The organism is Massilia sp. IC2-477, assembly GCF_020707265.1.
Lineage (GTDB): Bacteria > Pseudomonadota > Gammaproteobacteria > Burkholderiales > Burkholderiaceae_D > Telluria.
This window is the reverse complement of the sequence record NZ_JAJFEQ010000013.1, coordinates 56,481-112,906: the sequence shown is the minus strand read 5'-3', so window position 1 is coordinate 112,906 and position 56,426 is coordinate 56,481. Positions and strand designations below refer to the sequence as shown.

Annotated in this window: 54 protein-coding genes, 3 tRNA genes and 1 pseudogene (2 of these 58 cut by a window edge); 20 read left to right on the top strand and 38 right to left on the bottom strand. The window is 65.5% G+C overall.

The genetic code is table 11. From position 1 onward, the window contains the following. The 25 genes from LK542_RS22075 to LK542_RS21955 form a co-directional block, all read right to left on the bottom strand. A tRNA-Gly gene (locus LK542_RS22075) sits at positions 1-72 on the bottom strand (it extends 4 nt beyond the left edge of the window). A gap of 80 nt (positions 73-152) precedes the next feature. After that, a tRNA-Gly gene (locus tag LK542_RS22070) sits at positions 153-228 on the bottom strand. An 89-nt stretch (positions 229-317) separates the two neighbouring features. Further along, positions 318-896 (bottom strand): CDP-diacylglycerol--glycerol-3-phosphate 3-phosphatidyltransferase, encoded by a 579-nt coding sequence (pgsA, locus tag LK542_RS22065; RefSeq protein ID WP_227813595.1) that lies wholly within the window; start codon positions 894-896, stop codon positions 318-320. A gap of 299 nt (positions 897-1,195) precedes the next feature. Next, the gene (gene uvrC, locus LK542_RS22060) at positions 1,196-3,088 is read right to left on the bottom strand and encodes an excinuclease ABC subunit UvrC (RefSeq protein WP_374040226.1); all 1,893 of its coding nucleotides are present in this window, start codon (positions 3,086-3,088) and stop codon (positions 1,196-1,198) included. A gap of 195 nt (positions 3,089-3,283) precedes the next feature. Next, positions 3,284-3,685, bottom strand: a complete 402-nt coding sequence (gene acpS / locus LK542_RS22055) for a holo-ACP synthase (RefSeq protein ID WP_227813594.1) — start codon at positions 3,683-3,685, stop codon at positions 3,284-3,286. A 1-nt stretch (position 3,686) separates the two neighbouring features. Continuing rightward, positions 3,687-4,460 (bottom strand): pyridoxine 5'-phosphate synthase, encoded by a 774-nt coding sequence (gene pdxJ, locus LK542_RS22050; protein WP_227813593.1) that lies wholly within the window; start codon positions 4,458-4,460, stop codon positions 3,687-3,689. Positions 4,461-4,471: 11 nt separating this feature from the next. Next, positions 4,472-5,263, bottom strand: a complete 792-nt coding sequence (gene recO, locus LK542_RS22045; RefSeq protein WP_227802192.1) for a DNA repair protein RecO — start codon at positions 5,261-5,263, stop codon at positions 4,472-4,474. A gap of 24 nt (positions 5,264-5,287) precedes the next feature. Next, positions 5,288-6,208, bottom strand: coding sequence for a GTPase Era (gene era / locus LK542_RS22040; protein ID WP_227813592.1), 921 nt, complete (start codon positions 6,206-6,208; stop codon positions 5,288-5,290). Then, positions 6,205-6,999 (bottom strand): ribonuclease III, encoded by a 795-nt coding sequence (rnc, locus tag LK542_RS22035; RefSeq protein ID WP_227813591.1) that lies wholly within the window; start codon positions 6,997-6,999, stop codon positions 6,205-6,207. The genes era and rnc overlap by 4 nt, the downstream gene beginning before the upstream one ends. A 48-nt stretch (positions 7,000-7,047) precedes the next feature. Next, positions 7,048-7,449: a DUF4845 domain-containing protein gene (locus tag LK542_RS22030; RefSeq protein ID WP_227802189.1), complete on the bottom strand. Its 402-nt coding sequence runs from the start codon at positions 7,447-7,449 to the stop codon at positions 7,048-7,050. 15 nt (positions 7,450-7,464) lie between these two features. Beyond that, positions 7,465-8,382, bottom strand: a complete 918-nt coding sequence (gene lepB, locus LK542_RS22025) for a signal peptidase I (protein ID WP_227813590.1) — start codon at positions 8,380-8,382, stop codon at positions 7,465-7,467. Further along, on the bottom strand, positions 8,383-10,176 hold the full coding sequence (lepA, locus tag LK542_RS22020; protein ID WP_227813589.1) for a translation elongation factor 4: 1,794 nt from the start codon (positions 10,174-10,176) through the stop codon (positions 8,383-8,385). 270 nt (positions 10,177-10,446) lie between these two features. After that, positions 10,447-10,716 carry a glutaredoxin family protein gene (locus tag LK542_RS22015; protein WP_227802187.1) on the bottom strand — a complete coding sequence of 90 codons (270 nt, stop codon included), beginning with the start codon at positions 10,714-10,716 and terminating at the stop codon, positions 10,447-10,449. Next, the gene (locus tag LK542_RS22010; RefSeq protein ID WP_227813588.1) at positions 10,716-12,197 is read right to left on the bottom strand and encodes a DegQ family serine endoprotease; all 1,482 of its coding nucleotides are present in this window, start codon (positions 12,195-12,197) and stop codon (positions 10,716-10,718) included. The genes LK542_RS22015 and LK542_RS22010 overlap by 1 nt, the downstream gene beginning before the upstream one ends. A 202-nt stretch (positions 12,198-12,399) precedes the next feature. Next, the gene (locus LK542_RS22005; RefSeq protein ID WP_227813587.1) at positions 12,400-12,834 is read right to left on the bottom strand and encodes a sigma-E factor negative regulatory protein; all 435 of its coding nucleotides are present in this window, start codon (positions 12,832-12,834) and stop codon (positions 12,400-12,402) included. 29 nt (positions 12,835-12,863) lie between these two features. Next, entirely contained in the window at positions 12,864-13,466 is a 603-nt protein-coding gene (gene rpoE / locus LK542_RS22000) for an RNA polymerase sigma factor RpoE (protein WP_227802184.1), read from the bottom strand. A gap of 61 nt (positions 13,467-13,527) precedes the next feature. Then, a complete protein-coding gene (locus tag LK542_RS21995; RefSeq protein ID WP_227813586.1) occupies positions 13,528-14,025 on the bottom strand; it encodes a hypothetical protein in 498 nt (165 codons plus the stop codon). A gap of 157 nt (positions 14,026-14,182) precedes the next feature. After that, positions 14,183-15,433, bottom strand: a complete 1,251-nt coding sequence (gene fabF, locus LK542_RS21990; RefSeq protein ID WP_227802182.1) for a beta-ketoacyl-ACP synthase II — start codon at positions 15,431-15,433, stop codon at positions 14,183-14,185. Between the two features lie 32 nt (positions 15,434-15,465). Further along, positions 15,466-15,705: an acyl carrier protein gene (acpP, locus tag LK542_RS21985; protein WP_020653257.1), complete on the bottom strand. Its 240-nt coding sequence runs from the start codon at positions 15,703-15,705 to the stop codon at positions 15,466-15,468. Positions 15,706-15,874: 169 nt separating this feature from the next. Further along, the gene (fabG, locus tag LK542_RS21980; RefSeq protein ID WP_227813585.1) at positions 15,875-16,612 is read right to left on the bottom strand and encodes a 3-oxoacyl-ACP reductase FabG; all 738 of its coding nucleotides are present in this window, start codon (positions 16,610-16,612) and stop codon (positions 15,875-15,877) included. Positions 16,613-16,645: 33 nt separating this feature from the next. Continuing rightward, on the bottom strand, positions 16,646-17,608 hold the full coding sequence (gene fabD / locus LK542_RS21975; protein ID WP_227813584.1) for an ACP S-malonyltransferase: 963 nt from the start codon (positions 17,606-17,608) through the stop codon (positions 16,646-16,648). A 169-nt stretch (positions 17,609-17,777) separates the two neighbouring features. Then, complete coding sequence (locus tag LK542_RS21970; RefSeq protein WP_227813583.1) at positions 17,778-18,764, bottom strand: beta-ketoacyl-ACP synthase III; 987 nt, start codon at positions 18,762-18,764, stop codon at positions 17,778-17,780. A 25-nt stretch (positions 18,765-18,789) separates the two neighbouring features. After that, complete coding sequence (gene plsX / locus LK542_RS21965) at positions 18,790-19,815, bottom strand: phosphate acyltransferase PlsX (protein WP_227813582.1); 1,026 nt, start codon at positions 19,813-19,815, stop codon at positions 18,790-18,792. 197 nt (positions 19,816-20,012) lie between these two features. Then, on the bottom strand, positions 20,013-20,195 hold the full coding sequence (rpmF, locus tag LK542_RS21960; RefSeq protein ID WP_005666806.1) for a 50S ribosomal protein L32: 183 nt from the start codon (positions 20,193-20,195) through the stop codon (positions 20,013-20,015). Between the two features lie 234 nt (positions 20,196-20,429). Then, complete coding sequence (locus tag LK542_RS21955) at positions 20,430-20,927, bottom strand: DUF177 domain-containing protein (protein ID WP_227802177.1); 498 nt, start codon at positions 20,925-20,927, stop codon at positions 20,430-20,432. A 185-nt stretch (positions 20,928-21,112) separates the two neighbouring features. On the opposite strand from LK542_RS21955, the gene LK542_RS21950 reads away from it, so the two are divergent. Both LK542_RS21950 and LK542_RS21945 read left to right on the top strand, forming a co-directional pair. Beyond that, entirely contained in the window at positions 21,113-21,727 is a 615-nt protein-coding gene (locus LK542_RS21950) for a Maf-like protein (RefSeq protein ID WP_227813581.1), read from the top strand. A 20-nt stretch (positions 21,728-21,747) separates the two neighbouring features. After that, complete coding sequence (locus LK542_RS21945; protein WP_227813580.1) at positions 21,748-22,497, top strand: SAM-dependent methyltransferase; 750 nt, start codon at positions 21,748-21,750, stop codon at positions 22,495-22,497. A gap of 165 nt (positions 22,498-22,662) precedes the next feature. Here the strand turns inward: LK542_RS21945 and LK542_RS21940 are convergent, their stop codons facing one another. The 3 genes from LK542_RS21940 to aceA form a co-directional block, all read right to left on the bottom strand. Then, positions 22,663-23,928 carry an EAL and HDOD domain-containing protein gene (locus LK542_RS21940; RefSeq protein WP_227802174.1) on the bottom strand — a complete coding sequence of 422 codons (1,266 nt, stop codon included), beginning with the start codon at positions 23,926-23,928 and terminating at the stop codon, positions 22,663-22,665. 120 nt (positions 23,929-24,048) lie between these two features. Continuing rightward, on the bottom strand, positions 24,049-25,242 hold the full coding sequence (locus tag LK542_RS21935) for a 23S rRNA (adenine(2030)-N(6))-methyltransferase RlmJ (protein ID WP_227813579.1): 1,194 nt from the start codon (positions 25,240-25,242) through the stop codon (positions 24,049-24,051). Between the two features lie 163 nt (positions 25,243-25,405). Further along, positions 25,406-26,704, bottom strand: a complete 1,299-nt coding sequence (aceA, locus tag LK542_RS21930) for an isocitrate lyase (RefSeq protein ID WP_227802172.1) — start codon at positions 26,702-26,704, stop codon at positions 25,406-25,408. Between the two features lie 377 nt (positions 26,705-27,081). Here aceA and LK542_RS21925 point away from each other — a divergent pair, with 377 nt between their 5' ends. Both LK542_RS21925 and LK542_RS21920 read left to right on the top strand, forming a co-directional pair. Beyond that, positions 27,082-27,753 carry a PEP-CTERM sorting domain-containing protein gene (locus tag LK542_RS21925; RefSeq protein ID WP_227813578.1) on the top strand — a complete coding sequence of 224 codons (672 nt, stop codon included), beginning with the start codon at positions 27,082-27,084 and terminating at the stop codon, positions 27,751-27,753. Between the two features lie 174 nt (positions 27,754-27,927). Continuing rightward, a complete protein-coding gene (locus LK542_RS21920; RefSeq protein WP_227813577.1) occupies positions 27,928-28,503 on the top strand; it encodes a PEP-CTERM sorting domain-containing protein in 576 nt (191 codons plus the stop codon). A 72-nt stretch (positions 28,504-28,575) separates the two neighbouring features. Here the strand turns inward: LK542_RS21920 and clpB are convergent, their stop codons facing one another. From clpB to LK542_RS21885, 7 genes are all read right to left on the bottom strand, one after another. After that, entirely contained in the window at positions 28,576-31,182 is a 2,607-nt protein-coding gene (gene clpB / locus LK542_RS21915; protein WP_227813576.1) for an ATP-dependent chaperone ClpB, read from the bottom strand. A 92-nt stretch (positions 31,183-31,274) separates the two neighbouring features. After that, positions 31,275-31,697: an inner membrane protein YiaA gene (gene yiaA, locus LK542_RS21910; protein ID WP_227813575.1), complete on the bottom strand. Its 423-nt coding sequence runs from the start codon at positions 31,695-31,697 to the stop codon at positions 31,275-31,277. 199 nt (positions 31,698-31,896) lie between these two features. Then, a complete protein-coding gene (gene crcB / locus LK542_RS21905) occupies positions 31,897-32,271 on the bottom strand; it encodes a fluoride efflux transporter CrcB (RefSeq protein ID WP_227813574.1) in 375 nt (124 codons plus the stop codon). Further along, positions 32,268-32,750 (bottom strand): molybdopterin synthase catalytic subunit MoaE, encoded by a 483-nt coding sequence (gene moaE, locus LK542_RS21900; protein WP_227813573.1) that lies wholly within the window; start codon positions 32,748-32,750, stop codon positions 32,268-32,270. Before moaE ends, crcB begins: the two co-directional genes overlap by 4 nt. Beyond that, a complete protein-coding gene (locus tag LK542_RS21895; RefSeq protein WP_227813572.1) occupies positions 32,747-35,356 on the bottom strand; it encodes a DUF349 domain-containing protein in 2,610 nt (869 codons plus the stop codon). Before LK542_RS21895 ends, moaE begins: the two co-directional genes overlap by 4 nt. 92 nt (positions 35,357-35,448) lie before the next feature. Then, positions 35,449-36,024 carry a hypothetical protein gene (locus LK542_RS21890; protein WP_227813571.1) on the bottom strand — a complete coding sequence of 192 codons (576 nt, stop codon included), beginning with the start codon at positions 36,022-36,024 and terminating at the stop codon, positions 35,449-35,451. A 219-nt stretch (positions 36,025-36,243) separates the two neighbouring features. Then, positions 36,244-37,482: a winged helix-turn-helix domain-containing protein gene (locus tag LK542_RS21885; protein WP_227813570.1), complete on the bottom strand. Its 1,239-nt coding sequence runs from the start codon at positions 37,480-37,482 to the stop codon at positions 36,244-36,246. A gap of 111 nt (positions 37,483-37,593) precedes the next feature. On the opposite strand from LK542_RS21885, the gene LK542_RS21880 reads away from it, so the two are divergent. The 12 genes and pseudogenes from LK542_RS21880 to LK542_RS21830 all read left to right on the top strand — a co-directional run bounded on the left by LK542_RS21880 (position 37,594) and on the right by LK542_RS21830 (position 49,296). After that, entirely contained in the window at positions 37,594-38,847 is a 1,254-nt protein-coding gene (locus tag LK542_RS21880) for an exonuclease SbcCD subunit D C-terminal domain-containing protein (protein WP_227813569.1), read from the top strand. After that, positions 38,844-42,602 (top strand): AAA family ATPase, encoded by a 3,759-nt coding sequence (locus tag LK542_RS21875; RefSeq protein ID WP_227813568.1) that lies wholly within the window; start codon positions 38,844-38,846, stop codon positions 42,600-42,602. Before LK542_RS21880 ends, LK542_RS21875 begins: the two co-directional genes overlap by 4 nt. An 11-nt stretch (positions 42,603-42,613) precedes the next feature. Continuing rightward, a pseudogene (locus LK542_RS24955) lies at positions 42,614-43,153 on the top strand (DUF1287 domain-containing protein); the annotation flags it as partial. Further along, positions 43,116-43,358 carry a DUF1287 domain-containing protein gene (locus tag LK542_RS24950; RefSeq protein WP_374040221.1) on the top strand — a complete coding sequence of 81 codons (243 nt, stop codon included), beginning with the start codon at positions 43,116-43,118 and terminating at the stop codon, positions 43,356-43,358. The pseudogene LK542_RS24955 and the gene LK542_RS24950, both read left to right, overlap by 38 nt. Before the next feature lie 118 nt (positions 43,359-43,476). Beyond that, positions 43,477-44,013 carry a hypothetical protein gene (locus LK542_RS21865; RefSeq protein WP_227813567.1) on the top strand — a complete coding sequence of 179 codons (537 nt, stop codon included), beginning with the start codon at positions 43,477-43,479 and terminating at the stop codon, positions 44,011-44,013. 155 nt (positions 44,014-44,168) lie between these two features. Then, a complete protein-coding gene (locus LK542_RS21860; protein WP_027863734.1) occupies positions 44,169-44,378 on the top strand; it encodes a hypothetical protein in 210 nt (69 codons plus the stop codon). A gap of 10 nt (positions 44,379-44,388) precedes the next feature. Further along, entirely contained in the window at positions 44,389-45,531 is a 1,143-nt protein-coding gene (locus LK542_RS21855) for a class I SAM-dependent methyltransferase (RefSeq protein WP_227813566.1), read from the top strand. Between the two features lie 78 nt (positions 45,532-45,609). Further along, a tRNA-Met gene (locus LK542_RS21850) sits at positions 45,610-45,686 on the top strand. Positions 45,687-45,786: 100 nt separating this feature from the next. Then, on the top strand, positions 45,787-46,026 hold the full coding sequence (locus tag LK542_RS21845; RefSeq protein WP_227802158.1) for a hypothetical protein: 240 nt from the start codon (positions 45,787-45,789) through the stop codon (positions 46,024-46,026). A gap of 46 nt (positions 46,027-46,072) precedes the next feature. Then, positions 46,073-47,482, top strand: a complete 1,410-nt coding sequence (dbpA, locus tag LK542_RS21840) for an ATP-dependent RNA helicase DbpA (protein WP_227813565.1) — start codon at positions 46,073-46,075, stop codon at positions 47,480-47,482. A gap of 156 nt (positions 47,483-47,638) precedes the next feature. Beyond that, a complete protein-coding gene (locus LK542_RS21835) occupies positions 47,639-48,760 on the top strand; it encodes a hypothetical protein (RefSeq protein WP_227813564.1) in 1,122 nt (373 codons plus the stop codon). Next, on the top strand, positions 48,757-49,296 hold the full coding sequence (locus LK542_RS21830; RefSeq protein ID WP_227802155.1) for a TssQ family T6SS-associated lipoprotein: 540 nt from the start codon (positions 48,757-48,759) through the stop codon (positions 49,294-49,296). The genes LK542_RS21835 and LK542_RS21830 overlap by 4 nt, the downstream gene beginning before the upstream one ends. A 6-nt stretch (positions 49,297-49,302) precedes the next feature. Here LK542_RS21830 and LK542_RS21825 read toward each other — a convergent pair whose 3' ends face one another. After that, positions 49,303-50,913, bottom strand: a complete 1,611-nt coding sequence (locus LK542_RS21825; protein WP_227813563.1) for an amidase — start codon at positions 50,911-50,913, stop codon at positions 49,303-49,305. Between the two features lie 384 nt (positions 50,914-51,297). Between LK542_RS21825 and LK542_RS21820 the strand changes: the two genes are divergently transcribed. Continuing rightward, positions 51,298-51,912, top strand: coding sequence for a TetR/AcrR family transcriptional regulator (locus LK542_RS21820; RefSeq protein WP_227813562.1), 615 nt, complete (start codon positions 51,298-51,300; stop codon positions 51,910-51,912). A 61-nt stretch (positions 51,913-51,973) separates the two neighbouring features. Here LK542_RS21820 and LK542_RS21815 read toward each other — a convergent pair whose 3' ends face one another. Next, positions 51,974-52,549 carry an elongation factor P gene (locus LK542_RS21815; RefSeq protein ID WP_227802152.1) on the bottom strand — a complete coding sequence of 192 codons (576 nt, stop codon included), beginning with the start codon at positions 52,547-52,549 and terminating at the stop codon, positions 51,974-51,976. A gap of 111 nt (positions 52,550-52,660) precedes the next feature. Then, positions 52,661-53,842, bottom strand: a complete 1,182-nt coding sequence (earP, locus tag LK542_RS21810) for an elongation factor P maturation arginine rhamnosyltransferase EarP (protein ID WP_227813561.1) — start codon at positions 53,840-53,842, stop codon at positions 52,661-52,663. Between the two features lie 402 nt (positions 53,843-54,244). Here earP and LK542_RS21805 point away from each other — a divergent pair, with 402 nt between their 5' ends. The 3 genes in view from LK542_RS21805 to LK542_RS21795 are tightly spaced (at most 60 nt apart) and all read left to right on the top strand, a layout consistent with a single transcriptional unit that may run on beyond the window. Next, a complete protein-coding gene (locus tag LK542_RS21805) occupies positions 54,245-55,096 on the top strand; it encodes a hypothetical protein (RefSeq protein WP_227813560.1) in 852 nt (283 codons plus the stop codon). Between the two features lie 60 nt (positions 55,097-55,156). Further along, positions 55,157-55,423, top strand: a complete 267-nt coding sequence (locus LK542_RS21800; protein WP_227802149.1) for a hypothetical protein — start codon at positions 55,157-55,159, stop codon at positions 55,421-55,423. Between the two features lie 30 nt (positions 55,424-55,453). Continuing rightward, a protein-coding gene (locus LK542_RS21795) for a S8 family peptidase (protein WP_227813559.1) crosses the window boundary here: on the top strand, positions 55,454-56,426 show its 5' portion. 917 nt of this gene lie beyond the right edge of the window; 973 of the gene's 1,890 nt are visible here — the first part of the coding sequence; the start codon lies at positions 55,454-55,456; its stop codon lies off the right edge, out of view.

Genomic DNA, 56,426 nt, shown 5'->3' with positions numbered 1-56,426 from the left:
GCGGGAGAAGAGTCTCGAACTCTCGACCTCAACCTTGGCAAGGTTGCGCTCTACCAACTGAGCTACTCCCGCATTCAGGACAACCATTATTGCAGAACTTTGACATTTTTTCAAGATTGCCAATCGTGCAGAGCACTGATCATCTTGAAACTTGGAGCGGGAGAAGAGTCTCGAACTCTCGACCTCAACCTTGGCAAGGTTGCGCTCTACCAACTGAGCTACTCCCGCTTCGTCTTTCATTCTGCAACGATGTCGTCGCAACAGGCAGGCATTATAGAGATTCTATTCCATACGTCAAGGATGACACCGAACATTTCTTACAAGTTTCCTGCCTTTTCCTTAATAAGCGGCCACGCCCGGCGCAGGTAGTAGAACATCGACCAAACCGTCAGCACGCCGGCGACCCACAGGAAGTACTCGCCCCAGTAGTGGGTGTCGATGCCGAGGATCACGTCGTGGAACAGCAGCATCGGGATCGCCGTCATCTGGGCCGCGGTCTTGATCTTGCCGAGCGAGCTCACGGCCACCGACTTGGTCGCGCCGATCTGGGCCATCCACTCGCGCAGCGCCGAGATGGTGATTTCGCGGCCGATGATGATGAAGGCGATGATCGCATTCACGCGGTCCAGCTGCACCAGCACCAGCAGCGCGCCGGCCACCATCAGCTTGTCGGCCACCGGGTCGAGGAAGGCGCCGAAGGCCGAGGTCTGGTTCCAGCGCCGCGCCAGGAAGCCGTCGAACCAGTCGGTGACGGCGGCCACGATGAACACCAGCGTCGCCGCCAGGTTGCGGTCGGCCAGTGGCAGCCAGTGGGTCGGGAGATAGAAGACGCCTACAACCAGCGGAATCAGTGCGACACGTAACCAGGTCAGGAGAATCGGAATGTTGAAAGGCATAGAAAAAGCACTGATTACGGGAATGAAAAGTGTGGGCGACAGTCTACATGGGTATTGCAAATTGGACTAGGTAGCTCGTCTGTATGTGGTGCAATGGGGCGTTGGTGGCGGCGGAACGCACTTGGGGGGAATAGTGCCAGCGGCACTATTCCCGCCTGCGCCGGGAGGACGGTTCTTAGAGCTGCGGAAGAACACCGCTTACGGCCTGCCACCTTTGCACGTCATCCCGGCGAAGGCCGGGATCCAAGTTCGCGTGCGCCCCAAAAACAAAACCGGGGCACAAGCCCCGGTCCACTAAATCAATGCAGCTGCCGATAAATCTCCTCCGCCAACGTACTCGAGATGCCCTCCACCGACATCAAATCCTCCACGCTGGCGTCGATCACCCCGCGCAGCCCGCCGAAGCGCGCCAGCAGGCGCTGGCGGCGCTTGGCGCCGATGCCTTCGATCTCTTCCAGCCTGGACGCCTGGCGCGCCTTGGCGCGCTTGGCGCGCATGCCCGTGATGGCGAAGCGGTGCGCCTCGTCGCGGATCATGGCAACCAGCATCAGCGCGGCCGATTCCTTGCCCAGTTCCTGCGGCGCACGGCCGTCGGCGAAGATCAGGGTCTCCAGGCCCACGCGGCGGCCCTCCCCCTTGGCCACGCCGACGATCATCGAGATCGGCAGGCCTAGCTCCTCGAACACCTGGCGCGCCATCTCGACCTGGCCCTTGCCGCCGTCGACCAGCACGATGTCCGGCATGACGCCTTCGCCATTCGCCACCTTCTCGTAGCGGCGCTGCAGCACCTGGCGCATGGCGGCGTAGTCGTCGCCCGGCGTGATGCCGTTGATGTTGAAGCGGCGGTATTCGCCGTTCTGCATCTGGTGGTGGTGGAACACGACGCAGGACGCCTGGGTCGCCTCGCCCGCCGTGTGGCTGATGTCGAAGCATTCGATGCGCAGTTCGTCCAGGGTCTCGGCGTCGAGCTGCAGCACATCGGCCAGCGCGCGCGTGCGCGCCTGTTGCGAGCCCTGCTCCGACAGCAGGCGCGCCAGCGCGATCTCGGCGCCCTTGCAGGCCATCTCCAGCCACTGGCGGCGCTGGCCCTGCGGCTGGAAGATCAGGTTGATGCGGTGGCCGCACTGCTCGCTCAGGGCGACGATGAGCTCCGGCTGGTCGAACTCGATGTTCAGGATCAGCGTGCCCGGGATGAACTGGCCCGCGTAGTGCTGGGCCAGGAAGGCGCACAGCACCTCGACCTCGAGCGGGCACTCTCCCAGCGACTCGCCGACGTGGGTCGGGAAGTAGGCGCGGTCGCCCAGGTGGCGGCCGCCGCGCACCATGGCCAGGTTGACGCAGGCGCGGCCGCCCTGCACCACCACGGCGATCACGTCGACGTCGGCGTCGCCCACGGTCTCCATGCTCTGCGCGTGCAGCACCTTGGACAAGGCCTGGATCTGGTTGCGGATGCTGGCGGCCTGCTCGAACTTGAGCTCCATGGCGTAGGCCTGCATCTTCTGCTCGAGATCCTCCAGCACTTCGGTCTGGCGACCGCGCAGGAAGCGCGCCGCATTGTCGACGTCGCGCGCGTAGTCTTCCGGCGCGATCAGGTCGACACAGGGCGCGCTGCAGCGGCCGATCTGGTGCAGCAGGCAGGGGCGCGTGCGGTTGCTGTACACGCTGTCCTCGCAGGTGCGCAGCAGGAACACGCGCTGCAGCAGCTGGATCGATTCCTTGGCCGCCCAGGCGGACGGGAAAGGACCGAAGTACTGGTTCTTCTTGTCGAGCGCGCCGCGGTAGTAGCCCAGGCGCGGCGCCTCGCCGCCCGAGATCTTGATGTAGGGGTAGCTTTTATCGTCGCGGAACAGGATGTTGTAGCGCGGCTTGAGCGACTTGATCAGGTTGTTTTCCAGGATCAGCGCTTCGGCCTCGCTGCTCGTCACCGTAGTCTCCAGGTGCGCGATCTGCGAGACCATCATCGCGATGCGCGGGCTCGAGAGGTTCTTCTGGAAGTAGCTCGACACCCGGTTCTTGAGGTTGCGCGCCTTGCCCACGTAGAGCACGTTCTGGTTGGCGTCGAAATAGCGGTAGACGCCCGGCAGTGCGGGCAGCTTGGCGACCGTCGCCAGTACCTGTTCGCGCGCCGCTTCGCTCGGCTGCACCGGCTGCGCTGCGTCGCCTTTCAATGTCGCTTTCAATTCTTCTTTCATGGCCTGCCAACTGTCCGGCCGCAAGCGCGGCGCGACGACTTCTGCTTTCCTGATCCTGGGTTTGGCGGCGCCGATGCGCGCGGCCCTAGATGCCGGGACCGGCATCGCCGCCCCGCCGCTCGCCACATAGGCGACCGCGCCGTCTTCCTGCGCGGCGCACTGCTCTTCCTTGCTCACGTCCAGCTCACTCGAACTTTATGCGGCCACGTCCTTGGTCACGATCACGAAGGCCACCGCATAATCGGTTTCGTCACTGATCGACACCTGCGCGCTCAAACCGTTCGCGCGCATGAATTCTTCCAGGGCCCCGCTGCACACGATGACCGGCTTGCCGCCGGGCGCGTTGAGCATCTGGGCCGAGCGCCAGGTCATGGGCATGCGCATGCCCAGTCCGATCGCCTTTGAAAACGCTTCCTTGGCCGAGAAACGGGTGGCCAGGAAGCGCAGCCCGCGCACCGGGTTCTTGGCGCTGCGGGCGTGGTATTTCTCCAGTTCCTGCGGGCCGAGGATCTTCTCGGCGAAGCGCGGGCCACTGCGTGCAAGGGCCGCCTCGATACGCGAGATCTGGACGATGTCGGTGCCGATCCCGTAGATCATCTCAGGCTCCTGCGCCGTACCGCACGCCCAGGCGCGCCGCCACCATGATGGCCTTCATCTCGCGCACCGCATTCTCCCAGCCCACGAACAGGGCGTGGCCGACGATCGCGTGGCCGATGTTCAGCTCATGGATGTCGGGGATCGCCGCGATCGGCTGCACATTGGTGTAGTGCAGGCCGTGGCCGGCATTCACGCGCAGGCCGCGCGAGGCGCCGGCACGCACGCCCACCTTGATGCGCTCGATCTCGCGAACCGCTTCCTCGCCCTCGGCTTCCGCATAGCGCCCGGTATGCAGCTCGATCACGGTGGCGCCGACGTTTGCGGCCGCTTCAATCTGCGCTTCGTCGGCATCGATGAACAGCGACACGCGGATGCCCTCCGCTTTGAGCTGCTGCACCGCGGCTTCCACTTCCTTGTAGTAGCGGATCACGTCCAGGCCGCCCTCGGTGGTGACTTCCTCGCGCCGCTCCGGCACCAGGCACACGTCCTGCGGCTTGACCTGGCAGGCGAAGTCGATCATCTCGCGCGTCACGGCCGCTTCCAGGTTCATGCGGGTGGTCAACAGCGGGCGCAGCGCCAGCACGTCCGCATCCTTGATGTGGCGGCGGTCTTCGCGCAGGTGCAGGGTGATCAGGTCGGCGCCGGCCTGCTCGGCCAGCAGCGCGCCGCGGATCGGGTCCGGGTAGCTGGTGCCGCGGGCATTGCGCACGGTGGCGATGTGGTCGATGTTGACGCCGAGGTCGATCACCGAACCGGCAGGTTGCAGGAAGCTCATTTGTGGTCTCTTTATAACTGCATCAGGTCGATCAAAATCTGGCGCGTGTTGAGTGGTGCGCCCCCCAGGTGGTGCGCCAGCAGGAAGCGCATCAGCTGCTTGCTCTGCCCCTGCGTCACCGGGTCGCCGTAGTCCTCGCGCTCCATGTCGAGCAGGGTTTTACCGGTCACCACCGGCCACACGTCGCTGGCCAGCGCTTCGCGTGCACCCTTTTCCGGGTCGACCACGTAGTCGCGTTCCGGCTCGACCGGGCCGCGGGTGGTGGTCGAACGTCCGAGGTCGGCCGCGACGCCAGTTTCCTTAAGTAAGGCCCGTTCGAACTTTCGCAAGACGATCGGCGCCGGCTCGCCATGGGCCAGCTGGTTCAATGTCGAGACGTAGTGATCGAACAAGGCCGGGTGCTTGTCGTCGCGCGCCAGCAGTTTCACCAGGAGTTCGTTCAGGTAGAAGCCACACAGCAGCGCGGTCTTCTCCAGCGGCAGCATGCCGCCGACCCATTCGGCATCGATCAGGGTGCGCAGTTCGGATTTCCCGGAAAACGAGAGCGACAGCGGCTGGAAGGTCTGCAGCACCCCGCGCAGCTTCGACAGCGGACGCTTGGCGCCCTTCGCGACCACGCCCACGCGGCCGTAGTCGCGCGTGAACATGTCCACGATCAGGCTGGTTTCCTTGTAGGGATAGCTGTGCAGGACGAAGCCGGGCTGGCCGCTCACCCGGGTCTCGCGCACAGGTGTGCGGCTGCGCTTGGCCGTTACCGGAACGCTCTGTTCCGGTGTGTCGATGAGGTCGTCTGGGCTGGGCATGCGGTGGGGACGGCCTCCAGGGAGTTACTCGTAGCCGTAGGCGCGCAGGCCCGCTTCGTTGTCGGCCCAGCCGGATTTGACCTTGACCCAGATTTCCAGGTACACGGGGCCGTCGAACAGCTTTTCCATGTCCAGGCGCGACTGGGTCGAGATTTCCTTCAGGCGCGCGCCTTTGTTCCCGATGATCATCGACTTGTGCGTGTCGCGCTCGACCAGGATGGCGCAGAAGATGCGGCGCAGGTTGCCTTCCTGCTGGAACTGCTCGATGATCACCGTGCTGGTATAGGGCAGCTCGTCGCCCAGCAGCCGGAACACTTTTTCACGCACGATCTCGGCGGCCAGGAACTTCTCGCTGCGGTCGGTGATGTCGTCCGGCCCGAAGATCGGGGCGTTCTCCGGCAAGTGGCGCTTGATCTCGTTTTCCAGCGCATCGACCTGGAAGCGCATCTTGGCCGAGACCGGCACAATGGCCGTGAAGTCGCGCAGCGCGGCGATCTTCTGGGCGAAGGGCATCAGGACCGCCTTGTCCTTCATGCGGTCCGATTTATTGATGACCAAGACCACCGGCACGTTCTTCGGCAGCAAATCGAGCACCTGCTGGTCGGCCGGGCCGAAGGTACCGGCTTCGACCAGGAACAGGATCACGTCCGAGGACGTCAGCGTGTTCGAGACGGTCTTGTTCAGCGTCTTGTTGAGCGCGTTCGCATGGCGGGTCTGGAAGCCCGGAGTGTCGACGTAGATGAACTGGGCGTCGTCACGGGTCTGGATGCCGGTGATGCGGTGGCGCGTGGTCTGGGCCTTGCGCGAGGTGATCGACACCTTGGCGCCGATCAGCACGTTCATCAGGGTCGACTTGCCGACGTTCGGACGGCCGACGATGGCGATGTAGCCGCAGCGGAAGCCCTCTGGGGTGGCGTTGGTGTCGGTGGTGCTCTCGATGTTCATGCTGACTTGCTTCCTGGTTGTTCCTGTTGTGCCGCCGGTTCGCTGCTCTGGATGGTGGCGATGCCCAGTTTCAGCTGGGCGGTGCGTGGCTTCGATTTGCGCGCTGCCGGCGATTTCGTCGTTGCCGCCTGCGCCGCTTCCAGCGCAAGGCGGGCAGCGGCCTGTTCGCCGGCGCGGCGGCTGCCGCCGCGGCCGAAGACCTGCACGTTCAGTTTCGGCACCAGGCACTCGACTTCGAATTCCTGGCTGTGGGCGGCGCCGTGGGTTGCCACCACGTTATAGGTCGGCAGCGAGATTTTCTTGCTCTGCAGGAATTCCTGCAGCAGGGTCTTGGCATCCTTGCCCAGCGTCGCCGGGTCGACCGTCTCGAGCAGCGGCAGGTAGAAGGCGCGGATCACGTCGCGCGCCGCATCGAAGCCGGTGTCGAGGAAGATCGCGCCCAGCAGGGCTTCCAGGGTGTCGGCCAGGATCGAGGGCCGGCGGAAGCCGCCCGACTTCAGCTCGCCCTCCCCCAGCCGCAGGAACTGCGACAGCTCCAGCTTCTGGGCGATCTCGAACAGCGACTGCTGCTTGACCAGGTTGGCGCGCAGGCGCGACAAATCGCCTTCGTCGAGGTGGCTGAAACGTTCGTACAGGATCGACGCCACGACGCAGTTCAGGATCGAGTCGCCGAGGAATTCCAGGCGTTCGTTATGCAGCGCGCTATGGCTACGGTGGGTCAGGGCTTGCTGGAGCAGGCCGGTGTCCCGGAACGTATAACCCAAGCGTGTTTGCAATAACTGTAGATTCATTGTGCTGTCGTGGTTTCAGCGCCCACCCACGTGGACGCCGCGTGTTGCTTATCGAGCAGGTGCGTCGGCTTCCTTGGCCGCCACCACGCCGCTCGGATCGGTCGTGCCCGCGTAGTCGATCACCAGGCTGACGTTCCCCATCAGCGGGACCCGCTTCTCGTAGGCAAAGCTGACTTGCACTTCGCCGTCGTCGCGGGTAATGGTCAGGTCGCGGCCCCTGACAGCGGTGACGTCGTTGATACCGGCGGTCTTGTCGAAGGCTACCTGTATTTCGCGCGGCGTGCCGCCAGCTTCCTTGGCGCGCACGATCGCGTCCTTGATCGCGCTGTACTCAGTGTAGGTCGGGATCAGCTTGAGCGCGAACACGGCTGCGACGCCGAGCACGGCCAGGACGAGGATCAGGCCGGTCAGCGAGATGCCGGACTGGCGAACGAGGATTTGCTTCTGCATGGTGGATCTCCGAAATTACTGGATGCCGCCAATCCGTTTCGGATTGCCGAAATTCATCCAGACGACGATCGCCTTGCCAACAATGTTCTTGTCCGGTACGAAGCCCCAATAGCGGCTGTCGGCACTGTTGTCGCGGTTATCGCCCATCATGAAATAATTGCCTGCAGGTACGATACAGGTAAATTTATCGTATGAGAAGTTGCAGGCTTCAGGATGGTTGACGAAGTCCACGGCGCCCAGGTCGAAGCCGCGCTTGTCCGCGGTGTTCAGGATCCGGTGCGGCACGCCGGCCAGGTTTTCCAGGAACTGCTTGTGGTAAATCGGATGCTGGTCATCCAGATAATCGTCCATCGGGGTGTACTGGACCGGCTTGCCGTTCACCGTCAGGCGCTTGTTTTCATAGGTGATGGTGTCGCCCGGAACGCCGATGACGCGCTTGATGTAATCCTGGCTCATGTCCTTCGGATACTTGAACACCATCACGTCGCCGCGCTGCGGGTCGGCGATCTCGATCACCTTCTTGTTGATGATCGGCAGGCGGATGCCGTAGGCGTACTTGTTCACGAGGATGAAGTCGCCCACCAGCAGGGTCGGCACCATCGACGAGGACGGGATCTTGAACGGCTCCCACAGGAAGGAACGCAGGATGAATACCAGCGCAATGACCGGGAAGAAGCTGCCCGAGTACTCGATCCAGGTCGGCTGGCGCAGGTGGGCCGCTTCGATCTCGGCGCGCTGGTTGCCGCTGTCGGCCTTGATGCCTTCCTTGGCCAGCTTGTCGATGCGCGCGTCGTATTCGCGCAGGGCGATGTCGGCGGCGCGGCGGCGCTGTTTGGCAAGGACGAACACATCCAGGCACCAGATGACGCCGGTCACCACCATCAGCACGAACAGGATCAGGGCAAAATTGCTCAGGACAGTTTGCATATCCATTTATTTTTCTTCCACCTGCAGGATGGCCAGGAAGGCCTCTTGCGGAATCTCCACCGAACCGACCTGCTTCATGCGCTTCTTGCCGGCCTTTTGCTTTTCCAGCAGCTTCTTCTTACGCGAGATGTCGCCGCCATAGCACTTGGCCAGCACGTTCTTGCGCAGCGCCTTGACGTTCTCGCGCGAGATGATGGTGGCGCCGATCGCGGCCTGGATCGCCACGTCGAACATCTGGCGCGGGATCAGTTCGCGCATCTTGGCGGCCACCTGGCGGCCGCGGTAAGGCGCGTTGGCGCGGTGCACGATGATGGCCAGCGCATCGACCTTTTCGCTATTGATCAGCATGTCGACCTTGACCACGTCGGCCGCGCGGTATTCCTTGAACTCGTAGTCCATCGAGGCATAGCCGCGCGAGGTCGACTTCAGGCGGTCGAAGAAGTCCAGCACGATCTCGGCCATCGGAATTTCGTAGTGCAGCTTGACCTGGCGGCCGTGGTAGGCCATGTCCATCTGGACGCCGCGCTTGCCGTTACACAGGGTCATCACCGCACCGACATACTCCTGCGGCATGTACAGGTTGACGTCGACGATCGGCTCGCGCACTTCATTGATCTTGGACGGTTCCGGCATCTTCGACGGGTTGTCCACGCGCACCATCGTACCGTCGCGCATCTCGACCTCGTACACGACGGTCGGCGCGGTGGTGATCAGGTCCATGTCGAACTCGCGCTCGAGACGTTCCTGCACGATCTCCATGTGCAGCAGGCCCAGGAAGCCGCAGCGGAAGCCGAAGCCCAGCGCCTGCGAGACTTCCGGCTCGTACATCAGGGCGGCGTCGTTCAGCTTGAGTTTTTCCAGCGAGTCGCGCAGGGCGTCGTACTGGTTGGCTTCCACCGGGAACAGGCCGGCGAAGACCTGCGGCTGGACTTCCTTGAAGCCCGGCAGCGGTGCCGGGGCCGGCTTGGCGGCCAGGGTCACGGTATCGCCCACCTTGGCGGCGGTCAGTTCCTTGATGCCGGCAATGATGAAGCCCACCTGGCCGGCCGACAGTTCCTGCAGCGCGACCGAACGCGGGGTGAACACGCCGACGCTCTCGACCAGGTTCACCGAACCGGTCGCCATCAGCAGGATCTTTTCTTTCGGACGCAGGGTGCCGTTGACCACGCGCACCAGCATCACGACGCCGACATACGGGTCGTACCAGGAGTCGACGATCAGGGCCTGCAGCGGCGCATCCGGGTCGCCCTTGGGCGGCGGCACCTTCGCGATCAGGGTTTCCAGCACGTCTTCCACGCCCAGGCCGGTCTTGGCCGAGCAGGTGGTGGCGTCGGACGCGTCGATGCCGATGACGTCCTCGATTTCCTTCTTGGCGTTGTCCGGGTCGGCATGCGGCAGGTCGATCTTGTTCAGGATCGGCACCACTTCCACGCCCAGGTCGAGCGCGGTGTAGCAGTTGGCCACGGTCTGGGCTTCCACGCCCTGGGAGGCGTCGACCACCAGCAGCGCGCCTTCGCAGGCCGACAGCGAGCGCGAGACTTCGTAGGAGAAGTCGACGTGGCCCGGGGTGTCGATCAGGTTCAGGTTGTAGGTCTGGCCGTCGCGCGCCTTGTACTGCAGCGCCGCGGTCTGGGCCTTGATGGTGATGCCACGCTCGCGTTCGAGGTCCATCGAATCGAGCACCTGCGCGTCCATCTCGCGTTCCGACAAACCACCGCACAGCTGGATGATGCGGTCGGCCAGGGTCGATTTGCCGTGGTCGATGTGGGCGATGATGGAGAAGTTACGTATGTTGTTCATTAACAAAGCTCAAAACCAAAAAGGCCGCGGACAGCGCGGCAGGCTACAAACGAAGACGCCATGCAAAAAAGCGCTCCGTGGGGGCGTACCGGGCCCCGGCCGAAGCGCTTGATGAAGCGAGAGAATCGCGTGTGTTAGGGACAGACGCTTTTCCGACCCCGGCATTTTACCGGATTCCGCGCCGGAAAGCCCGGTTTTGGGGTCGCCCAGGGGCAGAAACCCGGGTTTTCGCCCGGAGGATGGGCAAATGGCCGGGTTTGGCGGCGAGTTTCAGGCCGGTGCGGGTGCGCAGGCATCTGCCCAGCCGCGCGCAGCGGCGGGGTCGAGGAAGTAGTGGCACAGCTCCTCGCCGGCCGGATCGCCGAACAGTACCGGGACCAGCTCGTCGAAACGGGCCACCAGAGCGGGGTCGAGGTCGACGTCGATGACCGCGACGTCGAAGCGCTCGCCCGGCTGCTGCAAGGCCATCAGGGCCTGCAGCATGTCCTCGCACAGGTGGCAGTAGCTGCGCGAATACAGGGTGAAGGGAACCGGACGCATCACTGGCGCGGCTTCACGACGATGTACTGGGTCACGTCCCCGCGGCGCACCAGCAGCGCCACCGGTTTCTTCGGATCGAGCTTGGCGATGATCCCGTTGAACTGGGCCACATTCGCCACCTGGGTATTGCCAACCTGGGAGATCACGTCGCCCGGACGGATGCCGGCCGTGGCCGCGTTGCCGCTGGCGTCCTCGACCAGCACGCCGGCATCGGCGCCGAGCTCGGCGCGCTGGGCGGGCGTGATGTCGGACACCACCAGGCCGAGGGCGTTCGGGGCGGCGCCGGGGGCTTTCTTCGGCGGCGTCGGGCGGGCGCCCGCGACCTTCTCTTCCTGCAGCTCGACGATGGTCACCGGCACCTCGAGCTGGGCGCCGCGGCGCCAGACGGTGACGGTGGCGCGGCTGCCGACCTTGCTCGCGCCGACCAGGCGCGGCAGGTCGCGGGTGGTTTCGACCGGCTGGTTGTTGAATTTCAGGATGATGTCGCCGACCTTGATGCCGCCCTTCTCGGCCGGACCGCCCGCTTCCACCATCGAGACTTCGGCCCCACGCGCCTTGCCCAGGCCCAGCGATTCGGCCACGTCGCGCGTGACTTCGCTGATTTGCACGCCCAGGCGGCCTCGGGTGACCTTACCGCTGGTCTTGAGCTGTTCGGCCACGCGCGTGACTTCGTCGATCGGCACGGCAAACGAAATGCCGTTGTAGGCGCCCGAGAGCGTGGCGATCTGCGAGTTGATGCCGATGACTTCGCCGCGCATGTTGATCAGGGGGCCGCCCGAGTTACCCGGGTTGACCGCGACGTCGGACTGGATCAGCGGCAGGTATTCGCCGGTGTCGCGCGACTTGGCCGAGATGATGCCGGCAGTGACGGTGTTGTCGAGGTTGAAGGGCGAGCCGATCGCCACCACCCATTCGCCGACCCGGATCTTGCTCGAGTCGCCGGTGCGCAGGTAAGGCAGGTTGTTGGCCGACAGCTTGAGCAGGGCGACGTCCGAACGGCGGTCGGCGCCCAGCACCTTGGCCTTGAATTCGCGGCGGTCGGTGAGGGTCACCGTGACCTCGTCGGCGCCTTCGACCACGTGGGCATTGGTCAGCACGAAGCCGTCGGCGGAAATGATGAAGCCGGAGCCGACGCCGCGCGTCACGTTTTCTTCCGCACCGCCGCCCTGGCCGCCGGGGCGACCCTGGCCACGCCCGCCGCCGCGCGGGATCTGGCCGCCGAAGAAGCGGCGCAGGAATTCCTGCATTTCTTCTTCACCGGGCGCGCCCTGCCCGCGCGTGACGCGTTCGGTGGTGCGGATGTTGACGACGGCCGGGCCGACCTTGTCGATCAGGTCGGAAAAATCGGGAAGGCCGGTCACGACCGGGGTCTGGACCGGGGCGGCGGCGATGGCGCTGCCGCCGGCAAAGGCGCAGGTGGTGGAGAGCAGCAGGGCCGACAGGATCAGGCTGGGGGAACGGCGTGGAAATGGACGGGTCATGGACTTGGCGTGGAAGGCTGAGATTGACTTTATGGTAAGCCAAAAAACACGCTTTGTCGCGCCGTGCGCGGTGTGCCGCGCCCCCACGCCGGGTCGGAACGAAACCGGCGCCGGCCCGCACCTTACTAAGTCGCTGATACGCTGGACGAATCACCGCGCCGCATAGATACATCGGACATATCACTGCATCCAAGCGTGCCCATCAGAGCCGCTTGGCGACGGCTGGACTGGGCTCGGGAGCGGGCACGTCATGCGGCGCGGCCGTTTCCTCGGCCAGCTTGGAGCCGTTGAGGGCCTCGCCCGCTGCGACCACCGAGGGTGCGATGGCCGCAAGGGCGTCGGCCGGCGTGCTGGGCCGCCCTGCGCCGCGCCGTAGCGGCATCGGCTCACTGGCGAGCTTGTCGGCCAGCCGCGCTGCGAAGTCGGGAGACAGTTCGGCATGTCCCGGTTCGCCGCGCAGGGCGTCGCCGATCTGGTGGTAGAGGTCCCATGCCTGCCGGCCGTCCGCTTCGCGCAGGGCTGCCAGCGCGAGCTCGAGGTCGGCTTCCGGCAGCTCGCCGTCCGCAAAGGCCGATATGTATTCGCGTATCTTCTTGTTCGTGTCCATCTGGTAACCCGCCGCCGTCGGTGTGTTCAATTTGTCCTGCCTATGTACGATCCTGCTACCTACCGACGTTTGTCAACCGGGAAATCGAGCAATGGGCGCAATTTCTCGGCGATGACTTCGCGCGCACGGAAAATCCGGCTGCGAACGGTTCCTATCGGACACGCCATCACCTCGGAGATTTCTTCGTAGCTCAATCCTTCTATTTCTCGCAGGACAATAGCCGTTCGCAATTCCAGCGGCAGGGCTTCCATCGCCGCGTTCACCGTATGGGCAATCTGCTTGCTCGCCAACACCGATTCCGGTGTGTTTATGTCGCGCAAGCTGTCTGCGTCGTCGAACCCCTCTGCCCGCTCCGCGTCGGCCTCGGTGGAGGTCGGCGCGCGGCGGCCCTGTGTGACCAGAAAATTCTTCGCCGTGTTGATGCCGATGCGATACAGCCAGGTGTAGAAGGCGGAATCGCCGCGGAAGTGGCGCAGCGCGCGGAAGGCCTTGATGAAGGTCTCCTGCACCACGTCTTCCGCTTCGGCCGGGTCGTGTACGAGACGCGACACCAGACGCATCAGGCGTCGCTGGTATTTGGCCACAAGCAGATCAAACGCCCCCCGGTCACCGGCCTGGACGCGCTCTACCAACACCTGATCACCCTCGCGTTCTGTCGTCACGGACCCTGCCCCATCGGCTGCCACGGTCCTCCTCCATAAGAGTTGGTCCGCTGCAATAAGTTCAAAGTATTTTGTGCTCCAGCGTCGCCCTGTCTGCCGTCTCTGCACCGGCGCCGAGCGCCACGACAAGGGCGCGGAAGGCGTCGGGCGCCAGGCTGTCGGGGAGCACAGGCACGGTGCAGCAAGCGGCCCGCCCGGAGGCACGACGGCCTGTGCCGAGGCGCAGCAGCATCAGCCGCGGCCACAGTGTCGAACCGGGCAGCAGCACCGCCGGCAGCGCCGCCCTTCGTTCCGGCCGCACACCCTGTTGTACCGTCAGCCGTATCTGGCCGGGTCCAGAAATATCAATGCGATGCACCATTGCAGGACGCAGCGCCGCATGCGCCACGCATAGCCCGGCGATCAGCGGCGCCAGCGCCACAAGCGGCCCGCCGGCGTAGCCTGCGGGCGCGACGAGGCCCACGGCGCAGGCGGCCGCGATCAGGGAAGCGCCGAAGCCGGCGAGCAGGCAGCGCAGGCAGCGCGACGGCGCAATGACGACGGTCACCGCGATCGACATGGGTGCGAAAAAGGGAAAGGAAGGAGCGCCGCTGGCCGGGGCCGTGCGGAAGGTGCAAGGAGGGATGCGCAGGACCGAATGGTCCAGGCTGTCAGGCGCCCATCCCAGTTAGACCGGGATGGGCGTGGTCTGGTTCAGACCCGCGGTATGAAAAAACTCAGACTTTGGCGAACACGAGGGTACCGTTGGTACCGCCGAAGCCGAAAGAGTTCTTCACCGCATAATCGATCTTCATGTCGCGCGCCGTGTTGGCCACGAAGTCCAGGTCGCATTCCGGATCCTGGTTGAAGATGTTGATCGTCGGCGGCGATTTCTGATGGTGCATCGCCAGCACGGTGAACACCGATTCCAGGCCGCCCGCGCCACCGAGCAGGTGGCCGGTCATCGACTTGGTCGAGTTCACGACGAGGCCGCTCTTGGCATGGTCGCCGAAGACGCGCTTGATGCCGCGCACTTCCGCCACGTCGCCCAGCGGCGTCGAGGTGCCGTGCGCGTTGACGTACTGGACTTCGCTCGCGTTCAGGCCCGCGTTGTGCAGTGCCGCCACCATGCAGCGCGCCGCGCCACTGCCATCCTCGACCGGCGAAGTGATGTGGTTGGCGTCCGCGCTCATGCCGAAGCCGATGACTTCGGCGTAGATCTTCGCGCCGCGCTTGACCGCGTGTTCGTACTCTTCGAGCACCATCACGCCGGCGCCCTCGCCCAGCACGAAGCCGTCGCGGTCCTTGTCCCACGGACGGGACGCGGTGGTCGGGTCGTCGTTGCGGGTCGACAGCGCGCGTGCCGAGGCGAAGCCGCCCAGGCCCAGCGGCGACACGGTCGACTCCGCACCGCCGGCGATCATCACGTCGGCATCGCCGTACTCGATCAGGCGAGCGGCGGCGCCGATGCAGTGCAGGCCGGTGGTGCAGGCGGTGACGATCGCCAGGTTCGGGCCGCGCAGGCCGAATTTGATCGAGAGATCGCCCGAGATCATGTTGATGATCGATGCCGGCACGAAGAAGGGCGAGATGCGGCGCGGGCCGCGATTCATGTACTCTTCCTTGGTGGCTTCGATCATCGGCAGGCCGCCGATACCCGAACCGATGGTCACACCGATGCGGTCCGCGTTTTCCTCGGTCACTTCCAGGCCCGAATCCTGCAGGGCCTGGATGCCGGCGGCCATGCCGTAATGGATAAAGCTATCCATGTTACGGCCTTCCTTGCCCGGCAGGTAATCTTCCACCTTGAAGTTCTTCACTTCACCGGCGAATTGCGTCGTGAACGGCGTCGCGTCGAACTTGGTGATGTTGGCAATGCCCGACTTACCGGCCAGCGCCGCTTCCCACGCCTCGGCAATGGTATTGCCGATTGGTGAAATGCAGCCCAGGCCGGTAACGACGACACGGCGGTTGCGTGAACGGCTCAAGCGATTCTCCCAGAAACTTTTAAAGCGACAGCTTAGGCCTTGACGTGCGCGGTAGCGTAGTCGATGGCTTGCTTGACGGTGGTGATCTTCTCAGCCTGCTCGTCAGGGATTTCCATTTCGAACTCGTCTTCCAGTGCCATCACCAGTTCCACGGTGTCCAGCGAGTCAGCGCCGAGGTCGTCAACGAACGAGGATTCGATTTTGATGTCTGCTTCTGCAACGCCCAGTTGCTCAGCGACGATTTTTTTAACGCGTTGTTCGATATCCGACATGTTATGGCTCCATTAAGGTATGTGTTGCGGAAAGTGCGCGCATTTTATCAGGTTTGCGCGGTGAAAAACTACTTTCGGCGATAACGGTTATTTCCACCGAAATTACTGCTAAAAGAGGCGATTACACCGGATTTTCTTCGCGAGCGTCGAAACCCGGCATTTTACCTTGTTAATTCATATACATGCCGCCATTCACGTGCAGCTCGCTGCCCGTGATATAGGCGGCAGTCGGGCCGGCCAGGAAGGCGACGGCGTGGGCGATGTCTTCCGGCTGGCCCAGGCGGCCCAGCGGGATCTGGCCCAGCAGCGCTTCGTGCTGGCCTTCGCCCAGCGCCTTGGTCATGTCGGTATCGATGAAGCCCGGGGCGACGCAGTTGACGGTGATGTTGCGGCTGCCGATCTCGCGCGCCAGCGCGCGGGTCATGCCGGCCACGCCGGCCTTGGCGGCGGCATAGTTCATCTGGCCCGGATTACCGGAGGCGCCCACCACCGAGGTGATGTTGATGATGCGGCCGTGCTTGGCCTTCATCATCCCGCGCAGCACCAGGCGCGACAGGCGGCCGACGGCGGTGAGGTTGGTCGAGATGACGCTGTCCCACTCCTCGTCCTTCATGCGCATGGCCAGGTTGTCCTGGGTGATGCCGGCGTTGTTGACCAGGATAGACAGGCTGCCGAAGCCTTTTTGCGTGTCCTCGACCACGGCGGCGCACTGGGCCGCGTCGGTGACGTTCAGGACCACGCCCTTGCCGCCGAACTCCTTCAGGTAATCGGTGATCGCCGCGGCGCCGGATTCGCTGGTGGCGGTGCCGACGACCTTGGCGCCCTGGCGCGCCAGCTCCAGCGCGATGGCCTTGCCGATGCCGCGCGAAGCGCCGGTGACGAGAGCGACTTGGTTCTCCAGATTCATGCTTTTCCTCTTATGTGGTGTGCTTGATGTGCTTCAGGCCGCGCTGTCGGCCGCACCGAGCGACGCCAGGACCCGCTCCAGCGCAGCCTGGTCGACCAGGGCTTCGCCGGCGAGCGCCGGGTCAATGCGCTTGGCCATCCCAATCAGGGTCTTGCTCGGCGCGCATTCGATCACCTGGGTGACACCGCTGGCGGCCATCTTCTGCATGGTCTCGACCCAGCGCACCGGACCGGCCGCCTGGCGCACGAGGGCGTCCTTGATCGCAGCCGGATCGTGCAGGATAGCGACGTCGACGTTGTTGATCAAGTCGATCTGCGGCGCGGAGAATTCGATGTTTTCCATGTACTCGCGCAAACGATCCGAGGCCGGCTTGAGCAAGGACGAGTGGAAGGGGGCCGACACGGCCAGCTTCATGGCGCGCTTGGCGCCCTTGGCCTTGGCGATCTCGCAGGCGCGGTCGATCGCGCTAGCGTGGCCGGCGATCACGATCTGGGTCGGCTCGTTGAAGTTCACGGCTTCCACGACTTCGCCCGCATTTTCCCCGCTGACGGCTTCCGCGCAGACGGCGCGCACGTCCTCGGCCTGCAGGCCCAGCACGACGGCCATGCCGCCCTGCCCGACCGGCACCGCGTCCTGCATCGACTGGGCGCGGAAGCGCACCAGCGGCACCGCGTCCTTGAACTTGATCACGCCCGCAGCCACCAGGGCCGAGTATTCGCCCAGGCTGTGGCCGGCCACCAGCGACGGCGCCAAGCCGCCGGCGGCGATCCAGGCGCGGTACACGGCGACCGCGGCGGTCAGCATCACGGGCTGGGTATTGGTGGTGAGGTCGAGGTCTTCCTTCGGGCCTTCGGCGATCAGCTTGCCGAGGTCGAAGCCGAGTGCATCGGATGCTTCGGCGACGGTCTGCTCGACGACCGGGTTGCCGGCGAAGCCGTTCAGCATGCCGACGGCCTGGGCGCCCTGGCCCGTAAACAGGAAAGCGAATTTGTTCATTTTATTGTTCTCCGTAGGGTGCGCGGGGTAATTTCGGGCAATGTCCGGAATTACGAACGCCCACGCGGTGATTGTTATCGGTTCAAATGTCGGGCGCGATGATCTTGCCGGTACCTATCACCGCGTGGGCGGCGGAGCCGCCCACCCTACAAATACGATATCTGTGCTGTTACATTCGGGCGAGCACGGCGCCCCAGGTGAAGCCGCCGCCGACGCCTTCCATCAGCACATTGTCACCCTTCTTGATACGGCCGTCGCGCACCGCGGCGTCCAGCGCCAGCGGGATCGAGGCGGCCGAGGTGTTGCCGTGCTGGTCGACGGTGACGACCATCTTTTCCATCGGCAGGTCCAGCTTCTTGGCCGTGCCCTTCATGATGCGCAGGTTGGCCTGGTGCGGGATCAGCCAGTCGATGTCGGACGGCTGCATCTTGGCGTGCTCGAGCGCTTCCTTGGCGACTTCTTCCAGCACGGTGACGGCCAGCTTGAACACCGCCGGGCCGTCCATGTACAGGAAGCCGCTGCCGGCCACGGCGCCGCCAGCCAGGTTGCCCGGGATCGACAGGATGTGCGACTGGCTGCCGTCGGCATGCAGCTTGGTGGCCAGCACGCCCGGCTCGCTTGATGCTTCCATCACCACGGCGCCGGCGCCGTCGCCAAACAGCACGCAGGTGGTGCGGTCGGTGAAGTCGAGGATGCGCGAGAACACTTCGGCACCGATCACCAGCACGCTTTTATAGACACCGGCGCGGATGAAGGCGTCGGCGGTCGACATCGCATACACGAAGCCGCTGCACACCGCCTGCACGTCGAACGCGGCGCTGTTGTTGGCCATGCCGAGCTTCTGCTGCACGATGCAGGCGGTGCTGGGGAAGCTGCCGTGGAAATCGGGGGTGGAACTGGCGACGATGACCAGGTCGATCTCGCCCGGGGTCTTGCCGGCCGCTTCGATGGCCTTGCGGGCGGCGTTGACGGCCAGGTCGGAAGCGTTTTCGTCAGCGGCCGCGTAGTGGCGGCTCGAAATGCCGCTGCGGGTCACGATCCATTCGTCGGAGGTCTCGATGCCCTGCCCGGCCAGCTGGGCCGCGAGTTCCTCGTTGGTCACGCGCTTGGCCGGCAGGTAGCTGCCGGTACCGGTGATTCTGCTGTAGACAGTCATCTCTCCACCATCCTGCTATTGTGATTTACGCCTGGCGTTGGACGTCGGGCGGGGTCGGCATCAGTTCGGCGATCAGCGCCGACAGCTGCTCTTGTAGATCGTATTTGGCTGCGTCATAGGCGCGCTTGAGCGCCCATTCGAAGGCAAAGGCGTTGGCGCCGCCATGGCTCTTGAATACCAGGCCTTTCAGACCGAGCAGGCTGGCGCCGTTGTAGCGTTCCGGATTCAACTTCTTGAGCGACTTCCGGGCCAGCAGCGCACCTAGCGTCGAGATCCAGTTCTCAGTGAATACGGATTTGAAGAAGCGCGACACGCCTTCGATCGCCTTGAGGGTGACGTTGCCGACGAAACCGTCGCACACGACCACGTCGACCGTGCCTTTGAAGATATCGTTGCCTTCGACATTGCCGAAGAAATTCAGCTTGCCGCGCTCGTGGTCGGCCTTGAGCAGTGCTCCGGTGGCCTTGACCACATCGTTGCCCTTGATCTCTTCAGTTCCGACGTTGAGCAGGCCGATGGTCGGACGCGGGATATTTTCCATGGTTGCGCACAGCACCGAACCCATGATGGCGAACTGGTGCAGGTGGTGCGGCTCGCAGTCCACATTGGCGCCCAGGTCGAGCATGTAGGTCGGGCCGCCCTTCTGGTTCGGCATGATCGAGCAGATCGCCGGGCGGTCGACGCCGGCCATGGTCTTGAGCACGTAGCGCGAGACGGCCATCAGGGCGCCGGTATTGCCGGCCGAGACGCTGGCGTTGGCGCTGCCGTCCTTGACCAGCTCGATTGCCACGCGCATGGATGAATCCTTCTTCTTGCGCAGGGCGATTTCCAGCGGGTCGTCCATGGTGACGACCTCGGTGGCGTGCTTGACGGTGATGCGGGAGTGCGACTCGGCGCCATGCTTCTTGAGCTCGGCACGCACGACGTCTTCCAGGCCCACCAGGATCAGATGGACGTCAGCTTGTTTTTTTAGAAACGAGATGGCTGCTGGAATGGTAACTGAGGGGCCGTGGTCGCCGCCCATACAGTCAATAGAAATTGTGATTGTCATTTGTCGGGGGATGCCGGCTCACGCAATGCGGGCGGCAGGATGGGATGGGGCGTGGCGCATGGCCAGCCGCTGTCCGCGCAATTCAAAATGACGGATTGCAAAGTTGTTGCAGCCGCTGAAAACGGAAAAGAAAAAGCGGCGCCACGCAGAAAACATACGTTGCACCGCTTTCATGGTACTAAAGGACAAGACGTCGATTACTCGTCGTTCTTGGTCTTCAGGACTTTACGGCCACGGTAGAAACCGTTCGGGCTGATGTGGTGACGCAGGTGGGTTTCGCCGGTGGTCGGCTCGACTGCCAGGTTCGGTGCGGTCAGGAAATCGTGCGAACGGTGCATGCCGCGCTTCGACGGGGACTTCTTATTCTGCTGAACTGCCATGATGACTCCTAATACATAAGTTCTAAAATTCTAACACATTCGACTTGCAAATTCATGCAGATCGAGTATCCCAGCGGCAATTTCTTGTTCATCCATTGCCGACATGTTTTAACGCTGCCTACATCAACTGCCTACTGCCATACTCGACTACTGCACGCGTTTGACACGTTCTTTCAGTCGTACTGCGGCGCATTGCATTACTGCTCTGCGGTACTACTAATTCGTTCTACTGCTTTATTCGGACTTGAGGTTTTTCAGTGCCGCGAACGGCGAGACCTTTTCGGTCTTCAGGGCGTCCAGCAGCTTGGTGTCCGGACATACCTCGTGTTTCGGTGCCTGCGGCAGGGCCAGCAGGGCTTCATCTTCCAGCAGCTGGCGAATATCGCATTCGTGGCTGCCGACGATCACGTCGATGCTCTCGTCGTCGAGGACTTCCTCGATCCCGTCCGCATCTTCATCGTCCTTGCCGAGCACCAGCATGGTGGACGAATCGATTTCGTAGTCAAGGGCCGTCAGGCAGCGCTGGCACACCAGCTTCACGGGACCGGCGACCGCCAGGGTCATCGATGGATATCCCTGCTTGGTCAGGCCGCCGTCGATCGACCAGCGAATCTCGCCAGACTTGTCGGCGCAATCGGCTGCCAGACGGGTCATCTCGGCCACGGGCGTCACGCCCTCGCGGTGTCCGCTATTCCGGCAAAACTCGAAGGCGTCAATGACAAAAGCGCTCATTTGGAAAACTTCCCCGGAAAACCTGCGATAATAACAGGCTTCTCCCCGCAGAGTCAAAGACTTACGTCGTTTTTGACCCCTCCGCGTTGTTCGCAATAACCGATGTGTTGGATTTATCAGGTTTACTTGCCGGAGATATATGATCTATAAGCTCGTCTTATAGTTTTTCCATTCGACAGACCGCAATGATACCAAGTTCCACGCCACCGCGCCTCATTTTGGCCTCAAGTTCCGCCTACCGCCGCGAGCTGCTGTCGCGCCTGCAACTGCCCTTCGAAGCGATCGCACCTGATATCGACGAAACGCCGCAGCCGGGCGAGGCGCCGCAGGACACCGCCCTGCGCCTGGCGCGCGACAAGGCGGCCGCGGTGGCGGCGCGGGCGCCCGGCGCGCTGGTGATCGGCTCGGACCAGGTCGCCACGCTCGACGGCATGCAGATCGGTAAGCCGGGCGACCATGCGCGCGCGCTAGCCCAGCTCCAGCTGATGCGCGGACGGCGCGTGGTCTTCCATACGGCACTGTGCCTGTGGGACAGCCGCGAAGCCGACCCAAGCCAGGCGGCCCAGGTCGAGAATGTGCAGGTCTTCGTCGACTTCCGCGACCTGCCGGACGCCGAGCTGGACGCCTACCTGCGCATCGAGCAGCCTTACGACTGCGCCGGCAGCGCCAAGAACGAGGGCCTGGGCATTGCCCTGCTCGAAAGGATCGAGTCGAGCGACCCGACCGCCCTCACCGGCCTGCCCCTGATCGCCCTGACCGGCATGCTGCGCCGCGCCGGCCTTCCCTTCTTCGGCGTGTAACACCTTTTATTTTCTGAACGATGCCTGGCACTCTTTACCTGATTCCGAATACCCTTGGCCCCGTCGACGCCGCGCCAAACGCCCTGTCCGCCCTGCTGCCGACGCAGGTCCAGGCACTGACCTCGAAACTCGATTATTTCGTCGCCGAGAACGCCAAGACGGCGCGCGCCTTCCTGAAGTTGATTGCCATCGACCATCCGCTGGCAAAACCGCTGCAGGAGATCGAGATCGCGGAACTCAACGTCAACACGCCACCGGCCGCCCTCGCCCAATTGCTGGCGCCGCTGCTGGCGGGACGCGATGCGGGGCTGGTGTCGGAAGCCGGGGTGCCGGCAGTGGCCGACCCTGGCGCCGACCTGGTGCGCCTCGCCCACCAGCATGGGATCGCCGTGCGCCCGCTGGTGGGGCCGTCCTCGCTGCTGCTGGCGGTCATGGCGAGCGGCCTGAACGGCCAGAGTTTTGCCTTCAATGGCTACCTGCCGACGGACGCGGGGCAGCGCAGCAAGCGGATCCAGCAGCTCGAGGGGCGCTCGCGCAGCGAGAAGCAGACGCAGCTCCTGATAGAGACGCCGTACCGGAACGGGCAAATGCTGGAGGCGCTCGTGGCAGCGTGCCAGCCGGGGACCCTGATTTGCGTGGCGACGGATTTGTCGCTGGCGAGCGAGTCGGTCAGGACGATGACTGCTGCAAAGTGGAAGGCGGCACTGGCGGCTGGGAAGGCGCCTGATTTCCACAAGAAGCCGACCGTGTTCCTGTTCCTCGCGCAATAACCGCGACGCTACCTCGTCGTCCCGGCGGAGGCCGGGACCCAAGTTTTACCGCGTACCGGCTACGCTGGAAGGCAGTGGCGGCTCACGAGAAATTGGGCTCCGGCCTTCGCCGGAGCGACGGTTTTTAGGTTAGAGGTAGTTAAAAGCGCTGCTCGACGCGGCGTGTCAGTGCACCTCATTGGTGAGCTCCCTCACCCAATCAAACGCCTTCAACTCGATCTCGCGAATCTGCGCCACGCTTAAGCCCAGCTTGCGCAGCGCGTTGTACAGCTTGCACCCGCCCTCGGCCGCTTCCAGCAGCTCGGCCACCCTGAGCATCGTGCCGAATTCTCCTTCCCGGTCCAGCAGCGCGGCGCGCACGTCGTCGGCGACTTCGACGTTGTCGAGGATTTCCTGCATCGGAATCGAGAACAGCGCATCGGCCAGCGACATGATCCCCACGGTAAAGGCGCGGTCGGCCCGCGCCGCATCGTCCGGGCGCTTGGCCAGGGTCATCAGTTCGAGCAGCTTGCCGCGCGTGGTGGCCAGTTGCAGCAGCGGCGAAGCGAGCTCGACGCCGCCGGCCGTGGTGTAGAGCAGGATCTGCAGCCAGCGCTGCAGCTGGCGCCGTCCCAGCTGGCTCAGCGCCTGCGACAGGGATTCGATCTGCGGTCCCGGCGCCGCGCGGCTGTTCACCAGGCGCAGCAGGTTCAGGCTGATCAGGGCGTCGCGCTTGACCGCGGTTTCGATCACGTGGGCGTCGGCATCCGAGCTCACCAGCTCCAGCAGGCGCAGGATCGCCATCTCGGACGGCGTGATCTTCTTGCCCGACAAGATCACCGGACGGGCGAAGTAATAGCCCTGGAAGTATTCGAAGCCGAGGTCCATGCACAGCCGGAACTCGTCGAGCGTTTCGACCTTTTCGGCCAGCAGTTTCTTGCCTGTGGACTTGAGCGAGGCCACCAAGTCTTGCAGCTCCTCGCGCGGCACCAGCTTGACGTCGACCTTGATCACGTCCACCAGGCCGACCAGCCGGTCGAGCTCGGGAGAATGCTCGACCACATCGTCGACCGCGAACTTGAAACCGAGTTCCTTCAGCTCGGCGACACGCGCCAGCAGCTGCCGGGTCGGCTTGACGGTTTCCAGGATTTCGAGGATAACCTTATGGGGAGGCAGGAAACGCACGAAGTCGCTCATCAGCACGACCTCGTCCACATTCACGAAAGCGAGCTGCTCGCCGACCACCTGCTCCATGCCGAGCTGCGACGCGTGCGAAATCACGGCCGCCGTCGCCGCAGCGTTGTCGGTCAGCTTCGCATCGTCGTCCTCACCGGCGGCACGGAACAGCAGCTCGAATGCCACGAGATGCTGGTCACGGCCGAGGATGGGCTGACGTGCGAGGAAAAAATCGTTGGACGGCGCGGACGCCGCTGCCGTTGCTTCGGCATGCATCTAAAAAACTCCCGGAAACTGTTGCGGCACGGATGAGCCTGCCGAGCAGGCGTGTGGACGCCTGTCTCGACGACTATACTACAAATCCGACATTATTAGCATTTTTATATCGAATCGCGCCTAGCGCTTGCCGCCCTTGCCCGCCGTGCGCGGGCCGGCCGCACGCGGCTGTGCGCCCGCCGGACGCTTGGCCGGAGCACGCGATTCGCCCTGTCCTGGGGTAGCGGGCTTGGCCTGCGCGCTGCCGTCCGGACGCCATGCGCGGCGTGGCGCCGGCGCCTTGGCGGCCGGCTTGGCCTCTTCGCCTTCGCGCACCATGCTCTGGCCTGGCAGGCGCAGGCTGCCCTTGCCCGACAGCGGGCTGGCGCGGCGGGCGTTGCCGACCGGCGCGCGTGGTCCTTCGCCGACCAGGCGCGCCGACGCCGCACCGGTTACCTGGGTGCCGGTTTCGATGGTGAAGCGCGCGCCGGCGTCCTTGCCCAGCACCTGCACCAGGTAAGGCATGGTCTCGCGCAGCATCGGCTCGAGGGTATAAGGCGGGTTCAGGATGAACATGCCGCTGCTGTGCAGGCCGATGCCGTCCGGGCCCGGCGTCGACACGGTGAGCGTGACGTTCAGCCACTCCTTGGCCGGCAGGCGCTTGAGCTTGTCCGGGAACTGGCGCGATTCCATGCGCTGCAGCACCGGATACCAGACCGCATACATGCCGCTCGGGAAGCGGCCCAGCGCTTCTTCCAGCGCATCGCGCACCTTTTTATAGTCGTCCTTCACCTCGTAGGGCGGGTCGACCAGCACCAGCGCCCGGCGCGAAGGCGGCGGCAGCAGCTTTTTCAGGCTCTGGAAGCCGTCGCCGTGCTCGATGATCACGCGCTTGCCGCGCGCGCGCTCGCCCTGCTCGGCCTTGTGCGCCTCGGCCTTGCGGACATTCTCGTTCAGGATCTTGACGTCGGCCGGGTGCAGTTCGAACAGTCGCAGACGATCATCAAGGCGCGACATCTGGTCCGCCACATAGGGCGAGCCCGGGTAGTAGCGCATCTTGCCGCTCGGGTTCATCCCCTTGACCAGGTCGAGGTAGGGCTGCAGCGCCGCCGGCACGTTGGTCGCGTTCCACAGCGGGCCGATACCGGTATCAAATTCGCCCGTCTTGGTGGCCTGGAAGCTGTCCAGCGCATAGACGCCGGCGCCGGAGTGGGTGTCGATATAGGTGTAGGCAACGTCCTTCTGGTTCATATACAGGTGCAGCTGCACCTGTACAAAGTGTTTGAGGACATCGGCGTGGTTACCCGCGTGGAAGGCGTGGCGGTAGCTCAACATAAGCTGGAATTCCTGAGAAAAGTGTCGTTGCCGTCCTTTCGACGGCGCAATGGCCGCCATTATCCACTATCACGCCTCCCAGTCGGGAAAATGCACGGGAAATAAAAAAGCCGCAGGCCCTGATGGGCACTGCGGCAAATCCTTGGAGGTGTTACGGCTCGCCTTAAGCGACCTTCTTCTCGTCGAAGAACTGCTCGTCCTCGGTCGAACCATGCAGCGCGGTGGTCGAGCTCTGGTTCTGCTGGATGGTCTGGGTCACGGCGTCGAAGTAGCCGGTGCCGACTTCGCGCTGGTGCTTGACGGCGGTAAAGCCCTTCTCGGCGGCGGCGAACTCGTTTTCCTGCAGTTCCACGAAGGCCGACATGCCGCGGCGGGCGTAGCCGTGCGCCAGGTTGAACATGCTGTAGTTCAGGGCGTGGAAGCCGGCCAGGGTGATGAACTGGAACTTGTAGCCCATCGCACCCAGCTCGCGCTGGAACTTGGCGATGGTGGCGTCGTCCAGGTTCTTTTTCCAGTTGAACGAAGGCGAGCAGTTATAGGCCAGCATCTTGCCCGGGAACTTGGCGTGGATGGCCTCGGCGAACTGCTTGGCGAAGTTCAGGTCCGGCTTGCCGGTCTCGCACCACACCAGGTCGGCGAACGGGGCGTAGGCCAGGCCGCGCGAGATGGCCTGCTCGATGCCCGGCTTGACGCGGTAGAAGCCCTCGACGGTGCGTTCGCCGGTGCAGAAGGGCTGGTCGATCGGGTCGACGTCCGAGGTGAGCAGGTCGGCCGCCTCGGCATCGGTACGGGCGATGACCAGGGTCGGGGTGCCCATCACGTCGGCCGCCAGGCGCGCCGCGTTCAGCTTCTCGACCGCTTCGCGGCTCGGCACCAGCACCTTGCCGCCCATGTGGCCGCATTTCTTGACCGAGGCCAGCTGGTCTTCGAAGTGCACGCCGGCGGCACCGGCGTCGATCATCGCTTTCATCAGCTCGAAGGCATTGAGCACGCCGCCGAAGCCGGCTTCCGCATCGGCCACGATCGGGGCGAAGTAGTCGATGTCGTCCTTGCCTTCGGACCATTGGATCTGGTCGGCGCGCTGGAAGGTATTGTTAATGCGGCGAACCACCTGCGGCACCGAGTTGGCCGGGTACAGCGACTGGTCCGGATACATTTCGCCGGCGACGTTGGCGTCGCCCGCCACCTGCCAGCCCGACAGGTAGATGGCCTTCAGGCCGGCCTTCACCTGCTGCATGGCCTGGTTGCCGGTCAGCGCACCCAGGGCGTTGACGTAGGGTTCGTTATTGACCAGGTCCCACAGCTTCTCGGCGCCACGCTTGGCCAGGGTGTGCTCGATCTGGATCGAACCGCGCAGGCGCACGACGTCGGCCGCCGTGTAGTTGCGCGTCACCCCTTGCCAACGCGGGTTGGTCTCCCAGTCTTGCTGGAGTTCACTGATCTGCTGTTCACGAGTTGCCATGCTGTTCTCCTGATTGAAAAATGAATTGCGAAAGAATCTGTTGAGACAATCATAGATCAGTTTGTGCGGAGCACAACAACTCTTATATAAGACATCAAAAGAATTTTTAATCCTGTTATTTCAATGACTTGGCGTCTTCATTTCATGATGCGGCATGAAATTTCTTAAAATGAGAACGAGGAAGCACAGCGCTTTTGCTGCGCATTTCGTCAGACGACATCTGCATTTCACAATGTAAAAACAGGACGAAATACTCCGTTGCTAGACGGCACGTAATTACTTAGTGACGCCAAATATTTGTTGACCAGACGAAAAACTGATGACATGATGCAATCATCAAATCCGTCAAAATAACCAACAATTTAACGAAAATGATTATGCGCCCTCTCCTCCTTCTCGCCAGCGGTTTCCTCTTCCTCGCTGCACAAAACGCATCTGCCGGCGTTATCAAGCAGGATGGGGTCGTGTTTACCTCGACCTATACCGGCAATGTCCTGACCCTGGAAATCGATGCGGCGAACCGCAGCGGCGGCTGGCTTGGCGCCAGCGCGATCGACGCCCTGTCGCTCAAGACGATCGGCAGCTTTTCCGGCGTGAGCATGAGTACGCCCGGCGCCGCGCCCTGGGCCCTGTCGTCGAGCGAACTGTTCGCCAAGGGCTGTGGCGCCGCCAAGGCCAGCGCAGGCTCGACCGGCATGACACGCCTGTGCTACACCGGCCCCGGCATCGCCCTGGCCGACAATATGGTCTTTACCTTTACCTTCACCGGCACCCCGGTCCTGTCGGCCCCGCACCTGAAGGTCCATTTCATCGACGCCAAGGGCAACAAGGTCGGCAGCCTGCTCTCGCTCGACTTCCCGGCGACCCCAGAACTGATCCCGGCGCCGGTTCTCACCCTGCCGGTGAAGGAAACGGCTGCAGCGAACGGCACCCTGCCGGCAAGCCCGGTCCTCTCGAACACGGCGTCGAATGTGCCGGAACCGCAGAGCCTGGCGCTGCTGGCTGCAGGATTCGCGATGCTGGGCCTGACCCGTCGCCGCAACTCCTGAGCCCCTTGTAACGCTGCTTGCTGAAGGGAAACCCTAGCTCAGCCATTGGTTAGTCGCCTAACAGAAAGGTCAATACGGGCGGAATAGTCTGGGCCTGCGTGCTCATCCGTACGCAGGTCCGGGCCGTTCGCCGACGCGAAGGCCCGGTCATTCAATATCATCGAGGAGATCGAGTTGAAGACCTTACTAGCCAAAGCAACAGCCATCCTGGCCCTCACCGCGGGCGTCATCGCCTCCAGCCAGGCCGGCACCCTCACCTACCAGGGCGTGACGTTCACGTCGACCTGGTCGGGAAACCTGCTCACCCTGGAAATCGACGCCGCCAAGCGCAGCGGCGACTGGCTGGATGCGACCAGCATCGGCGCCCTCCAGCTGAAGGACCTCGGCAGCTTCTCCGACGTCACCCTGGTCGCGGCGCCCGGCGCCGCCACCGAATGGACCCTGTCCTCGAACGAACTGAATGCGAACGGATGCAGCGGCGGCGCCCACGCGGGACGCAGCCTGTGCTTCTCGGGCGAGCGCGTGCTGCTTTCGGACGACATGGTGTTCCAGTTCAGCTTCAGCGGCGGCGCGCCGGCACTCGATGCGCCGCACCTGAAGGTGAACTTCTTCGGCGACGGCGAGCGCAAGGTGGGCAGCCTGCTGTCGCAGGCCATTGCACCGGTGCCGGAGCCGCAGACCTACGCGATGATGCTGGGAGGGCTGGGGCTGATGGGCTTCATGGCGGCCAGGCGTCGCAAGCAGCCCTGATCGTGGGCTGACGTAAAAAAACGGCGCGTGCCTTGCGGGACGCGCCGTTTTTGCTGGTAGGTGCAAAGCGGCTTACTTGGCCAGCTCCACCTGTTCTCCGAACACCAGGTTCCCGCCACGCACCCGCACCGGGATCGTATCCTTCGGTCCGAAGCGGCCGGACAGGATCGCCTTCGACAGCGGGTTTTCGATCTGCTGCTGGATCGCGCGCTTGAGCGGGCGGGCGCCGTACACCGGGTCGAAGCCGGCTTCCGCGATCTTCTGCAGCGCCTCGTCGTCGATGTCGAGCTGCATGTCCATCTTGGCCAGGCGTTCCTCCAGGTTGCGCAGCTGGATCTTGGCGATCGCGCCGATGTTTTTCTCGTCGAGCGCGTGGAACACCACGATCTCGTCGATCCGGTTGATGAACTCGGGGCGGAAATGTCCGCGCACCTCGGCCATCACGGCCAGCTTCACCACCGCCGGTTCATCCGTGTCCATCGACTGGATCTTATTGGAACCCAGGTTCGAGGTCATGACGATCACCGTGTTCTTGAAGTCCACGGTGCGGCCCTGCCCGTCGGTCATGCGGCCATCGTCCAGCGCCTGCAGCAAGACGTTGAACACGTCCGGGTGCGCCTTCTCGATCTCGTCCAGCAGGATCACGCTGTAGGGCTTGCGGCGCACGGCTTCGGTCAGGTAGCCGCCCTCTTCGTAGCCGACGTAGCCCGGCGGCGCGCCGATCAGGCGGGCAACCGAGTGCTTCTCCATGAATTCGCTCATGTCGATGCGGATCAAGGCCTCCTCGGTGTCGAACAGGAAGCTGGCCAGCGCCTTGCACAGCTCGGTCTTGCCGACGCCGGTCGGGCCCAGGAACATGAAGGAACCGTAGGGGCGGTTCGGGTCGGACAGGCCGGCGCGCGAGCGGCGGATCGCATCCGACACCGCCTCGATCGCCTCGTCCTGGCCCACCACGCGCTTGTGCAGCTCGTCCTCGATGTGCAGCAGCTTCTCGCGCTCGCCCTGCATCATGCGCGACACCGGAATGCCGGTCGCGCGCGCCACCACCTCGGCGATTTCTTCGGCGCCGACCTGGGTGCGCAGCAGTCGCGGCTTGCTGGCATCGCCATCTGCGCTTTCGGCCGCTTCCTCGGCCTTCTTGAGCTGCGCTTCCAGTTGTGGCAGCTGGCCGTACTGCAGTTCGGAGACGCGCTGCCAGTTGCTCTGGCGCTTGGCTTCCTCCATCTGGTGGCGGATGCGTTCGATCTCTTCCTTGATATGGGTGGTACCCTGCACCGCCGCTTTCTCGGACTTGAGGATCTCCTCGTAGTCGTTGTACTCGCGCTCCAGGCGCGTGATCTCTTCGCCGATCAGCTCCATGCGGCGCATGGACGCTTCGTCGGTTTCCTTGCGCACGGCTTCGCGCTCGATCTTCAGCTGGATCAGGCGGCGCTCCAGCCTGTCCATGACTTCCGGCTTGGAGTCGATCTCGATCTTGATCTTCGAGGCCGCCTCGTCGATCAGGTCGATCGCCTTGTCCGGCAGGAAGCGGTCGCTGATGTAGCGGTGCGACAGCTCGGCCGCGGCGATGATGGCCGGGTCGGTGATCTCGACCTTGTGGTGCAGCTCGTACTTTTCCTGCAGGCCGCGCAGGATGGCAATGGTCGCCTCCACGCTCGGCTCGTCGACCATGATCTTCTGGAAGCGGCGCTCGAGCGCGGCGTCCTTCTCGACGTACTTGCGGTACTCATCCAGCGTGGTGGCGCCCACGCAGTGCAGTTCGCCGCGCGCCAGCGCCGGCTTGAGCATGTTACCGGCGTCCATCGCGCCTTCGGCCTTGCCGGCGCCGACCATGGTGTGGATCTCGTCGATGAAGACGATGGTCTGGCCTTCGTCCTGGGCCAGCTCCTTCAGCACGGTCTTCAGGCGTTCCTCGAACTCGCCGCGGTACTTGGCGCCGGCCAGCAGGGCCGCCATATCGAGCGACAGCACGCGCTTGCCCTTGAGCGAGTCGGGCACTTCGCCGTTGACGATGCGCTGGGCCAAGCCCTCGACGATGGCGGTCTTGCCGACGCCCGGCTCGCCGATCAGCACCGGATTGTTCTTGGAACGGCGCTGCAGCACCTGGATCGCGCGGCGGATCTCGTCGTCGCGGCCGATCACGGGGTCGAGCTTGCCCATCCGAGCGCGCTCGGTCAGGTCGAGGGTGTATTTTTTCAGCGCTTCGCGCTGGCCTTCGGCGTCCTGCGAATTCACCGATTCGCCGCCGCGCACCGCCTGGATTGCCGATTCGAGCGCCTTCTTCGCCAGACCATGCTCGCGCGCCAGGCGGCCGGCATCCGACTTGTCCTCGGTGAGGGCCAGCAGGATCATTTCGGAGGACAGGAACTGGTCGCCGCGCTTCTGCGATTCGCGGTCCGCCAGGTTCAGCAGCGACACGAGTTCGCGCGAGACCTGGACGTCGCCGCCGGTGCCGGTCACCTTGGGCAGGCGTTCCAGCGCGGATTTGAGCGCATTCGAGAGCCCGCCGACATTGACGCCGGCGCGCTGCAGGAGTGAACGGGCGCCGCCGTCGTCCTGGTTCAGCAGGGCGACGAGCAGGTGCACCGGATCGATGTATTGGTTATCGTTGCCGACCGCCAGGCTCTGGGCATCCGCCAGCGCTTCCTGGAGCTTGGTCGTCAGTTTGTCTTGCCGCATGGTATTGCTCCCTAGTGGTGTTCTTGACTGAGGAGCAAAATAAGGGCCACTGTCCGCTTTTCAAGATGTGCAATGGCGACCCCATGCAAGAATCACTCCAGCTCGGGTTTCAGCCCTGGTTCGCGCAGGCTGCCCAGGTCGCGCACGTTCTTCTGTACCGCCACCACGGCGAACAGGCTGAGGCTGAAGGACATGGCATAGAAACCCTTTTCGCTCGGCGCCAGGGTGGCGTTCCACAGGCCGACGGTGAGCAGCAGGATGGCCGCGATCAGCGACACCCAGCACAGGCCGGCATAGATGCCGGTCACCGGCAGGCCTTCGGAGCGGTCGCGCACGGTCTTTTGCAGCGACACCGCCGCAAACAGGCCGAACAGCAGCAGGGTCAGGTAATAGCCCTTCTCGTTCAGCTGCATCTGGGCGTTCCACAGGCCGATCAGGAAAGCGGTGGCGCCGATCGCCAGCGCGGCCCAGGAAGCACCGACGAAGGCGGAAGTGGGACGTTGAACGGTTTGCATGGCTGGTTCCTTAAATAAATAGACCAGCCGCAAAATTATCACGCCAGGAACTGCGCGCCATTGCGCTATGCCTTGGTATCGGCAGGCGATACCGCCTGGAGCGCCCGACAAAACTCGCAGGGCAAGGCGCAGCGTCGAAGACAGTACGCAGGTACGGCGAGACGCTGCAACGCAGCCATGCGGGTTTTGCCGGGCGCTCCTAGCCGCGCAGGGCGCGCCATGTCGCGAAACCAGCCACGCAAAACAGGATCGAGCCCAGCAAGTGCAGCAGCGTGTGCGCCAGCGCCCAGCCATATTCCCCGCGCTGGAGCAGCACCACCGACTCTCCGGAAAAGCTGGAAAAGGTGGTCAGCCCGCCGAGGAAGCCGGTGATGGCGAACAGGCGCCATTCCGGTGCGATGTGCGGGTTGGCGGTGAAAAAGCCGAGCGCCAGCCCGACCAGGTAGCCGCCGGCCAGGTTCGCCGCGAGCGTGCCGAGTTGCACGTAGGCATGCAGGCTGCCCAGCCACAGGCCCAGTCCCCAGCGCAGCCAGGCGCCGATCGCCGCTCCGGTACCGACCGCCAGCCAGCTCAATTCTTATTCCACTTCTGCTTGGCGGAGTCGTCGCTCGCCCGGGCGTCGACCCAGCGTGCGCCATCCGGCGTCTGTTCCTTTTTCCAGAATGGCGCGTCAGTCTTGAGGTAATCCATGATGAATTCGCAGGCGGCAAAGGCTTCGCCCCGATGGGCCGAGCTGCAGGCCACCAGCACGATCTGGTCGAGCGGCTTCAGGGGACCGACGCGGTGGATCACCAGCACGCCGTACAAGGGCCAGCGCTCGCGCGCCTGCGCCACGATGTCCGCCAGCGCCTTTTCCGTCATGCCCGGATAGTGTTCCAGCTCCATTTCCGACACCTGGGCGCCCTCGTTCAGGTCGCGCACCGTGCCCACGAACGAGACCACAGCCCCGACCCGGCCGTCGCCGGCGCGCAGGGCTGCCAGCTCCTGGGACAGGTCGAAGTCATCCTGCTGGACACGGACGTCGGTTACCCCGGTAGCAAGGGGCGCGTTCACCGGCCGTCCTTCGCGACACGCGTGAGCAGGTGCTCGACGCGCGTTTCGGTGCGGGCGTCCAGCAGCGCTGGCAGGCTCAGGAGCGCGCGCAGGCCGCTACCCAAGTCGTGACCCGTGCCCTGCCCCGGCTTTTGCCCCGTCTTGTGGCCAGACTTGAGCGAGCTCTGCAGCACCTCGACCTGCAGCTTGAGGCGTTCGCGCGCGAACTCGGCGCCGCTGTCGATGCCGGCCGCGATCTCCAGGCGCAGCAGTTCGTGCATCAGGTGCTCGCGGTTTGCTTCCAGTTGACGCGTGTAGGCGCTGCGGTCGCCTTCGAGCGCAGCCAGGGCCGCGTCGAAACGCTGGCGCAGCACCGGCTCATAGCCGCCCTCGAGCGGCAGGAGCGCATCCCAGCGTCCGCGCCAGTCGGATGGATTGGTGTGGGCGTCCGGGTTGACGAGCGCATTTTCCAGCGCCTGGATCAGGCGCAGCTTGTCGCGCACGGCGCCGGCCAGCGCCAGCCCGGCGGCGCGGCGCGCTACGTCGGCATGGTGCTGCACGGCAGCCACCGCGGCGTGGTAGCGCTTCTCGACCCGCGCTTCGTGGGCGCGCGGCACCGGGCCGATCGCCGCCCATTCGGCCGCTGCTTCGCGCAGCAGCTTGCCGGCGGTGGCGGGCGTCGCCTCTAGTGCGGCCGCTTCCAGGCGCGCGCTGAGCGCTTCCTTGGCCGCTTCGTGGGCGCGGCGCTCGGAGTCGGCGGCGTGGGCCTGTTCCTTGCGCTGGGCAAACAGCGCGTCGCAGGCGGCGCGGAAGCGCTGCCACAGGGCCTGCTCGGCCTTGCGTTCCAGCGGCAGCGCGCGCGCATGCTCCTGCCAGCGCGCCTGCAAGTGGCGCAGCGCATCGACCGCGTGACGGTCATGCGGGTCAAGCGCGAGCGCTTCCTCGATCAGGGCCTCGCGCACCGCCATCTCGCCCTTGCGCTGCTGTTCCAGCGGACGCTGGAGCGTGTTCAGCGCGTCGCCGAACAACTGGTCGAGGCGCTTCTTGTCCTTGCGGTCGATCGCGCCCAGGTGACTCCAGGCGGTGCGCAGGCGCTGCACGGTGCCGGACACGTGCTTCCAGTCGGCTTCGCCCGATTCGAGGCGTGCGATCTCGGCCTGGGCTTCTTCGACCAGGGCCTGGCCGCGCGCGGCGTTCGCGTGGCGCTCGTCGGCCAGGTGGCGGAAGTGGGCGGCGGCCGGCGCATAGGCGGCGGTACAGGCGGCGTCGAAGCGCTCCCACAGCGAGCGCGGCGCGGCGCCGGACAGGCTGTCGAGCGCCTTCCAGCGTTCGCGCATGCTGCCCACCTTCTTGGCTAATTCGCCCATCGCCAGGTTCTGGGTCGGCAGGGCCTCGACCGACTTGATCAGTTCTTCGCGCGAGACGTTGCCGCCCCAGCGCGCCCAGTCCGACAGGCGCTTCAGTTCGGCGCGCACGTGGTTCAGGCGGTCGAGCTGGGCGGGTGTCAGGCGCATGCCCTTGTCCTTGCTTTCCTTCAGCGACTTGTCGAGTTCGGCTGCAGTACCGAGCGAACCCTGCTGCAAGGCGGCCTCCATCGCATCCAGGCGGTCGAGGAAGTGCTGGTCGGCGCCCTTGTTCTGGGGCTTGGGCGGCTTTGCTGCACCGGCTTCAGGCGGACGCGGCTCTTTCGGTTTGCGCACTTCCTGCGGCAGGCTGGCCAGCAGCTCGTCGAAGCGGCGCTGCAGCTGGGCGCCGGGACCGTTGGACGGCAAGGCCGGCAGGCGCTGCCATTCCTTGCGCAGCAGCTCGGCCTTCAGCTCCGTAACCGGCTGGGCCTGCCAACCCGCGAGCGCGGCTTCGCGTGCGGCCAGCGCCGCCCGGTCCTGCTCGATGGTGGCCAGGCTGGCCTGCAGGCGCGCCTGCTCGGTGGCGAACTCGGCGACCAGGGCGCGCGGCAGCGAGGCGTGGCCGGGCGCCACCAGGGCGGCGGCCTGCTCGCGCGACAGGCTTTCCAAACGTTCGCCGAAGGCGGCGGCATCCAGGCCGGCCGCTTCGAGCTGGCGCAGGGCGGCGAGGCGGTCGATCATGGCGCGCTGCAGCTGCACCTGGGCTTCCAGGCGCTTGCCCAATTCGGCGCGGATGCCATCGAACTCGGGCGCCAGCTCGGGCGCGGTGACGACCGCCCACTGACGGTCGAGCTCGGCGACATGGTTGGGCGTGAGCAGCTGGTCGTCGAGCAGCGCCCTGGCATGCGCCAGTGCTTCCTGGCCGCGGCGCAGCTCGGCTTCATGGTGGCGGATGGCGTCCAGGCGCGACTGCATCAGCTTGGCGACGCGACGGTCGGTATTGCGCATCGCCGTGTGTACGCGCTCGAGCTGCGCGCGGCTGTGGACCAGCTCGGCCGCGGCCAGGCGCAATTCGGAGAAATCGGAGGAAAGGATGAAGGCGACGGCAGTCTCTTCGTCGCCGTTCAAGTGCTTGAGCTGTTCGGCCTGCTGCTCGCGCGGCGTCGGCGCGCCGGACGCCGCCGGCGCGGACTGGGCCGGTGCAGCCTTGCCCTCAGGCTGTTCGCCGCCGGCGCCGGCCGGCTTGTCGCCACCCTGCCGCTTGAATAGGAATTCGAACATGATGAAATCGCACTTCCAAAAGCCCCATCATAGCAAAGAACCAAGCTGGGGCTCGCCGCGCAGCCCGGGTTGCGCAGCCCGGGCTGGCGGGCTCAGTGCGTGGCGAAATGCGGCCTGCCGGCGGCCGCGCTTTGCCTGCGGACGCTGCCAGCCATGGCCTTGCCGGATGGGTAGCCGCGGTTCTCGTTCTGCCAGGCGTCGTGGGCCAGCATCTGGTTGGCGATCGCAAACCAGGCTTCGCTCGGCACGTGGACGCGCGCCAGCGGGAATAGCTCGCGCTCCTCGCGCTCCAGGCGCTCGAGCAGCAGGTGGCAGCAGCGCTCCAGTGCGACGCCGAATGCGACGGGATCGTGCACGGCCGCGGCCGCATGGGCATCGGCGCGCGCCTCGATCGCGGCCAGGGTCAGCGCGTCGAGCTCGGCCAGCAGGGCCTCGGCCGCGCCGGCACGGTGCAGGGCCGGCAGCACGAACTTGTCGAGCTTGCGCCAGTAGCAGTTGTCGAAAGCCACCCGCAGGGCGTCGCAGGCCAGTTCGAATTCGCGCGCTGTCGGCGCCTTGTGGCGCCACGCATCTGGCTGCCAACGCTCGAGCAGGGATTGCAAACCGATGCGGGCGCTGGCTTGTTCGATGGACAATGCAACCAGCGTAAAGGTAGATGTCAGCATCATGTCTCCTCTCAGATGGCTTCGCCAGCGCGTGACCCTGGCGGGCCGCGATGCGTTGGCTGGGGAAGCTGTTTTTGTCGGGGTGGGCGGCAGCTGTTGTTGTTGTAGCCAGCCTCTGGGAACTCGTAGTGTAGAGACATGCCCTCACTCGGGTTTGAGCTGGCGCAAACCCGGACCCGTAGACTTTGGAGACTTTTTAGTTGTTCAAATGTCCAAGTAATCTTAAGCTGCCGAGATTGTCCCGGCGGCATCAAATGCGGCGCCCAGTCGCCCGCTAGAACTGTCCATAGCGCCATGGTTTACGCGCACTTGCGGACAGCCATGCCAGCGCGCGCAGCGCTGCACGGCGCCCGCCACGTCCTCGACCAGGCGCGCGCTGATGCGCACGCCGGGTTCCAGGTGGATGCCGCGCAACTCGAACTCGCCGGCCTTGCGGTGCGCCTTGGCGTCGATCCGCCCGACCAGCGCGCCGCGGCGCAGGATCGGCAAGGTGAAATAGCCGTAGCGCCGTTTCTCGGCCGGGGTATAGCATTCGAGCCGGTAGTCGAAGCCGAACAGCTCGAGCGCGCGCCGCCGATCCCACACGATCGGGTCGAATGGCGACAGCAGGGTCGTCAGGCGTGGCGCCAGCCGGCCCGCCATCGCCTCGTGCGCCAGCTGCGCGTGGTCCGGGTGGATGTAAACAGGGTCGTCCCAACCGTCGACCCGGGCACGCAGCAGCAGGCCTTCGTCGGCCATGCGCGCCGGGTCCGGGTGCGGGCGCCGGGTGCGGTGGTAGTCGGGAATCCAGGCCGCCTTCGCCAGCCCCAGCGCGCGCACCGTGTGCAGCACGAAGCTGCGCCGCACCTCATCCAGTGGCGGCATGCGGCTGTCGTGCCATTCCGGATGCACGCGCTCGGCCAGGTCGTAGATGCGCTGGAAGTTGTGGCGCCGCGCGATCATCAGTTCGCCCGCCGTGAACAGCACTTCGAGCGTGCGCTTCTCGGGTTTCCACTCCCACCAGCCGCCGCCTTTGCCGTCGCTGCGCTCGAAGTCCGATGAACGCACCGGGCCGTGCGTGCGCACGTGGGCCAGCAGCTTTGCTACCTCCTCGGCGCGCTCGCGCATCCACCTGGCCGAATACTTCCAGCCCATGGCTTCCGGATCGAGCATGCGGTGGCGGTACAAAGCGTAGTCCTCGATCGGCAGGAAGCAGGCCTCGTGGGCCCAGTATTCGAACAGCTTCCCTTCGGCCAGCAGCTCGTCGAGCCAGCCCGGCTCGTAGTCGCCCAGCCGGCTCCACAGCACCAGGTAGGGACTGCGCGCGACCACGCTGATGGTGTCGATCTGCAGCATGCCCATGCGCCGGATCGCGGCCAGCACATCGGCCTTGCTGGCGCGGCGACGGCGCGGCGCCAGCATGTCCTGGGCGGCCAGGTGCAGGGCACGGGCGGCGGCTACGGTGAGATTGATCTCGCTCATGACATTATTCTAATAGCAAACCAATACTACTGTAAAAAAACACAGTCTTTTTCTGGGCGACACGGCTAGTCTGCGCTATAGTGGGCGCCGACCCGACTTTCCAATATAACCATGCGGCTGCTTCATACCTCCGACTGGCACCTGGGCCAGACCCTGCACAATTTCGACCGTGCCTACGAACACGCGTGCTTCCTCGACTGGCTCGTGGATACGCTCGTGGCGGAGGACATCGACGTGCTGCTGGTCGCCGGCGACATTTTTGATAACGCCAACCCGTCGGCCGCGGCCCACCGCCAGCTGTACCGCTTCCTGCAGCAGGCGCGCGCCAGGGTGCCGCACCTGCAGGTGGTGGTCATTGCCGGCAACCACGATTCGCCCGGCCGGCTCGAAGCGCCTACCCCGCTGCTGGAAGCGCACGGCACCATCGTGGTCGGCAACGTCGCGCGCACGGCGGACGGCGCCATCGACGTCGAGCGCCTGCTGGTGCCCTTGCGCCGCCGCGACGGCACGGTGGCCGCATGGTGCCTGGCCATCCCCTTCCTGCGTCCGGGCGACGTGCCGCGCGCAGTGGCCGAAGATGCGGAGCTGGGCCTGGACCCGTATCTGCACGGCACCACCCTGCTCTACCGCCAAGCCTTCGCGCTGGCGCAGTCGCGCGCCACGGACGGTGAGGCGATCATCGCCATGGGCCACTGCCACATGGTCGACGGCCAGTCATCCCAGGATTCCGAGCGCCGCATCGTGATCGGTGGCACCGAAGCGCTGCCGGCCACCATGTTCGATCCGGCCGTCGCCTACGTGGCGCTGGGCCACCTGCACCTGGCCCAGCGCGTCGGCGGCCACGAGCACCGGCGCTACTGCGGCAGTCCGCTGCCGCTGTCCTTTTCCGAGGTCGGCTACCAGCACCAGGTGTTGCGCATCGAGCTCGACGGCCCGGCCACGAAGTCGGTCATGCCCCTGCAGGTGCCGCGCGCGGTCCAGCTGCTGCGCGTGCCGGCCCAGCCGGCGCCGCTGGAAGAAGTCATTGCGGCGCTGGAAGCGCTAGAACTGCCGGATGCGCCCCTGCACCAGCAGCCCTTCCTCGAGGTGCGCGTGCTACTCGAAGGGCCCGAACCCGGCCTGCGCGCCCGCATCGAAGCGGCGCTGAACGGTAAGCCGGTGCGCCTGGCCAAGATCGAACCGACCCGCCGCCATGCCACACCCGAGAACGCCAGCGAAGCCCTGAGCCTGGACCAGCTGGCCCAGCTGCAGCCGGACGACATCTTCCGCCGCCTCTGGACCCAGCGCTTCGGCGACGAGGCTCCGCCCGAGCAGCTGGCCGCTTTTGCCGAACTGAGCACGGCCCTGGGTGGAGACGCCGCATGAAGATCCTGCGCATCAGCGGCAAGAACCTGGCCTCGCTGGCCGGCGAATTCCTGGTCGACTTCGAATCCGAACCGCTCGCCTCCAGCGGCCTGTTCGCCATCAGCGGCCCCACCGGCGCGGGGAAAAGCACCCTGCTGGATGCCCTGTGCCTGGCCTTGTACGACGCCACCCCGCGCCTGCTCAAGCGCGCCGGCAGCCAACTGCCCGACGTCGGCGGCGACACCATCTCCGCGCTCGACCCGCGCACCCTGCTGCGCCGCGGCGCCGCCGAAGCCTGGGCCGAAGTCGACTTCGCCGGCAACGACGACATCCGCTACCGCGCGCGCTGGAGCGTGCGCCGCGCCTACGGCAAACCAGGTGGCGCCCTGCAGCCCTCCAAGATGACGCTGCACCGCCTGCCCGAGCTCGACCCGCTGGGCGGCACCAAGACCGAAGTCGCACAGGAAATCGTGCAGCGCATCGGCCTCTCCTTTGAACAGTTCACGCGCGCCGTGCTGCTGGCCCAGAACGAGTTCTCGGCTTTCCTCAAGACCGACGAGAACGAACGCGGTGAGCTGCTCGAAACCCTGACCGGCACTACGATCTACAGCGACATCTCGCGCCGCGCCTTCGAGCGCTACCGCCTTGAACAGGAACGCACCCGCGCCCTCACTGCCCAGCTGGCCAACCAGGCCCCGATGCCGGCGGAAGAACGCGAGAAGCTCGACGCCGAACGCGTGAATGCCGAGCTGGCGCTGGAAGCGGTGGATGCGCGCCGCGCCGCCCTCGAGGGCGAGCTGCGCTGGCACGAAGAGGCCATCAAGCTCGATCGCAGCGAAGCCCAGGCCGCCGATGCGCTCGCCGCGGCCCAGGCCGCCCAGCAGGATGCGGCCGGACGGCGCCAGCGCCTGGCCACGCTGGACGCGGTGCAGCCGGCGCGGCCGCTGGCGGCGGAAGTGCTGCGCCTGCAGGAAGAACGCAAGGCCGCGGTCGAGTCGACCGGCAAGCTGGAAAGCGCCCTCACCGCTGCCCTGGACGCGCGCCGCCAGGCGGCGCTCGACGTCGATGCCGCCCAGTCCGCCCTCGAGACAGCCGACAACGCACTGCGCGCCGCGGGCCCGCAGCTCGACGGCGCCAAGGCACTGGAGGCGGCGATTGCCGCTCTCGCCCCCTCGCACGGCCAGGCAGCCGCCGCTCTGGAAGCCGCGCGCCAGGAAGCGCGCCAGGCGCGCACCGTCCACGGCGCCAAGGCGGCCGAACTCGACACCGCCAAAACCCAGCGCGAACACGCCGCCGGCTGGCTGGCCGCGCATGCGCGGCTCGAGCCGATGGCCGCGCAATGGCCGCGTTGGGACAAGCTGCTGGCCCAGGCCGCGCAGGCGGTCAGCGCCGATGCTGCCGCCGATGCCGCGCTCAGCACCGCCGGCAGCCAGGCCCAGCAGGCCGCCACGCGCGAACAGGCCGCCGTGCAGGCCCTGGCCGAGGCAACTAGCCGCCTCGACGCGCTCGACGCCACGCGGCGCGAAACGATGGCCGTCCTGGAGGCGAGCGATTCACAGGCGCTGGACAACGAACGCCAGGGGCTGGACGCGCGCCGCGAGCGCCTCGCCGCCGCTGAAAAAGCGTGGATGGCGCTGGTTAGCACACGCCAGGAATTCGCCGACACCGCGGCCGAACTCGACCGCGCGGACACTGCACGCGCCGGCGCCGGCCGCCTGCTCGAGGAAGCGCGCGCCGCGGCGCCGGCCCTATTCGCGGCCATGCAGCAGGCCGAGAAATCGCTGGGCGTGGCTGAACTCGCCTGCGCCGCCAGTGTGGAAGAATTGCGCTCCACCCTGCACGACGATACGCCCTGCCCGGTCTGCGGTTCGCACGCCCATCCCTACCGCGACGATGGCCGCGAGGACATGCTGCGCAGCATGCTGTCCAACCTGCGCGGCGAAGTCGCTGACTGCCGCGCCCGCGTGCGCGACAACGAAGGGGTGCAGGCAAGCCAGGCCGCCACCCTGGCCGCCGCTGGCGAACGCGTGGCCGGCCTGGAACGCGAACGCACGACCCTGCGCAAGGTGCTGGACGAGCTCGAAGCCGAATGGACTGAGCACCTGGTCCTCGAGCCGCCGGCCGAGGAAGCGCGCATGGCCTGGTTTGCCGAGTCGCGCGACGCCCTGCGGGGCGCCCTGGCGGCGCTGGACGACCGCGCCGCCGCATTGCGCCGCGCAGCCCAGGCGCGCGACGCCGCCCAGGCCGCCTACGACAAGGCGCAGCAGGAACAGGCGCGGCTGCGCCAGAGCGCCGACGAGGCCCGCGACAGCGGCGCCCGCCTGCAGGCCGAGCTGCGCGCCATGACGGTCCAGCACCAGGCCACGGCGGCCCAGCTGGCGGCCCTGCTGGCCGAACTCGACCCCGTCCTTGCCGACGCCTGCGGCGACAGCTGGCAGGACGCCTGGCGGCCCCAGCCGGCCGCCTGGCGCGAAGCGCGCGCCCGGGAGGCCGCCCAGTGGCAGGAACAGACGCTGCTGCAGACGCGCAGCGGCGCCGCCGTCGCCACACTCGAAGCCGAAGTGGCGGGCGCGGCTGAACGCATCGCCCAGGCGGACCGCCACGGCGCCGGGGTGGCTGCCGAGTTCAACCGAATCGATGCCGAACTCAAGGACAAGCGCGGCCAGCGCCAGGCCCTGTGGAACGGCCGCGCCGTGGCCGAAGTCGAGCAGGAACTCCAGGCCAGCGTCGGCGCCGCCCGCAACCACCTGGCGGCGCGCCAGGCCGTCGCCCTCGAGACCGTCCAGCGCGAAGCTAGCGCCCGCAGCGCGCTGGCCCAGCTCACCGAACACATCGCCAAACTCGACGACGCGGGTGTGAAAGCCGCGTCAAGCCTTGCCGACTGGCTCGACGAGTACGGCAAGTCGGCCTTCCTCAACGGGCTCGATCCGATCGACGACAGCAACGAACTCGGCCGCCTGCTTGCGGTCGGCGGCACCTGGCTGGCCCAGGAGCGCACGGCCCTGGGCGCAATCGACGCCCAGGTCGCCAGTCTGGGCGCCGTGCTGGCCGAACGCCGCGCCCAGCGCGCCGTGCACGCCGAAGGCCGGCCGGAAAGTGGCCTGAGCGCGGAGACGGTGGCGGCCGCCGTCGAGGCCCTCACGTCCGAGCGCCGCGCTGCCCACGACCTCGCCACCGAACTGCGCATGCGCGCGGCCCAGGACGACACCCGCCGGGTGCAATCCCAGGCGCGGCTGGCCGAAATCGAGCGCCAGCAGGCCGAGGAACAACGTTGGGGCAAGCTGTCCGAACTCATCGGCTCCGCCGACGGCAAGAAGTTCCGCAACTACGCCCAGCAATTCACGCTCGACGTCCTGCTCGGCTACGCCAACGCCCACCTCGGCCAGCTGGCGCGCCGCTACCGCCTCGAGCGCGTGAGCTATGCGAACGCACCTTCGCTGGCGCTGATGGTGCGCGACCAGGACATGGGCGGCGAAGTGCGTTCCGTCAACTCCCTGTCCGGCGGCGAATCCTTCCTGGTCTCGCTGGCGCTGGCGCTGGGCCTGGCCTCGCTGTCCTCGAACCGGGTGCGGGTCGAATCGCTGTTCATCGACGAAGGCTTCGGCAGCCTCGACACCGACACCCTGGGGGTGGCAATGGACGCGCTGGACGCCCTGCAATCGCTCGGCCGCAAGGTGGGCGTCATCTCGCACGTGCAGGAAATGACGGAGCGCATCGCCACCAAGGTGCTGGTGCGTCCGGGCGGAGGCGGCAGCAGCGCGGTCGTGGTCGAGTAATCGAGACTGGGATGCCGGGCGCCGGGCCCGGCCGGCCGTACCATGCGATGCGAAGCTGGGTCGCACGTGAGCATGGTCAACATTCAGCGGACGCGACCATGCATGCTGGCGTCCTAGCATCGCCGGAGACTGCCATGCGTTCAAGCCCCACCCTCCTTCAATCAGTTCCGCTCGTTTTCGCTACGCTGTGCTGCATCCCGGCCTTGCCTGCGCTCGCCGGTCCTGCACCGGACGTGGTCGCTGCAGCGAAAGAACAGATCGGCGTCACCCTCCTGTACGACGCCACCTACCAGCAGCTGGCTTATCCGAACGGCGACGTCCCGGCAGACCGTGGCGTGTGCACCGATGTCATCGTGCGCGCCTACCGGCGCGTCGGGATCGACTTGCAGGAACTCGTCCATCGCGACATCAAAGCCGCCTGGAAGGCTTATCCTGCCCATTGGGGACTCAAGCGCCCCGACCCGAACATCGACCACCGCAGGGTGCCGAACCTGGCCACGTTTTTCACGCGCCATGGCCAGTCGCTGCCCGATCAGCAGGCTGGCAACGGATTACAGGCCGGGCGATATCGTGACCTGGATGCTGCCGCCGGGCTTGCCGCACATCGGTCTGGTGGCCGACATCCGCACACCGGCCGGGGTGCCGCTCGTCATTCACAATATCGGTGCCGGTACACGGTTGGAAGACCGCCTGTTTGCCTATCCGATCACCGGGCATTACCGCTTCCCGGCGAACCACTTGGTGCCAAGCCGCTAAGTACGTCTCTCAAGACCTTACTTGTCAGTAGAGCAAAACCGGCCGTACACTGAGACCTGCGAACGGCCGGGTTCGGCCAGGAGCGGACTATCGTTTCCACTTTACTTAGTTGCCCCTCATGAGTCGATTCTTCGTGGTCCCTCGCAGCTACAGCCCTGCCAAGCTTGCAGCTTTCGCCGCGCTCAGCTTCGCGCTGGCTGCGGGAACATGGGCGCCTGCGCTGGATCACAGTGCCGGCATCCCGCTTGTGTCGGAACTGCGCGAGGCGCGTGGACCTCTAGCAAGCATCACACCGCATAGATATGGGATAAAGTTTCGGCTTTATGGTCGAGCAGAAATCTTCGATTATCCGACGAAGGCCAAAGGGTACGACCTTGTGAAATCGGCTCTCACGACAGCCGAAAACAAAGAAATTGCTCTGTTGTTCAATCCGGAGCCACGCATGTCGAGGTTCCGCTCTGAGGCGTACTACGATGTGTGGCAACTATCCGTCGATGACAGACCGGTACGAACAGTCGCAGATTCGAAGGAAGGGTACCGCTCTGATAACGCGGTCGCCTCTTGGTTGCTTGTTTGCTTTCTATTGTCGGGCATCTACTTTTCCGTGTTGACAGGGCGGATATGGCATCTCAAGCGGTCGACGCCTTCTGCATAAAGGTCCGCAATGGCTCGATAGCGGACGCGACAATAGATCTTCAACCAGCCAGAAGTAGACGGTCATAAGCTCGACAGATCGCTTGGTCTCGCCCTTTCGACAGGCATCGATCTCCCTTGTACAATGCGCCCTTTGCACGCATTCGCTCAACCACCATGAAACCAGCCCGCTTCCTCACCTTCAAATGCGCCAAATGCGCCAAACCGGTCAAGGTCACCCTGCAGAAGGTCTCGGCCTGCTCGCACATCCAGCCCTACCTGGGCGTCTGCGAGTGCGGCGAGCCCAAGCGCCACGCTACCGGCAGCCCGGACGCAGTGAAGTCCTATCTCGAATCGGCCGACGGCAACTGGCATCACCATCACTGATCGGCCAGGCATGAGCGAGATCACCTGGCTCGAGGGTGGCGCCGAGCGCAGCGCGCAGTGGCGCTCGGAGAGCGGCTGGCCGGCGCCGAAGAAGGTGGTGCTCGCCGACGACGCCATGACGGCCGACGCCGCCTACCGCCTGGCGCTGGACGGTACCGCCCTGTTGTGGCGCGGCGACTTCCAGAACGCGCGCCAGCTGCTGAACGCCCTGGTGCGCCGGGTCGACCACAAGAGCGATCGCGCGCGCCGCGCCAAGCCTGGCAAGCAGCAGCCGACGCCGACCGAGCTGTTCCACCGTCACCGCCTGCAGCAGCTGCAGCGCGCGCGCACGCTCGCCATGCTCCTGATTCCCTTCGAGGCCGGCCATGTGATCCCGCTACGCCGCGCGCCCGACGTGCTTGACGCCTGCAACGAAGCCTACGGCGCTGCGGACAGCCCTTACGTCGCATCCCTACGCGAACTGCTGGGCGTGATCGGCGCCCACGAGTGGCGCCGCAAGGGCGTGCGCATTCCCGCACTCGACGCCCACATCCACCCCTGGTACGGCGTGTTCTCGCCGGTGCGCGGCGAATACGTCGAGCTGGTCGCCCAGGCGCCCTTGCCGCCGGGGACGAAGCTGGCCTTCGACATCGGTGCCGGTACCGGCGTGCTGTCGGCGGTGCTGGCGCGGCGCGGCATCGAACGGGTGCTGGCGACCGACATGGATGCCCGTGCGCTCGGCTGTGCACGCGAGAACATCTCCCGCCTCGGCTTATCAAGCCAGGTCGAGGTGATCCAGGCCGACCTGTTCCCGGACGGCCGCGCGCCGCTGGTGGTCTGCAATCCGCCCTGGCTGCCGGGCAAGCCCAGCTCGGCCATCGAGTACGCGATCTACGATCCGGACAGCCGCATGCTCAAGGGTTTCCTGAATGGCCTTGCGGCCCATATGGAGCCGGGCGGCGAAGGCTGGCTGGTGCTGTCCGACCTGGCCGAGCACCTCGGCCTGCGCCCGCGCGCGCAACTGCTGGGCTGGATCGATGCCGCCGGGCTGGAGGTCGTCGCGCGGCACGATGTGCGCCCCACGCACGGCAAGGCCAGCGATCCGGACGACCCGCTGCATGCGGCGCGCTCGCGTGAAGTAACCTCGTTGTGGCGCCTGCGGGCAAAGGCTTGAGTTAGCTCAAGCATTGCCCGTCTGGAAAAATCATCGATTGCGCCGGCGCTTGGTTCGCGCTATAATCTTTTTCTCAGACGCGGGGTGGAGCAGTCTGGCAGCTCGTCGGGCTCATAACCCGAAGGTCACAGGTTCAAATCCTGTCCCCGCAACCAAATACCGCACAAAAGCCCGACTCTCGTAGCCGGGCTTTTGTTTTCTGCGGCAGCAAATGCTGCGGCAGCACAGGCAGCGTGAGCTTTGCGCAGTGAGCTGATGAGAGACAAGAAAGACAACGCAACGATCGATCTGCCCGGTTTCGAACCGGCCGAGCCGCCCGTTTCCGTTGTCGAGCCGGCGCGTAGTCAAGCGCGTCCGCGTCCCCGTCGTGCCTCCCTGAAGCAGGAACAGCTCCAGCTGCTGGAAGAAACCGATACGAGCGGCCTGCCTGTCTGGCGCCGCGACGATTCGCTTGACCTGACCGGCCTGCCGGTCTGGGCGCCGGCCCCGACCTAGTCCGGCTATCTGGCCACACTGTGGCCACCCTTTGGCTCGGACTACCATGACTACGCAACCCTTCACCTCGCTGCCGCTCGCGCCGCGCTTCCTCGCCAACCTGGCCACCCTCGGCTACCACCAGATGACGCCGATCCAGGCCGAATCGCTGCCAGCGGTGCTCGAAGGACGCGACCTGATCGCCCAGGCCAAGACCGGCAGCGGCAAGACCGCGGCCTTCGGCATCGGCGTGCTGCACAAGCTCAATCCCGCCTGGTTTGCGGTGCAGGGCCTGGTGCTGTGCCCGACCCGCGAGCTGGCCGACCAGGTCGCGGGTGAACTGCGGCGCCTGGCGCGCGGCGTGGGCAACGTCAAGATCCTGACCCTGACCGGCGGCGTGGCCATGCGTCCCCAGATCGCTTCGCTCGAGCACGGCGCCCACATCGTGGTCGGCACCCCGGGGCGCATCCGCGACCACCTGGGCCGCAACACCCTCGACCTCTCGAAGGTCCAGACCCTGGTGTTGGACGAAGCCGACCGCATGACCGACATGGGTTTCTACGACGAGATCGCCGGCATCGTCAGCGCCTGCCCGCAGCGCCGCCAGACCCTGCTGTTCTCGGCCACCTATCCGGATGACATCCGCTTCGCCACCGCCGGCTTCCTGCACGAACCGCTGGAAGTGGCGGTCGAAAGCCAGCACAGCGCGGAAAAGATCGAGCAGCGCTTCTACGAGATCGGCTTCGAAGGCCGTGACGACGCGGTGGCGCGCCTGCTGAAGCACTACCAGCCGGTCTCCACCCTCGCCTTCTGCAATACCAAGGCGCATTGCCGCGAACTGGCCGACACCCTGCGCGAGCATGGCTTCTCGGCGCTGGCCCTGTACGGCGAGCTCGAACAGTGGGAACGCGACGAGATTTTGATCCTGTTTGCCAACCGCAGCTGCTCGGTGCTGGTGGCCACCGACGTCGCCGCGCGCGGCCTCGACATCGCCAACCTCGACACCGTGATCAATGCGGACGTGTCGAAGGATCCGGAAGTGCACGTGCACCGCATCGGCCGCACCGGCCGCGGCGATGAAGCAGGCCTGGCCCTGACCTTGTGCGCCCCGAACGAAAAGAAATGGGTGCGCCTGATCGAGGAATACCAGGACGCGCCGGCAAGCTGGCACGGGCTCGACGAGCTGGGCGAACACCAGGAAGCAGGCGCCCCGGCGCCGATGCTGACCCTGCACATCGCCGGCGGCAAGAAGGCCAAGCTGCGCCCGGGCGACATCCTCGGCGCCCTCACCGGCGACGCCGGCCTGTCCAAGGAACAGGTGGGCAAGATCAGCGTCGGCGAGTTCGCCAGCTATGTGGCGCTGGATCGCCACGTGGCCCAGGCCGCGGTAGCGAAGCTGAATGACCGCCAGGCCCCCGGCCCGGAATTCGGCGCCATCAAGGGCCGTTACTTCAAGATGCGCTTCATCGAAGTCTGAGCCGGACGGCTGTTTGTAACCGAGTTGTAACAGCCGCGCACGGTTGGCTCAGCAGCACCACCGCCGCTGCAAATCTGGCATTATTTGTCAAAATACAAATACCGCGCCGGGACACGTTTCGGGCATACCCTGCGGGTCGGGGCGCGGCTTGACGCCATGATGACCAGCACTCCCGTAACCCAGCAACAGCAGACCGACGGCCGGACCGTGCGCGAGGTGGTCGAGTTCAACCAGGAACTTGTCAACGAGGTCTGGTGCCGGCGCATCTTCCGCCAGATCCTGCAGTCGCTCGAACTGCAATACGCGATGCAAATGCCGCATCGCCCGATCAGTCCCGACACCATCCTGATCCTCGATTCCGGCGACCCGATGCTGCTGCCGACCCAGGACGTGAGCGCGGCCTGGTCCGAAGCCGGCGACCTGCACGACCTCGCCGCGGTGGTCCATTACGCCATCACCCGGGAATTCCCGCCGGCCGCGCCGCTCGCCGGCCGTAGCCTGGGCCTGCCTGGCGACTACAGCGACTCCTTCATGCAGGCCGTCGACCGCTGCCTGGCCACGGATCCGCAACAGCGCCCGCATACCATCGAACAATTGCGCAACCTGCTCGGCATCGTGCCGCTGGGCCCGGCCATCCCGGCTCCAGCCCAGGCCCCGGCCTCTACTGTGCCGCCCGAGCCGGCCGTATCCTTCCTGAAGGATCCCGCGCCTCTCGCCGAACCCGGCGGACTGCGGCGCTGGCTGCTCCTGATCGCCGCCGCGACGGTGCTGCTGGGCGCCCTCGGCGCCCTGTTCGCCCTGCTGCACCAGGCCGACTCGCGCGACACGGTGACGCTGGCGCTGCCGGGCGACACACCGGCCGTCACGGAAACGCCTGCCGCTGTGCCTGAAGCCGCGACGGTGGCGACGCCGGCGCCGGCCGAAGCAGCCGCAGCTGCCGCTCTCCCACCCGGACTGCCCGCCGACATGGTGCCGGCCCCGACCGCTGCCGCCCCTGCTGCGCCAGCCCAGGCCCCGGTCCAGGCTGTGCCAGTTAAGCCTGCTGCCGCGGCTGCCGGCGCCACCTACAAGCTGGTGATCAAGCCCTGGGCCATGGTGCAGGTCGATGGCGTCGACCATGGCGCCAGCCCGCCGCTGAAGCGCCTGACGCTGACGCCGGGCCAGCACACGATCCGCATCGTCAACCCGAACTTCCCCGAGCATACGGTGTCGCTGAACGCCGTCAAAGGCGCCACCGCCGTGATCGAAATGGACTTTACCGAAGAGGAGACGCCATGACGCCGCCAGCCCCACGCATCCTGCGCGCCTGCTTTCTCACCGCAACCGTACTGCTGGGCGGCTGCGCCCAGATCAAGCCGCAGATCGATGCGCTGTTCGGCGGGCGCGAACCCGCGCGGTCCCATCCGCGCGCCGAGGAGCGCACACGCCCGCGCGCGGAACGGGCCGAGCGCTACGAGCGTCCCGCGCCCCGCCCCGACCGTTCGGCATCCGACCGCGACGACATCGCCCTGCGCGAAGGCATCGCGCTCTACCATGAGGGCGAATTCAATGCCGCCATCAAGCGCCTGAGCTCGGCCGACATGAACGGCGGCTCGGTGCGCAACCGCGTCACCGCCCTCAAGTACACGGCCTTCAGCTATTGCGTGACGAACCGCCCGGTGCCCTGCCGCCAGGCCTTTGAGCGGGCCCTGCGCCTGGACGGGGCCTTCGACCTCGCGCCCGGCGAACAAGGCCACCCGCTGTGGGGGCCGGCCTTCGCCAAGGCGCGCCAGAACGCCGGCGGGCGCGAGGGCGCGCGCGAAGCGTCGCGCTGAGCCCGCTTACAGCTTGACGTTGATGCTCGCCGGGAAGGTCGGTGGGCGGCGGCGCTGCGAGGCCTGCTCGTAGGCATAGGCCATGCCGATCAGGCTGGCTTCGCTCCAGGCGGTGCCGACGAACGAGATCCCCACCGGCAGTCCGCGCGTATAACCAGCGGGCACCGTGACGTGCGGATAGCCCGCCACCGCGGCCGGGCTCGAGAAACTGCCGCCGTAGTGGTCGCCGTTGATGTAGTCGGTCAGCCAGGCCGGGCCGCCGGTCGGCGCCACCAGCGCGTCGAGCTTGTGCTCCTTCAGCACCTGGTCAATGCCCTCATCGCGCGAGTAGCGCAGGTCGTTGGCCAGGGCCTCGCGGTATTCCTTGGCATCCAGTCCCGGCTTGGCCTGGGCGGCGATCAGGTGCTCCTGCTTGAAGTAAGGCATCTCGCGCGCCGCATTCTTCTCGTTGAAGGCAATCACGTCCGCGATGTTCTTGACGGGGGCGTGCGGCGCGTAGTTCTTCAGGTAAGACGCCAGGCCTGGTGCGAATTCATACAGCAGCACCTGCAGCTCGCTGTCGTTGTACTTGTCGACGTTCGGCACTTTCACGTCGACCAGAATCGCGCCCTGGGCTTTCAACACCGCCAGTTCCTGCTCGATGATGGCATCGACCGCGTCATTGCTGCCAAAGAAGTTGCGGGCGACGCCGATGCGCTTGCCCTTCAGGCCATCCGTGCGCAGCGCCGCCGCGTAGTCGCCGATGTGGCGCCTGCTGTCGGCGGTCGCCTTGTCGTCCGCATCCGGGCCCGCCATCGCGGCCAGCATCAAGGCGGCGTCAGCCACGCTGCGGGTCATCGGGCCGGCGGTGTCCTGCGAATGGGCGATCGGAATGATGCCACTGCGGCTGAGCAGGCCCAGGGTCGGCTTGATGCCGACAATGCCGCAGGACGAGGACGGCGAAACGATCGAGCCATCAGTCTCGGTGCCGACGGTCAGCGTTGCCAGGCTGGCGGCCGCAGCTGCGCCCGAGCCCGAACTGGATCCGCTCGTGTTGCGGTCGAGCGCGTAGGGATTTTTCGTCTGTCCACCGCGGCCGCTCCAGCCGCTGACCGAGTTGGTCGACCGCATGTTGGCCCATTCGGACAGGTTGGTCTTGCCGATGATGACGGCGCCGGCATTGCGCAGCAGCGTCACGATGTGGGCGTCCTTCACGGCGCGTACGCCGTCGAGGGCGAGCGAGCCGGCGCTGGTGCTCATGCGGTCGGCGGTGGCGATATTGTCCTTCAGCAGGACCGGGATGCCGTGCAGCGGCCCGCGCACTTTGCCGGCGGCGCGCTCGCGGTCCATGTCGGCGGCAATCTTGAGCGCATCCGGATTGGTCTCGATGACGGAGTTCAGGCGTGGCCCGGCCTTGTCGATGGCGGCAATGCGCGCCAGGTATTGCTTCACGAGCGAGGCCGAGCTCAGCTTGCCGGCCGCCATCTGCGCCTGTTGTTCACGGACGCCGGCCTCCAGGATGCCGCCCGCCGCCTTACTGGTGGCGCCAGCCGCTGCCGCCGTTCCCGCCACCCCGGCCGTGGCGCCCGCTACCATCCCCGCGCTGACGCCCAGCCGAACGAAATCCCTGCGCTTCATACAAGCCTCCGTGTCAAATAATGCATGAGCATAGCAGCAAAGTTACTCATCTGACACGGGCTCTCCTAGCGGAAATGGCCTTGCGATTTCATTGTTGCCGCAGGCTGGCGCAGGACCTGTTCCAGTTGCATCCCTCCCTGTGCAAGAGCTTCCTTTTCGCTGTGGACAGAACGCGCCCCGTGCCGGCAGGACACATGGACGCCATCCTCGAAAACAGTTCTCCTGTAGCGGCAGAACATGCATACTTGCGAGTTGTGCATGGCTTCTCCTTTCGAAACGTTTGGAGTGCCCGCTGCCCTGCTTGCGCAAGACCTGTTACCATTAGAAAGCGGAACACGATTCCGCATTATAAGCGGAACTTTGTTCCGTTTTGTAGATTTTTTTATGCATACGACTCCAAACCAGCAAGACACCGCCTCGCCAGTCGAGGAAAACCAGCCGCGCAGCCGCCGTGCCGACGCCCAGCGCAACCTGCACTCCCTGTTGGATGCCGCCATGGAGGTGTTTGCCCAATCGGGCATGGACGCGCCGGTGCGAGAGATCGCCGAGCGCGCCGGCGTCGGTGTCGGCACGCTGTACCGCCACTTTCCCCAGCGTTCCGACCTGATCGTCGCGGTGCTGAAGTCGCAGATCGACGCCTGCGCCGATGCGGCGCCGGTATTGGCGGCCGAGTTCGAGCCAGCACAAGCGCTGGCACGCTGGATGGAGCGCTATGTCGACTTCATCGTCACTAAGCGCGGCCTGTCGAGTGCCCTGCAGTCGGACAGCGCCGCCTACGCCGCGCTGCCGGAGTATTTCTATGGACGCCTGCGCCCTGCCCTCGCTTCACTGCTGCAGGCGGCGGTCAACCGGCAGCTGATTCGCCCCGGGTATGAAGCCGACGAGCTGCTGCGTGCGGTAGCGACCCTGTGCAAGGCCAATCCTATTGAGGAAACGGCTGCGACCAAGCGCATGGTCGGGCTGCTGGTCGACGGCCTGCGCTGCACGCCGGCGTCCTGAGCCGATTGAATGGACGAAAAAAAACGCTGCCGAGGCAGCGTTTTTTTCGAGCAGCGGTCGATCAGTTACGGACGACGCGCTTGTATTCGTTGGTGCGGGTATCGATTTCGATGACGTCGTCGGTGCTGACGAACAGCGGCACCATCACGGTGTGCTGCTTGGCTTCGATGGCGTTCTCGATCTTAGCTTCCTTCAGGACGTTGCCCGAGGTGTTGCCTTTGACAGCCGGCTCCGAGTACACAACCAGGCGTGCGATGGTGGTCGGCAGTTCGACCGAGATCGCCTTGCCGTCGTAGAACACGGCTTCGCATTCCATACCGTCTTTCAGGTAGTTGATGGCGTCGCCCATGTTTTCTTCTTCGATCTCGTACTGGTTGTACTCTTCGTCCATGAAGACGTACAGCGGATCGGCAAAGTACGAGTAGGTCACCGGCTTCTTGTCCAGCACGACCACGTCGAACTTGTCGTCGCCGCGGAACACGTTTTCCAGCGGTGCGTTGGTCAGAAGATTCTTCATCTTCCACTTGTAGGTGAAGCCCGTGCGGCTCGAACCGTTCACATCCGAACGCAGCACGATGAACGGCTTGTCTTCGACCATAATGATGTTGCCAACACGGATTTCTTTAGCGAATTTCATAGGTGTTTTACGTAAAAAGTAAGTTGCATTAAATCAGCGGTGGCCGGTGAGCGAAGAAAGCCTTGAAGCCTACGTTTGATCCTGGGTATTTCGTTACAGACTAACCGCGCATTATACCGGATTTTCTGAGGCAAGCCTCAGCGCGCGGGCAAAATCGAGCAGATTCGTCGCCAAATCACCATTGGCGAGCACTTCCTCGCGCCATTCTTCCGCACGCACGGCAAGCTGCGGCAAGGCGGCGTGTATCTCCTGCCAGGCGGCCGGCATCGACGCGATCGGCTGGGCGCCGTTCCAGCCCAGCGAAAACTGCTCAAGCGCATCGCCACCGGCGTAACGGCCGAGGAAGGCGCGCAGCTTCTTGTGGTGCAGGTTTTCGTCCTGCGGGTAGATGTGCCACACGAAAGGCCGGCCCGCCCACTGGGCGCGCACGAAGGAATCCTCGCCGCGCACGAAGTTCAGGTCGCAGGCCCACAGCAGGCGGTCGTAGTCGGGCTGCGGCACGAAGGGCAGTACCCGCAGCGTGAGGGCGCCGCGGGTGGCGCTGCTGCCGGCAGTCGCGGCGGTGCCGATGAAGGCCTGTACCGCCTCGCCCGCCACGCCTTCCGGCACCAGGCAGGTAACGGGACGGGTTCCTTCCGACCAGGCGCGCAGCAGCTCGGCCACGGGGGCGTGCGGGTAGCAGAACAGCGATACCTTGAGCGCGTCCATCTCGGGCGCCGTTACGCCAAAACGCGCGAGGAAGCCGGCCATGGTGGCAGGGTCGGACTGGAAGGCGGCGCGCGCCTCGTCGAGCCCGGCCTCGTGGATCAGGCCGCCGGTCTTCGCGGTAAAGCCCGGGAAGAAGAAATGCTTGGTCAGCTTCAGGCGCGGATGCATCGAAGGCAGGCGGTGGCAGCCTTCCACCCACTCTTCCGCCGTCAGGCCTTCGAGGTTGAACCACACCGGGCGCGGGCTGCGCTGCGCCATCGCGGCGACGTAGCCGGGCGGGATGTCGACCGCGAAGAATTCGATGACGATGTCGGCCACCTCGTCGGGCAGGAAGCTGCCTTCCTGGTCGCGCCAGTGAATGACCCGCACGCCATCGACCTCCTGCGCGGCTGCGTTCGGATCGACCTCCGGGCAGATGCGTCGGAAGCTGCGCAGGTCGTCCACCCACAGGTGCACGCGCACGCCGTGCTCGCGCCACAGCTGGCGCGCCAGGCGCCAGCAGATGCCGATGTCGCCATAGTTGTCGACGACCTTGCAGAAGATCGCGAGCGTGGGTGCGCGGCTGGAAGAATCGGGAAGGCTCATGCAGGAAGGTGGAAGGCGTCGAAAGCCCGCCATTCTACCTCACTCGACAAGCAGTTTCTCCCGCAACAAAGGGCGCGCGTATAAGCCCTGCGGCAGCAGTTTGCAAGCGCGGGGCGCAGGTTCTCTGCGCTATCGCAAGGGGTGCCGCAAGCGGCCGACAATCTCCATCATGCCTGCAAACTTCACTACCCACCCCCAGTCCAACGCCTACCTGCAGGGAGCCCGGCCGAATGAACCCGGCCCCTGCGCTCCGTTCGCGCCCGACCTTACCCGGCGCGCGAATGCCATGTACGCAGTCGCCCGCGCCAGGCGCGTAAGGGCGTCGGCATCGTCATGTCCTGCTTGCCAGGCCTGCGGTGCCGAACTGATGCCGGCGGCCGCACTCACACGAAGGAGTTGACTATGAACGAATACCAGCAATACGGCATTGGCCAGGGCCAACTGGCACCCCAGGCTTTCCTGGGCGGCATGTTCGGCGCACCGCTGGGCGGCGCGATCGGGCGCGGCATCGGCGGTATCTTCGGCAACCCCAACCTGGGCAGCCGCATCGGCCAGATCGCCGGCGGCATCGGCGGCGGCCTGCTGCCCTTCGGCGCCGATCCGGTGAGCGCTGCCTATGCGAGCCAGCCGCAACAGCTTCAGCAACTGCAGCAGCTCCAGCAATTGCAGCAACTGCAGCAGCTGCAGCAACAACAGCAGCAGCAACAGGCCCAGATGGGCCAGCTGGCGCCGCAGGGCTTCGTCGGTAACCTGTTCAGCCAGTTCGGCAAGCCCGCCGGCGGCCTGATCGGTGACCTGACCGGCAGCTCGACCATTGGCAACGTGGCCGGCAGCGTCCTGTCGGGCCTGGGCGGCCTGCTGCCCTTCGGCGCCGATGCGAGCGCTGGCGGCGTGCAAGGTGCCGGCATCCAGCAGCACCCGGTGGTGCAGCAGCTGCAGCAACTGCAGGTCCAGCAGCAGCAACTGTTGCAGCAGCTGCAGCAGATTCAGCAGCAACAGGCCGTGCTGCAGCAGCAGCTCGCCGCCGAACAGCAAGGGGGCCAGGTGGCGCCGCAGGGCTGGTTCGGTAACGTGATCAAGCGGGTTGCGCAGCCGGTGGGCGGCTTCATCGGCGGCCAGTTCGGCAACCAGGCGCTGGGCAGCACGATCGGCGGCGTTGCCGGCCAGCTCGGCGGCATGCTGCCGTTCTCGGCCGACCCGTGGACGACCTACGCCCAGCAGGCACAGATGGGCGCACAGCAGACCATCCACTAAGCGTCCGTGCCACCATCCGCCTCCCCTGCGGGAGGCGGTTCTACCCAAGGAGGTTTGTCCATGCCGAGTTCCACCAGCGCGCCGGACCAGGGCCGTAGCAGCCGCTACATCGTCCGCGCCGCCGCCGACAGCCACGCGCTCGGCGCCTTCATCGACAGCCTGGGCGCGCAGCCTGCCATCCGCCTGGTCGACACGATCGGGCCCGCCGGCGGGCCGCCGCACACCGTCGTGGTCGAGACCGATCACGACACCGCCGAGCAGCTCAAGCGTCGGACCCTCAACCAGTTAACGATCGAGCCGGACCAGCCGCTGTCGCTGTTCGACTAGCGCACCCAGTTCGCCAGAAAAGGAAACACCATGCCAAAGACTCCCCTGGGCGCAGGCGAGCAGCCGGGGCAGCCGCCTGACGGCGCCGCCGAGACCCGCCCCAGCGCCGACGAAAGCGCGCGCACGCGCGACGCAACGCGTGGCCGCGCCGTGGCCGAACGCAAGAAAAAATACCTGGTGGCGCCGCGCAGCCTGCCCGCCACTGCCGGCTTCCTGGCGCCGCAGGCCCTGGTGCCGAGCCTGTCACTGTCGTCCGTGCAGCAGGCGCTGCAGAACCTGGGCGACATCGACATTGTCGACACCGTCGGCGCGCGCAGCAACATCGGCGCTTCCAGCATCGGCGGTATCGGCGGCGGCGGCGCGGACGACGGCGTGCTGGTGGCGCGCATGACCGACCAGAAGGCCGGCGAGCTGCACCAGCGCGGCCAGGGCCGCCTGATCGTCGAGCGCGACCAGCACCTGCAACTGCTCGACCCGATGCTGCGCCGGCCCGACCTGGTGTCCTCGCTGACGCCCTACAGCGGCCCGGTGACCGAGGTCATGGTCGCGGTGGTCGGCAGGGACGGTGCGCCGCTGGCGGATGCCGAAGTGTCGCTGTTCGGCGGCCTGCTGCCGAGCACCGCCGTCACCGGCCCCGACGGCACCGCGCAGCTGAAGCTGTACGGCGAGGACACGCACACCATCAGCGGACTGTACGTCAAGCCGCGCGCCGACCACTGGAGCTTCTACCAGCGCGACCCCGACATCAGCCTGAATGAACCGAACCTCGTCATGCTGCGTCCCCTGTCCGACTGGCCGGCGCTGCAGAACCTGCCGCGCCAGAACACGCTCGGCTGGGGTGCGCGCGCCATGCGCCTCGACCAGGTGCCGCCGCCCTTCCGGGGCCAGGGTGTCCGGATCGCCGTCATCGATTCCGGCGTCGCCACCACGCACGGCAACCTCAACCGCATCCGCGCCGGCTTCGACGTCATCAACAAGGCGGTCGACCGCAACACCTGGAACA

Bases quoted from the DNA above. Each gene is read 5' to 3' on its own strand.
- LK542_RS21820 (WP_227813562.1), top strand. From the start codon at position 51,298: ATGCATACGACTCCAAACCAGCAAGACACCGCCTCGCCAGTCGAGGAA.
- LK542_RS21940 (WP_227802174.1), bottom strand. From the start codon at position 23,928: ATGCATGCCGAAGCAACGGCAGCGGCGTCCGCGCCGTCCAACGATTTT.
- LK542_RS21880 (WP_227813569.1), top strand. From the start codon at position 37,594: ATGCGGCTGCTTCATACCTCCGACTGGCACCTGGGCCAGACCCTGCAC.
- LK542_RS22010 (WP_227813588.1), bottom strand. From the start codon at position 12,197: ATGACCCGTCCATTTCCACGCCGTTCCCCCAGCCTGATCCTGTCGGCC.
- LK542_RS21815 (WP_227802152.1), bottom strand. From the start codon at position 52,549: ATGAAATTCGCTAAAGAAATCCGTGTTGGCAACATCATTATGGTCGAA.
- pgsA (WP_227813595.1), bottom strand. From the start codon at position 896: ATGCCTTTCAACATTCCGATTCTCCTGACCTGGTTACGTGTCGCACTG.
- acpS (WP_227813594.1), bottom strand. From the start codon at position 3,685: ATGATCTACGGGATCGGCACCGACATCGTCCAGATCTCGCGTATCGAG.
- LK542_RS21895 (WP_227813572.1), bottom strand. From the start codon at position 35,356: ATGTTCGAATTCCTATTCAAGCGGCAGGGTGGCGACAAGCCGGCCGGC.
- LK542_RS21865 (WP_227813567.1), top strand. From the start codon at position 43,477: ATGAGTCGATTCTTCGTGGTCCCTCGCAGCTACAGCCCTGCCAAGCTT.
- LK542_RS21835 (WP_227813564.1), top strand. From the start codon at position 47,639: ATGATGACCAGCACTCCCGTAACCCAGCAACAGCAGACCGACGGCCGG.
- fabD (WP_227813584.1), bottom strand. From the start codon at position 17,608: ATGAACAAATTCGCTTTCCTGTTTACGGGCCAGGGCGCCCAGGCCGTC.
- LK542_RS21970 (WP_227813583.1), bottom strand. From the start codon at position 18,764: ATGACTGTCTACAGCAGAATCACCGGTACCGGCAGCTACCTGCCGGCC.
- dbpA (WP_227813565.1), top strand. From the start codon at position 46,073: ATGACTACGCAACCCTTCACCTCGCTGCCGCTCGCGCCGCGCTTCCTC.
- LK542_RS21805 (WP_227813560.1), top strand. From the start codon at position 54,245: ATGAACGAATACCAGCAATACGGCATTGGCCAGGGCCAACTGGCACCC.
- LK542_RS21830 (WP_227802155.1), top strand. From the start codon at position 48,757: ATGACGCCGCCAGCCCCACGCATCCTGCGCGCCTGCTTTCTCACCGCA.
- clpB (WP_227813576.1), bottom strand. From the start codon at position 31,182: ATGCGGCAAGACAAACTGACGACCAAGCTCCAGGAAGCGCTGGCGGAT.
- era (WP_227813592.1), bottom strand. From the start codon at position 6,208: ATGAACATCGAGAGCACCACCGACACCAACGCCACCCCAGAGGGCTTC.
- lepB (WP_227813590.1), bottom strand. From the start codon at position 8,382: ATGGATATGCAAACTGTCCTGAGCAATTTTGCCCTGATCCTGTTCGTG.
- rpmF (WP_005666806.1), bottom strand. From the start codon at position 20,195: ATGGCAGTTCAGCAGAATAAGAAGTCCCCGTCGAAGCGCGGCATGCAC.
- recO (WP_227802192.1), bottom strand. From the start codon at position 5,263: ATGCCCAGCCCAGACGACCTCATCGACACACCGGAACAGAGCGTTCCG.
- LK542_RS21890 (WP_227813571.1), bottom strand. From the start codon at position 36,024: ATGATGCTGACATCTACCTTTACGCTGGTTGCATTGTCCATCGAACAA.
- fabG (WP_227813585.1), bottom strand. From the start codon at position 16,612: ATGAATCTGGAGAACCAAGTCGCTCTCGTCACCGGCGCTTCGCGCGGC.
- acpP (WP_020653257.1), bottom strand. From the start codon at position 15,705: ATGTCGGATATCGAACAACGCGTTAAAAAAATCGTCGCTGAGCAACTG.
- LK542_RS21855 (WP_227813566.1), top strand. From the start codon at position 44,389: ATGAGCGAGATCACCTGGCTCGAGGGTGGCGCCGAGCGCAGCGCGCAG.
- yiaA (WP_227813575.1), bottom strand. From the start codon at position 31,697: ATGCAAACCGTTCAACGTCCCACTTCCGCCTTCGTCGGTGCTTCCTGG.
- LK542_RS21860 (WP_027863734.1), top strand. From the start codon at position 44,169: ATGAAACCAGCCCGCTTCCTCACCTTCAAATGCGCCAAATGCGCCAAA.
- LK542_RS22030 (WP_227802189.1), bottom strand. From the start codon at position 7,449: ATGCAGAAGCAAATCCTCGTTCGCCAGTCCGGCATCTCGCTGACCGGC.
- LK542_RS22015 (WP_227802187.1), bottom strand. From the start codon at position 10,716: ATGCGTCCGGTTCCCTTCACCCTGTATTCGCGCAGCTACTGCCACCTG.
- LK542_RS21825 (WP_227813563.1), bottom strand. From the start codon at position 50,913: ATGAAGCGCAGGGATTTCGTTCGGCTGGGCGTCAGCGCGGGGATGGTA.
- LK542_RS21995 (WP_227813586.1), bottom strand. From the start codon at position 14,025: ATGTCGATCGCGGTGACCGTCGTCATTGCGCCGTCGCGCTGCCTGCGC.
- pdxJ (WP_227813593.1), bottom strand. From the start codon at position 4,460: ATGAGCTTCCTGCAACCTGCCGGTTCGGTGATCGACCTCGGCGTCAAC.
- rnc (WP_227813591.1), bottom strand. From the start codon at position 6,999: ATGAATCTACAGTTATTGCAAACACGCTTGGGTTATACGTTCCGGGAC.
- LK542_RS21875 (WP_227813568.1), top strand. From the start codon at position 38,844: ATGAAGATCCTGCGCATCAGCGGCAAGAACCTGGCCTCGCTGGCCGGC.
- LK542_RS21845 (WP_227802158.1), top strand. From the start codon at position 45,787: ATGAGAGACAAGAAAGACAACGCAACGATCGATCTGCCCGGTTTCGAA.
- LK542_RS24950 (WP_374040221.1), top strand. From the start codon at position 43,116: ATGGCCAGTCGCTGCCCGATCAGCAGGCTGGCAACGGATTACAGGCCG.
- earP (WP_227813561.1), bottom strand. From the start codon at position 53,842: ATGAGCCTTCCCGATTCTTCCAGCCGCGCACCCACGCTCGCGATCTTC.
- LK542_RS21935 (WP_227813579.1), bottom strand. From the start codon at position 25,242: ATGTTGAGCTACCGCCACGCCTTCCACGCGGGTAACCACGCCGATGTC.
- lepA (WP_227813589.1), bottom strand. From the start codon at position 10,176: ATGAACAACATACGTAACTTCTCCATCATCGCCCACATCGACCACGGC.
- LK542_RS21800 (WP_227802149.1), top strand. From the start codon at position 55,157: ATGCCGAGTTCCACCAGCGCGCCGGACCAGGGCCGTAGCAGCCGCTAC.
- uvrC (WP_374040226.1), bottom strand. From the start codon at position 3,088: ATGAAAGAAGAATTGAAAGCGACATTGAAAGGCGACGCAGCGCAGCCG.
- LK542_RS21945 (WP_227813580.1), top strand. From the start codon at position 21,748: ATGCCTGGCACTCTTTACCTGATTCCGAATACCCTTGGCCCCGTCGAC.
- aceA (WP_227802172.1), bottom strand. From the start codon at position 26,704: ATGGCAACTCGTGAACAGCAGATCAGTGAACTCCAGCAAGACTGGGAG.
- plsX (WP_227813582.1), bottom strand. From the start codon at position 19,815: ATGACAATCACAATTTCTATTGACTGTATGGGCGGCGACCACGGCCCC.
- LK542_RS21950 (WP_227813581.1), top strand. From the start codon at position 21,113: ATGATACCAAGTTCCACGCCACCGCGCCTCATTTTGGCCTCAAGTTCC.
- LK542_RS21955 (WP_227802177.1), bottom strand. From the start codon at position 20,927: ATGAGCGCTTTTGTCATTGACGCCTTCGAGTTTTGCCGGAATAGCGGA.
- LK542_RS21925 (WP_227813578.1), top strand. From the start codon at position 27,082: ATGCGCCCTCTCCTCCTTCTCGCCAGCGGTTTCCTCTTCCTCGCTGCA.
- LK542_RS21885 (WP_227813570.1), bottom strand. From the start codon at position 37,482: ATGAGCGAGATCAATCTCACCGTAGCCGCCGCCCGTGCCCTGCACCTG.